Origin of the sequence: Lachnoclostridium sp. An131, from assembly GCF_002160825.1 — a bacterium.
Taxonomy (GTDB): domain Bacteria; phylum Bacillota; class Clostridia; order Lachnospirales; family Lachnospiraceae; genus Laedolimicola.
Genome location: NZ_NFLI01000007.1, coordinates 115343 through 172292, shown reverse-complemented (window position 1 = coordinate 172292; position 56950 = coordinate 115343). Strand labels below are relative to the sequence as shown.

Annotated in this window: 56 protein-coding genes (2 of these 56 cut by a window edge); 7 read left to right on the top strand and 49 right to left on the bottom strand. The window is 51.9% G+C overall.

Annotation, left to right across the window (positions count from 1 at the left end; translation table 11 throughout):
• From hemB to B5E77_RS07615, 6 genes are all read right to left on the bottom strand, one after another.
• Window positions 1-726, bottom strand: the 5' portion of a protein-coding gene (hemB, locus tag B5E77_RS07640) for a porphobilinogen synthase (protein ID WP_204248030.1). The gene continues 258 nt to the left of window position 1, outside the view; only the first 726 of its 984 coding nucleotides appear in the window; its start codon is at window positions 724-726; the stop codon falls past the left edge of the window.
• Between the two features lie 8 nt (window positions 727-734).
• Window positions 735-1220, bottom strand: coding sequence for a precorrin-2 dehydrogenase/sirohydrochlorin ferrochelatase family protein (locus B5E77_RS07635; RefSeq protein WP_242963665.1), 486 nt, complete (start codon window positions 1218-1220; stop codon window positions 735-737).
• Complete coding sequence (locus B5E77_RS07630; RefSeq protein ID WP_087164757.1) at window positions 1217-1693, bottom strand: YbaK/EbsC family protein; 477 nt, start codon at window positions 1691-1693, stop codon at window positions 1217-1219. Before B5E77_RS07630 ends, B5E77_RS07635 begins: the two co-directional genes overlap by 4 nt.
• Before the next feature lie 80 nt (window positions 1694-1773).
• The gene (locus B5E77_RS07625) at window positions 1774-3468 is read right to left on the bottom strand and encodes a molecular chaperone HscC (protein WP_087164756.1); all 1695 of its coding nucleotides are present in this window, start codon (window positions 3466-3468) and stop codon (window positions 1774-1776) included.
• A 17-nt stretch (window positions 3469-3485) separates the two neighbouring features.
• On the bottom strand, window positions 3486-6866 hold the full coding sequence (locus B5E77_RS07620) for a tetratricopeptide repeat protein (RefSeq protein WP_087164755.1): 3381 nt from the start codon (window positions 6864-6866) through the stop codon (window positions 3486-3488).
• Between the two features lie 153 nt (window positions 6867-7019).
• A complete protein-coding gene (locus B5E77_RS07615) occupies window positions 7020-8441 on the bottom strand; it encodes a spore germination protein (protein ID WP_242963663.1) in 1422 nt (473 codons plus the stop codon).
• A gap of 226 nt (window positions 8442-8667) precedes the next feature.
• On the opposite strand from B5E77_RS07615, the gene B5E77_RS07610 reads away from it, so the two are divergent.
• Window positions 8668-9483: a Cof-type HAD-IIB family hydrolase gene (locus B5E77_RS07610; protein ID WP_087164754.1), complete on the top strand. Its 816-nt coding sequence runs from the start codon at window positions 8668-8670 to the stop codon at window positions 9481-9483.
• Between the two features lie 141 nt (window positions 9484-9624).
• On the opposite strand, the gene B5E77_RS07605 is transcribed toward B5E77_RS07610, so the two are convergent.
• From B5E77_RS07605 to B5E77_RS07545, 13 genes are all read right to left on the bottom strand, one after another.
• Window positions 9625-10086: a DUF1307 domain-containing protein gene (locus B5E77_RS07605; RefSeq protein WP_087164753.1), complete on the bottom strand. Its 462-nt coding sequence runs from the start codon at window positions 10084-10086 to the stop codon at window positions 9625-9627.
• A gap of 101 nt (window positions 10087-10187) precedes the next feature.
• Window positions 10188-11912 carry a CotH kinase family protein gene (locus tag B5E77_RS07600; protein WP_087164752.1) on the bottom strand — a complete coding sequence of 575 codons (1725 nt, stop codon included), beginning with the start codon at window positions 11910-11912 and terminating at the stop codon, window positions 10188-10190.
• 140 nt (window positions 11913-12052) lie between these two features.
• The gene (locus B5E77_RS07595; RefSeq protein ID WP_087164792.1) at window positions 12053-12814 is read right to left on the bottom strand and encodes an AIM24 family protein; all 762 of its coding nucleotides are present in this window, start codon (window positions 12812-12814) and stop codon (window positions 12053-12055) included.
• A gap of 18 nt (window positions 12815-12832) precedes the next feature.
• Window positions 12833-14974 (bottom strand): RNA degradosome polyphosphate kinase, encoded by a 2142-nt coding sequence (locus tag B5E77_RS07590; protein WP_087164751.1) that lies wholly within the window; start codon window positions 14972-14974, stop codon window positions 12833-12835.
• Window positions 14975-14977: 3 nt separating this feature from the next.
• The gene (locus B5E77_RS07585) at window positions 14978-16561 is read right to left on the bottom strand and encodes a Ppx/GppA phosphatase family protein (protein WP_242963669.1); all 1584 of its coding nucleotides are present in this window, start codon (window positions 16559-16561) and stop codon (window positions 14978-14980) included.
• Window positions 16521-16982, bottom strand: coding sequence for a dUTP diphosphatase (locus B5E77_RS07580; protein WP_275532754.1), 462 nt, complete (start codon window positions 16980-16982; stop codon window positions 16521-16523). Before B5E77_RS07580 ends, B5E77_RS07585 begins: the two co-directional genes overlap by 41 nt.
• Before the next feature lie 5 nt (window positions 16983-16987).
• Window positions 16988-18238, bottom strand: coding sequence for a competence/damage-inducible protein A (locus B5E77_RS07575; RefSeq protein WP_087164750.1), 1251 nt, complete (start codon window positions 18236-18238; stop codon window positions 16988-16990).
• A gap of 4 nt (window positions 18239-18242) precedes the next feature.
• Window positions 18243-18785: a CDP-diacylglycerol--glycerol-3-phosphate 3-phosphatidyltransferase gene (gene pgsA / locus B5E77_RS07570; RefSeq protein WP_087164749.1), complete on the bottom strand. Its 543-nt coding sequence runs from the start codon at window positions 18783-18785 to the stop codon at window positions 18243-18245.
• Window positions 18782-20107 (bottom strand): 30S ribosomal protein S12 methylthiotransferase RimO, encoded by a 1326-nt coding sequence (gene rimO / locus B5E77_RS07565; protein ID WP_087164748.1) that lies wholly within the window; start codon window positions 20105-20107, stop codon window positions 18782-18784. The genes pgsA and rimO overlap by 4 nt, the downstream gene beginning before the upstream one ends.
• A 158-nt stretch (window positions 20108-20265) precedes the next feature.
• The gene (locus B5E77_RS07560; RefSeq protein WP_087164747.1) at window positions 20266-20949 is read right to left on the bottom strand and encodes a hypothetical protein; all 684 of its coding nucleotides are present in this window, start codon (window positions 20947-20949) and stop codon (window positions 20266-20268) included.
• On the bottom strand, window positions 20942-21388 hold the full coding sequence (locus B5E77_RS07555; protein WP_087164746.1) for a GatB/YqeY domain-containing protein: 447 nt from the start codon (window positions 21386-21388) through the stop codon (window positions 20942-20944). Before B5E77_RS07555 ends, B5E77_RS07560 begins: the two co-directional genes overlap by 8 nt.
• Before the next feature lie 73 nt (window positions 21389-21461).
• Window positions 21462-22331: a ComEC/Rec2 family competence protein gene (locus B5E77_RS07550; RefSeq protein WP_087164745.1), complete on the bottom strand. Its 870-nt coding sequence runs from the start codon at window positions 22329-22331 to the stop codon at window positions 21462-21464.
• Window positions 22332-22446: 115 nt separating this feature from the next.
• Window positions 22447-22884 carry a prepilin peptidase gene (locus B5E77_RS07545; RefSeq protein WP_143468596.1) on the bottom strand — a complete coding sequence of 146 codons (438 nt, stop codon included), beginning with the start codon at window positions 22882-22884 and terminating at the stop codon, window positions 22447-22449.
• Between the two features lie 269 nt (window positions 22885-23153).
• Between B5E77_RS07545 and B5E77_RS07540 the strand changes: the two genes are divergently transcribed.
• A complete protein-coding gene (locus B5E77_RS07540) occupies window positions 23154-23633 on the top strand; it encodes an S-ribosylhomocysteine lyase (RefSeq protein WP_087164743.1) in 480 nt (159 codons plus the stop codon).
• Window positions 23634-23792: 159 nt separating this feature from the next.
• Here B5E77_RS07540 and B5E77_RS07535 read toward each other — a convergent pair whose 3' ends face one another.
• The 4 genes from B5E77_RS07535 to B5E77_RS07520 all read right to left on the bottom strand — a co-directional run bounded on the left by B5E77_RS07535 (window position 23793) and on the right by B5E77_RS07520 (window position 26936).
• The gene (locus B5E77_RS07535) at window positions 23793-24284 is read right to left on the bottom strand and encodes an ureidoglycolate lyase (RefSeq protein ID WP_087164742.1); all 492 of its coding nucleotides are present in this window, start codon (window positions 24282-24284) and stop codon (window positions 23793-23795) included.
• A gap of 106 nt (window positions 24285-24390) precedes the next feature.
• Entirely contained in the window at window positions 24391-25149 is a 759-nt protein-coding gene (locus tag B5E77_RS07530; protein WP_087164741.1) for an inositol monophosphatase family protein, read from the bottom strand.
• Window positions 25140-25733, bottom strand: coding sequence for a YdcF family protein (locus tag B5E77_RS07525; protein WP_087164740.1), 594 nt, complete (start codon window positions 25731-25733; stop codon window positions 25140-25142). Before B5E77_RS07525 ends, B5E77_RS07530 begins: the two co-directional genes overlap by 10 nt.
• A 33-nt stretch (window positions 25734-25766) precedes the next feature.
• Complete coding sequence (locus B5E77_RS07520) at window positions 25767-26936, bottom strand: aminotransferase class I/II-fold pyridoxal phosphate-dependent enzyme (RefSeq protein WP_087164739.1); 1170 nt, start codon at window positions 26934-26936, stop codon at window positions 25767-25769.
• A gap of 144 nt (window positions 26937-27080) precedes the next feature.
• On the opposite strand from B5E77_RS07520, the gene B5E77_RS07515 reads away from it, so the two are divergent.
• The gene (locus tag B5E77_RS07515; protein WP_087164738.1) at window positions 27081-27434 is read left to right on the top strand and encodes a DUF1292 domain-containing protein; all 354 of its coding nucleotides are present in this window, start codon (window positions 27081-27083) and stop codon (window positions 27432-27434) included.
• Window positions 27435-27589: 155 nt separating this feature from the next.
• Complete coding sequence (locus tag B5E77_RS07510) at window positions 27590-29092, top strand: ATP-binding protein (RefSeq protein WP_143468595.1); 1503 nt, start codon at window positions 27590-27592, stop codon at window positions 29090-29092.
• Here B5E77_RS07510 and B5E77_RS16805 read toward each other — a convergent pair.
• From B5E77_RS16805 to B5E77_RS07475, 8 genes are all read right to left on the bottom strand, one after another.
• Entirely contained in the window at window positions 29089-29205 is a 117-nt protein-coding gene (locus tag B5E77_RS16805; RefSeq protein ID WP_204248029.1) for a LysR family transcriptional regulator, read from the bottom strand. The two genes, B5E77_RS07510 and B5E77_RS16805, sit on opposite strands and share 4 nt — an antisense overlap.
• A 136-nt stretch (window positions 29206-29341) precedes the next feature.
• The gene (locus B5E77_RS07505; protein ID WP_087164736.1) at window positions 29342-31171 is read right to left on the bottom strand and encodes an ATP-dependent helicase; all 1830 of its coding nucleotides are present in this window, start codon (window positions 31169-31171) and stop codon (window positions 29342-29344) included.
• A complete protein-coding gene (locus B5E77_RS07500) occupies window positions 31168-31716 on the bottom strand; it encodes a GNAT family N-acetyltransferase (RefSeq protein WP_087164735.1) in 549 nt (182 codons plus the stop codon). The genes B5E77_RS07505 and B5E77_RS07500 overlap by 4 nt, the downstream gene beginning before the upstream one ends.
• Window positions 31713-33173, bottom strand: coding sequence for a glutamate--tRNA ligase (gltX, locus tag B5E77_RS07495; RefSeq protein ID WP_087164734.1), 1461 nt, complete (start codon window positions 33171-33173; stop codon window positions 31713-31715). The genes B5E77_RS07500 and gltX overlap by 4 nt, the downstream gene beginning before the upstream one ends.
• Window positions 33174-33366: 193 nt before the next feature.
• Entirely contained in the window at window positions 33367-33795 is a 429-nt protein-coding gene (locus B5E77_RS07490; RefSeq protein ID WP_087164733.1) for an Rrf2 family transcriptional regulator, read from the bottom strand.
• Between the two features lie 43 nt (window positions 33796-33838).
• On the bottom strand, window positions 33839-34630 hold the full coding sequence (locus B5E77_RS07485; RefSeq protein WP_087164732.1) for a protein-ADP-ribose hydrolase: 792 nt from the start codon (window positions 34628-34630) through the stop codon (window positions 33839-33841).
• A complete protein-coding gene (locus B5E77_RS07480) occupies window positions 34620-35582 on the bottom strand; it encodes an SIR2 family NAD-dependent protein deacylase (RefSeq protein ID WP_442911327.1) in 963 nt (320 codons plus the stop codon). Before B5E77_RS07480 ends, B5E77_RS07485 begins: the two co-directional genes overlap by 11 nt.
• 252 nt (window positions 35583-35834) lie before the next feature.
• A complete protein-coding gene (locus B5E77_RS07475) occupies window positions 35835-36710 on the bottom strand; it encodes an EamA family transporter (protein ID WP_087164731.1) in 876 nt (291 codons plus the stop codon).
• A 216-nt stretch (window positions 36711-36926) separates the two neighbouring features.
• Between B5E77_RS07475 and B5E77_RS07470 the strand changes: the two genes are divergently transcribed.
• Both B5E77_RS07470 and B5E77_RS07465 read left to right on the top strand, forming a co-directional pair.
• Window positions 36927-37481, top strand: coding sequence for a TetR/AcrR family transcriptional regulator (locus tag B5E77_RS07470; RefSeq protein ID WP_087164730.1), 555 nt, complete (start codon window positions 36927-36929; stop codon window positions 37479-37481).
• Between the two features lie 32 nt (window positions 37482-37513).
• Window positions 37514-38191: a hypothetical protein gene (locus tag B5E77_RS07465; RefSeq protein ID WP_087164729.1), complete on the top strand. Its 678-nt coding sequence runs from the start codon at window positions 37514-37516 to the stop codon at window positions 38189-38191.
• A 28-nt stretch (window positions 38192-38219) separates the two neighbouring features.
• On the opposite strand, the gene B5E77_RS07460 is transcribed toward B5E77_RS07465, so the two are convergent.
• The 4 genes from B5E77_RS07460 to B5E77_RS07445 form a co-directional block, all read right to left on the bottom strand.
• Entirely contained in the window at window positions 38220-38783 is a 564-nt protein-coding gene (locus tag B5E77_RS07460) for a tRNA (mnm(5)s(2)U34)-methyltransferase (protein WP_087164788.1), read from the bottom strand.
• Window positions 38784-38924: 141 nt separating this feature from the next.
• Window positions 38925-39866 carry a translation elongation factor Ts gene (gene tsf / locus B5E77_RS07455; protein WP_087164728.1) on the bottom strand — a complete coding sequence of 314 codons (942 nt, stop codon included), beginning with the start codon at window positions 39864-39866 and terminating at the stop codon, window positions 38925-38927.
• Between the two features lie 42 nt (window positions 39867-39908).
• Entirely contained in the window at window positions 39909-40649 is a 741-nt protein-coding gene (gene rpsB, locus B5E77_RS07450; protein ID WP_162609670.1) for a 30S ribosomal protein S2, read from the bottom strand.
• A 172-nt stretch (window positions 40650-40821) separates the two neighbouring features.
• On the bottom strand, window positions 40822-42819 hold the full coding sequence (locus B5E77_RS07445; RefSeq protein ID WP_087164726.1) for a hypothetical protein: 1998 nt from the start codon (window positions 42817-42819) through the stop codon (window positions 40822-40824).
• 203 nt (window positions 42820-43022) lie between these two features.
• Here B5E77_RS07445 and B5E77_RS07440 point away from each other — a divergent pair, with 203 nt between their 5' ends.
• Entirely contained in the window at window positions 43023-43931 is a 909-nt protein-coding gene (locus tag B5E77_RS07440) for a DegV family protein (protein WP_162609669.1), read from the top strand.
• Between the two features lie 147 nt (window positions 43932-44078).
• Here the strand turns inward: B5E77_RS07440 and B5E77_RS07435 are convergent, their stop codons facing one another.
• From B5E77_RS07435 to nusB, 14 genes are all read right to left on the bottom strand, one after another.
• Window positions 44079-44333: a spore coat protein gene (locus B5E77_RS07435; protein ID WP_087164724.1), complete on the bottom strand. Its 255-nt coding sequence runs from the start codon at window positions 44331-44333 to the stop codon at window positions 44079-44081.
• Window positions 44334-44348: 15 nt separating this feature from the next.
• The gene (locus B5E77_RS07430) at window positions 44349-44537 is read right to left on the bottom strand and encodes a hypothetical protein (protein WP_087164723.1); all 189 of its coding nucleotides are present in this window, start codon (window positions 44535-44537) and stop codon (window positions 44349-44351) included.
• Window positions 44538-44688: 151 nt separating this feature from the next.
• Entirely contained in the window at window positions 44689-46131 is a 1443-nt protein-coding gene (gene glgA, locus B5E77_RS07425; RefSeq protein WP_087164722.1) for a glycogen synthase GlgA, read from the bottom strand.
• A gap of 190 nt (window positions 46132-46321) precedes the next feature.
• Window positions 46322-47122 carry a sporulation transcription factor Spo0A gene (gene spo0A, locus B5E77_RS07420; RefSeq protein ID WP_087164787.1) on the bottom strand — a complete coding sequence of 267 codons (801 nt, stop codon included), beginning with the start codon at window positions 47120-47122 and terminating at the stop codon, window positions 46322-46324.
• A gap of 171 nt (window positions 47123-47293) precedes the next feature.
• Complete coding sequence (gene spoIVB, locus B5E77_RS07415; RefSeq protein ID WP_087164721.1) at window positions 47294-48517, bottom strand: SpoIVB peptidase; 1224 nt, start codon at window positions 48515-48517, stop codon at window positions 47294-47296.
• Between the two features lie 222 nt (window positions 48518-48739).
• Complete coding sequence (gene recN / locus B5E77_RS07410) at window positions 48740-50425, bottom strand: DNA repair protein RecN (protein WP_087164720.1); 1686 nt, start codon at window positions 50423-50425, stop codon at window positions 48740-48742.
• Between the two features lie 2 nt (window positions 50426-50427).
• On the bottom strand, window positions 50428-50892 hold the full coding sequence (locus tag B5E77_RS07405) for an arginine repressor (protein WP_087164719.1): 465 nt from the start codon (window positions 50890-50892) through the stop codon (window positions 50428-50430).
• A gap of 64 nt (window positions 50893-50956) precedes the next feature.
• On the bottom strand, window positions 50957-51829 hold the full coding sequence (locus B5E77_RS07400; protein WP_087164718.1) for an NAD(+)/NADH kinase: 873 nt from the start codon (window positions 51827-51829) through the stop codon (window positions 50957-50959).
• 4 nt (window positions 51830-51833) lie between these two features.
• Window positions 51834-52673: a TlyA family RNA methyltransferase gene (locus B5E77_RS07395; protein ID WP_087164717.1), complete on the bottom strand. Its 840-nt coding sequence runs from the start codon at window positions 52671-52673 to the stop codon at window positions 51834-51836.
• Window positions 52674-52736: 63 nt separating this feature from the next.
• Complete coding sequence (dxs, locus tag B5E77_RS07390) at window positions 52737-54605, bottom strand: 1-deoxy-D-xylulose-5-phosphate synthase (RefSeq protein ID WP_087164716.1); 1869 nt, start codon at window positions 54603-54605, stop codon at window positions 52737-52739.
• Between the two features lie 15 nt (window positions 54606-54620).
• Window positions 54621-55505, bottom strand: a complete 885-nt coding sequence (locus B5E77_RS07385; RefSeq protein WP_087164715.1) for a polyprenyl synthetase family protein — start codon at window positions 55503-55505, stop codon at window positions 54621-54623.
• On the bottom strand, window positions 55495-55707 hold the full coding sequence (gene xseB / locus B5E77_RS07380) for an exodeoxyribonuclease VII small subunit (protein ID WP_087164714.1): 213 nt from the start codon (window positions 55705-55707) through the stop codon (window positions 55495-55497). The genes B5E77_RS07385 and xseB overlap by 11 nt, the downstream gene beginning before the upstream one ends.
• A gap of 3 nt (window positions 55708-55710) precedes the next feature.
• Window positions 55711-56919: an exodeoxyribonuclease VII large subunit gene (gene xseA / locus B5E77_RS07375; protein WP_087164713.1), complete on the bottom strand. Its 1209-nt coding sequence runs from the start codon at window positions 56917-56919 to the stop codon at window positions 55711-55713.
• Window positions 56916-56950 carry the 3' portion of a transcription antitermination factor NusB gene (gene nusB / locus B5E77_RS07370; RefSeq protein ID WP_087164786.1) on the bottom strand. Its footprint extends 418 nt past the window's final position, so only the last 35 of its 453 coding nucleotides appear in the window; the start codon falls outside the window, past its right edge — the gene reads right to left on this strand; it ends in the stop codon at window positions 56916-56918. Before nusB ends, xseA begins: the two co-directional genes overlap by 4 nt.

Here is a 56950-nt window from a genome sequence, read left to right as displayed (position 1 = left end):
ATCCGCGCCCTCTTCCACATCGAGAAGGGCCTCCTTCACAGCCTCCCGGCGGTTGTGATAATCCATCTGATAGGATTTGCGGTCGCCAAAGGCCGGAGCGCTTCCCGCCGCGTCACGGAAGGGACCGTAGAAGGCTGACGCATATTTTACCGCGTAGGACATGATGGGCGTCTCCAGGTATCCGTGCTCATCGAGAAGCTCACGAATAGCTGCCACACGGCCATCCATCATATCAGAGGGCGCTACCATATCTGCTCCCGCCTGTACCTGGGACAGGGCAATTTTCGCCAGATATTCCAGCGTCCTGTCATTGTCCACATAATCGCCCTTCAGGATTCCGCAATGCCCGTGAGAGGTGTACTCGCACATGCAGACGTCACCGATGCAGTAGAGATCCGGAAACTGCTTCTTCGCCTCCCGAAACGCCTTCTGCACGATTCCGTCCTCCGCGTAAGCGCCGCTTCCGCAGGCATCCTTGTGATCCGGAATTCCGAAAAACATCACGCTTCCCACGCCCGCTTTCACCACTTCCTCCAGCGCAAAGGAGAGCTGGTCAATGCTGTAGCGGTACTGTCCGGGCATCGTCGGGATCTCTTCCTTTACACCTGTCCCTTCCTTTACAAAAAGCGGATAAATCAGCGAGCTTTTATCCATCCGTGTCTCTCTTACCATTTTCCGCAAAACGCTTCCTTTTCTCAGGCGCCTGGGCCTGATACTCATATCCATATTGTCCGTCATGACTCTTCTGCCTCTCTTTCTCTTTGTGCCAGCAGACCTCTCACCTCCGCTGCCACCTCTTTTGCAAGCCTGTGATCCTTTCCTTCTGCTGTGATTCCGGCCACAATGCCGCCCCCGAGTGCGACGCCCGGAAAATAAAAATCACAGTTCTCTTTATCATCCGCAAGGTTTACCGGAATCCCAAGCTCTCTGCACTCTTCTCCAACCGCCAGATTCACTTCTCTTTGATCTGTAGCTGCCAAAGCCAGAACCGCTCCGTCAAAAAGGCCCGGAAGCCCCGGGCGGTACGCCTCCTTCCGCCATATCAGTCTTCCCTCGCCCGAAAGGCTTTTGACCTTTTCTGATGCCTCAGGCGCCAGCACCGTGATACGGGCTCCAAATTCCAGAAGCGTGCAGATTCTGCGCGAAGCGACAGCCCCGGCTCCCACCACAGTAATCTTCTTTCCTTCCAGATCGATAAACAGGGGAAAATAGCGGCTCATGCTTCCTGCCATCCCTTGCAGACGTCGATCCACTCCTTCGCCCGGGAATATTTCTCAAGCTCTTCCATGGAAAGCTCAATCGCGCTGTTCGCGCTTCCTGCCGCCGGAAATACAGTCTCAAACCGTCTCAGCGACTCATCCAGGTAGACGTCTACACTGTCCGGGACTCCAAAGGGGCAGACGCCTCCGATGGCATGTCCGATGAGCTCCGTCACCTCATCCCCTTTCAGCATCTGGGCCTTCTTGTGAAACTTTGCCTTATATTTCGTGTTATCTACCTTGGCGTCTCCCGCCGCCACAATCAGAATCGGCTGATCCTCTACCTTAAAGGACAGTGTCTTCGCGATTCTGGCCGGCTCGCAGCCTACCGCCTGAGCCGCGAGCTCCACGGTCGCGCTGGAACTGTCAAATTCCAGAATTCGGTTCTCCATTCCGTAGTCCCGAAAATAGCTTCTTACGATTTCAATTGACATTTTTCATATCCTCCTCTTTATCTTCAGCGGCAGCTCCTGGAAAGCCGCCTCCGGAATTTCATCTTTACCGGAGATATTTTTTACAGCTCTTCCTCTTCTATCTCCTTTAAGACCTCCTTTAAGGCCTCCCGTCCTTCTTCTATCTTTCCTCTGTCCCGGGTATTCAGGATTTCCTCAAAGCTTCGAATCTGCAGATCCAGGAAACGCCGTACATCACCCATACTTTCCTCATACATGCGTTCCGCGCGCAGAAGCAGCAGCTTATTCTCCTCCTGATCCCTCGGATGAATTTTCAGATAGGAAAGCTCCTTCATGCGCTCCGCGATCTCCTCATCCGTCATCTCATTTTCCTGGCTTTTGATGATCTGCTTTTTGACCTCACCTGTGGATATTACCTTGACCTCCACCTCCAGGATAGAGTTGATATCATAGGTATAGGTCACGTCTACCGCTTCTTCGCCTGCCCGGTTCTTCGGCACATTTACCGTAAGCTCTCCGAGCAGCAGATTGTTGGCCGCAAACCGGCTCTCTCCCTGCAGGATATTGATCGTAAGCTTTGTCTGATCGTCGCGTATCGTGTAAAACCTCTCTGTACGGCTGGCCGGAATCACGGTGTTCCGCTCTATGATCGGGCAGTAATGCCCGGACTCAAATCTTCCGCCTCCCCGGTCGATGGTGACCTCCGTACCCAGCGTAAAGGAGCATACGTCTGTCAGAATTACTTCCTTCACAGCAGCGTTCCGCTCCTTCATCGCGGCCTGAATCGCAGCTCCCAGCGCCACCGCCTCGTCAGGGTGTACCGACGTGTCCGGGAACTTCCGAAACAGCTTCACGATGAAATTTTTCACGACAGGAAGACGGGTCGCGCCGCCCACCAGAACGATCACATCAATATCCGAAAGCCTGATGTGTGCGTCCGAAAGGCTTCTCTGAACCGGCTTCCGGATTTTCTCCAGAAGCGGCTCGCACTGCTCCTCGTACTCCTTCAATGTAATCTCCAGCTGCTCCTCCTTTCCATCCAGGATGCAGGAAAAGAGGCTGCAGGTGCTGTCTGTGAAGCCAAGCTTACAGTCCTCTGCTGCTTTATGTATCATTCCTCTTGTCTTTGCATCCAGCTTGTCCGGATCTATCTTCTTTTTCTGAAGAAACAGCTTTTCCAGCACATCTGTAAAGTCTTCTCCGCCCAGATAGTTGTCCCCGGCCACAGCCCGGACCTCAAGAATATTTTCAAAAAGCTCCAGGATGGAGACGTCGAAGGTCCCGCCGCCAAGATCAAAGACGAGAAATTTCGTATTTCTTGTCTTTTCATACAGCCCATAGGCAATGGCCGCAGCCGTAGGCTCACTGATAATACGCTCTACCTTAAGTCCTGCCAGCTCTCCGGCACGCTTTGTTGCCTTGCGGCGCTTATCGTCAAAATAGGCTGGCACGCTGATGACCGCTTCCGTCACCGGCTCCCCCAGATAGCTTTCCGCATCCTCCTTCAAGGAGCGGAGCACAAAGGAAGAAAGCTCTTCAGCTGTAAACTCCTTCTTTCCCAAGGCAAATTTTTTCGTGCTTCCCATGCTCCGTTTAAATACAGAAGCTGTACTGCCCGGATAGAGAAGCCCACGCTCCTTTGCGGTCTCTCCCACATAAATCTGCTCGTCTTCGTCCATGCTGACCACAGACGGCGTCAGGTGCTTCCCGAGACGGTTCGGGATAATCCTTGGGCCGTCCTCCCCATAGTATGCTGCCAGACTGTTTGTCGTTCCCAGGTCAATTCCAATTATCATGTCTTACATTCCTTTTCTCAGCGTTTTCTGCGCAGACGCTTCGTAAGCTCCTCCACCTTCGCGATGCTCAGGTGGTTGCCTTTCGACTCCCGGCAGGCCTCTTCAAAGCATTCCAGCGCCTCCGGAAGCTTATTTTCCGCCTCCAGCAGGAAGCCCTTGGCCTCCCAGTAATCCTCGCAGATTCTCGCATTGCAGTGTCTGCAGCGGGGCGCTCCTTCAATCTGATCAAAAAACTGTTTTGCATTTTTCAGGTCTCCCGCATAATAAAACAGGGCGCCGACCTCATAAAGTCTGCTCTTTCTGATATAGTAATTCTCCAGATACTTTTCCAGGCTTCCGCATATCATTCGGATAGATTCAAAGGCCATCTGCTGATATTCCAGGGCCTCCTGCTGCCTGCCAAGCGCAGCCAGGCACTCCATAACATTCCGGCAGCAGCGGACATAGTCCGTATCTGTCTTCTTTGTCAGCTCCAGAGCCTTTTTGTACATTTCCAGAGCTTTCTTTGGCTTTCTCTTGTAATACAGCACCATGTCGCCGCAGCGGTTCCACGCTTCCGCCTGAAGCTCCCCGTTCTTTTTCCCTGCAACGCTCATGAACATGTAGAATGCCTTGTCATGCTTCTTCATCTGGGCATAAATCTCCCCTGCCTCCAGCAGATAACGGGGCGTATCCTTTATATAGCACTGCTCTGCCATCTCAAGGGCATGGGGAAGCATATTCATCTTCCGGTAAATACGTAAGAGGTCCCGCTTCATACTCCGGTTTTCCGGAAAAAGGCTGAGCCCTCTCCGATACCACTCTGCCGCATGAGCCAGATCGCCCATGCGCTCGCAGCAGTTTCCAAGATTTCCGTAGGCAATCGGAGTCTCAGGCTTTTCGCCCATAACCTCAACAGATCTTTTGAAAAGCTCCATGGCTCTCTCATACTTTTCCTGATGCTTGTAGACACAGCCCCAATTGTTGTAGGCATAGGGATTGTCCGGCTCCAGCTTGGCTGCTTTCTGAAAATCAGCCTCCGCCTCGTCCCAGGCTCCCGCCTCCATGTGAAGAAGCCCGCGCTCGATATAATAATAGGCCTCCGGCACCAGCTCAAGCTGGCGATCCGCATAGGGCAGAGCATCCCTGTAAAAATCCAGCTCTCCTGTCTCCCGCAGCTGCTCCGTATAGATATCTACGATATCTCCATTGATCCGCTGATTCTCCGGATTTACCTGCAGCGCCTTTTTATAGTAATAAACGGCCTTTCTCCAATTTCCCAGATCCTCATAGCAGTGGGCCATATTCTCATAGACCATCTCATTGTCGCCGTATTCCCGGGCGCAGATCTTGTATTCCTCCAGCGCCTCCTCAAATCTCCTCAGGTCGCAGAGTGTATTGGCCCGGATCCAGTGATAGAGCTTGTCCGGATGGCGCTCCAGCGCTTTTTCTATGTATTCCAGGGCTTTTCTCTGATCATTCATCCCCCGGAGGCAGCGGGCTGTCTCATAATACAATTCCGCCATATTTTCATCAGAGACCTGTTCTGCATGCTCGCTGAATTTCTGCTCCAGCCTCTGGCTTTCCTCATAGGCCGAGCGGAACTCCTGCTCCTCCCCTGCGCTCTCTCGCAGAATCGTAAGCTTTAGAAGGTCAAGCTTGGGGCTTGCCACCTCTGCCTCCTTCGCCTGCTCCAGAATGCCCTTTGCATCCTCGTACTGGCCGTACCGGATAAAGACGTCCGCCGCCAGCTCATAGATGGGAGCATAGCCCTGCCAGATAGCCTTTGCCTGGTAGAAGTCGTCCACTACCCCCTGACCGTTGTACAGCTCGAAAGCGCACTTCTGCCGCAGTACATAAGCGTAAAAATCACCGCTGTCATCCGCTGCCATCTCGTCACAGACAGCGGAAGCCTCCTCGTAGCTTTCCCTGTCCATCAGAAGCTGAATCTTCTCGATTCTGTGCTCTCTGCTGCCTGGCTCCTGTACCAGGGCTTCATTGATGGCGGACAGGGCCTTTTCAAAATATTCCACCTTTTCCTTCTCATCCCTGCTGTCCTTCGCCAGTACGTGAAAGGATTTGGCAATAATCTCACAGGCGCCCGCGATCCGGCCCGGGATCCGGTTTCCCTCCTGGCCTTCCTCTGTCTGCCCTTCCCTCTCCAGGCAAAGGATCGATTTTTCAGCCTCTTCTGCCGCTTCCAGGTACCGGCACTCCACAAAGCGGCACTTGGAGAGCAGATTGTGATACTCTGCTGCCTCTGCTGCATTCTCCATGCTCTGCTCCTCCAGAAGCGCTGCTCCCTTCTCTGCCTCCTCATTCTGAAGATAGCACCATCCCAGCTCCAGAACGTCCCGGTTCTCAGCGGTTCCTGCACTTAGCCGCTCCTCATATATGCGGATCAATTCCCGGTTGATGCCGCGCATACATTCCAGGAGAGCCTCCTCCTGAGAGCTGAGCCGAATCGCCTCCACACAGTATTTCTTAGCCTTTTCATATTCGCCTTCCGCCCTGTAATACATGGCCAGATACTTATTGGCCATATAGTGATCCGGGATTTCCGTCAGAACCCTTTCAAAGCATTCCGCGGACGCGCTGCCCTCTCCTGCTTCCCACAGAACCTCTCCTCCGAATACGTTCAGGCGCAGATCCTGTCCATACTGTTCCAGAAGCTCGTGAACCAGGGCAGCGCCTTCCTGCGCCCGGCCCCTGTTTTTTTCATAGCGCGCAGTCTCCAGCTTCAGATAGGGATGGGCAATGGGCATCGCACAAAGCGTCTCAAGACTGCGGCCGGCGCCCTCTGTATCCCTGCTGTCATTCTGCCCGCAGAGCTCATAATAATGATAAAGAAAGGTATCGTAATCCGCTCTGTCGTCTCCCTCAAACCATTCATAGGGAAAATCATCACTGCTCTGGCACTGGTTCAAAATGAACTCAATAAAATTCGGATGAAACCTTTCACGAAGCTCCTCCTGCTCCTCCTGAAGCTGAAAGGTCTGATCAATCAGCTTCCAGATCCCGGTCTTGATCCGGTAATTTTCCGCCAGGAAGCCCAGCAGGGCGTCTCTTGCCTCCACCGCAGTATCCAGCGCCAGACATACCTCGTCGCTTAAAAGCTCCCTCCAGCAGTCCGGATCTGTCCTTTTTTTCAGAGAGGCATAGACCTCCTGCACGCCGGTCATCCATCTCTCCACCGGAGTCTCAGGCTCTTTTACAGCTTCCTCCGGACGCTCCGCGTAGGCATTCGCAGCCTCATAGGCCTCCCGGAGCCTTTTAAAGCCCTCCGGATCATCCTCCGGGTTTGTCTTTACAAGAAGACGGCGGTACGCGTTCCGAATCGCATCCTTGTCCTTTGTCTTTTCTATCTCAAGTACAGAAAAGCTGATATTCTCGTCCATAATCCGTTCCTTTCGCTCCATTCCAGCTTGGAAAGCCTGCCGGAACAATCTGCATTCTTTACAAGTATAGCACAAAGCAGCTGGATTGTGAACTATTAGAGAACCGGCTCTGCCTCAAAATTTCAGCTGGATTTTTACCCCGGTCCTCATACGAAGCAGCTCCAAAAGACCGGCTTATTTTCCTTCTGTCTCTTCCTTCAGCCGAAGCCGCAGAAACCGTTTTTTCAGCTGATTCAAATTCAGGGGGAACAGCGGATAGATATAGCTCTTGCCTGCTATGGTTTTATTCCCGGCGATGGCCGCCAGTGTCAGAATAAATCCGGCCAGATATCCCCAGATATCAAAAAGCGAAGTCAGAACCAGCATGATCAGCCGCATAAATTTCAGGGCATAGCTCAGCTCATAGCTGGACTGAGTATAATTGGCAATGGCTACAAAGGCCATATACATCATGATTTCCGAATTGAACCAGCCGGAATCCACTGTAAACTGCCCCAGCACAATACCTGCCGTCACACTCAGCGGCGTGCTGAGCATACTCGGCGTATTGATGGCCGCCAGGCGCATTCCGTCAATCGCCAGCTCCAGAATCAGGAACTGCCAGACAATCGGGACATTGACCGCCTCCTTGATCTGGATAAAAGCCAGCCATTCCGGCACCCACTCAGGGTTCTGGAACAGCAGAAGGAACGTAGGGGTCAGAAGAAGCGTGATGAGCGCAATCAGGAAACGGGTCAGACGCAGATAAGAGCCTGTGACCGGAGGAAAATAATAATCATCCGCCTCTTCTACGATATCAAAGACAGAGGTCGGGATGATCATGGCCTGCGGCGAATTATCCACCAATACCACAATATTTCCTTCCAAAATTGCAGCAGAAGCGGCATCCGGCCTCTCCGTAAATTTGAACTTCGGAAATGGATTGATCCACTTCCGTTCATAAATGCATTCTGCCAGGCTTTCCTGGTTCATCGTCAGAGAATCCAGCTTGATTGCGTTAATCCTGCCCTTCAGCTCCCGCAGAAGTCTTCGGTCTACCCGGTTCTCCATGTAACAAAGTACGATGTCTGTCTGAGACGTCCTTCCAGCCGTCATGTGCTCCATGGAAAGCTTCGGGCTTCTGATCCGCCGGCGGATCAGGGCAGTATTGAATACCAGCGTCTCTACAAAGCCGTCCTTGGAGCCGCGCAGAGCTTTATCCTTGGACGGCTCGCTCACGCTTCTCATCGGATAGGACCGGCAGTCCAGTCCGATACAGGCGTCATACCCCGACAGCAAAAGACAGGTGACTCCGGACAGCAGATTTTTCAGAATATCATCTTCGTCGATCATGACTGAAACCTCCACATAGGGGACCACATGATCTGCCATCTGCTGTGCTGTCTTGGGCAGCTCCTCCGGCTTCAGCTTGTAGAAAAACTCCAGCAGCTTTTCCATAATGGCTTCCTCCAGAAAGCCGTCGATAAAATAGATGCAGGCCTCCCGTCCTGCTATTGTAATTCCCTTGCGGATGATATCAAAATTCGTATCAAGGTTCAAAACCTCATTCAGTCTTGACACGTTTTCATTGTAATCCATGGAAAGCTTCTCTCCCATATTTCCCAGGCACCTCCTGCTTCGGACTGTTGTCAGAATTCGCAGAGAGCGTTTTTCTCCCTGCCAGCTAAAGGTAGTATTGGAAAAATTACAGAAAACTATACTTCCAGAGAGCCGGAACACATGCTATAATAAATCGGAGCGGAATCAGGAAATACCCCGAGCGCTTCCTGGCCTCCCGCGCCGCCGCTATACATGATACTTTATAAGAGGAGTACTACTAATTATGGAAAAAAAGATTCTGTTTATCGATCTGGATGGAACCCTTCTGACCGATACAAAAGAAATTACCCCGGAAAACCTGAGCGCCATCCAGCAGGCTACGGAGCTCGGCCATGCCGTGGTCGTAACGACAGGCCGTCCCCTTTACAGCACTCTGCGCCAGGTGGAAAAGCTTGGGCTCACTAAGCCCGGCTGCTACGCCATCACTTCAAACGGCGCCCTGATCTATAATGCGCACACACGGGAAATCATCTTCCAGACCGGCGTTCCACGCGCCTGCCTGCGGGAAGCCTTTGACGAAGCGTTCCGTTTCGGCATCCACCCGCAGACCTACTCTGCCACAGGCGTGCTCTGCGAAAAGGACTGCCCGGAAATGGAGTACTATGCAAAATCCAATGTCATAAGCTATGAGGTGGTCGACGATGTGACAAAAGCGCTGGACTTCGACCCCATCAAAATTCTGTTCGTCGATCTCCATGACAGAAGCCGCCTGGAGCGTTTCCGGGAGCATATGAATGATTTCAGCAAAAGATACCATCTGGACATGTTTTTTTCCTGCGACCAGTACCTGGAATTCCTGCCGGAAGGAATCAATAAGGGAAGCGGCATCCGCTTTCTCTGCAGCTATCTGAACGTTCCCCTGGACAATACTCTGGGAGCTGGCGATGCGGAAAATGACATTACGATGCTTCAGACCGTAAAGCTGCCCTGCGTCATGAAGAACGCACGCCCGGAAATGTATCCTTACGGCGCCTATATCACGGAGCATGACAACAACCACTCCGGAATCGCAGAAATCATTCAAAAATTTATGCTCTGAAAGATTCAGCTCTGAAAAGCTGTCTGCAGCGCTGTCCGCAGAGCCTGGTTTTATAAATCAGCACAAAGCATCAGCCTGCCGGGAACCCGGCAGGCTGCTTTATCATTTCAAATCGAATTTATGCTTTTGTGTGTTGCCTGATTACTCTTCTACCAGAGTATATCCGCTCTGGGTCAGGGCTTCTCCCGTTCCTTCCAGAGATATTCCATCTGTGCCGCCTTCTACCTGCAAAAGTCCCAGGGACGCCAGCTCAGAAATCGCATCTCCTGTAGCGTCAATTACAATCGTAATGCTGTATGTACCCTCACCTGTCTCAGACGTACACTCTACGCCTTCTACAGAGTTATAGGTCTCTACAATCGCATCATACTGCTCCACAAGCAGAGACTGGGTGGTTGTATCGACTTCCGCCATGTCAAGCTCGACAATCTCTGTCATCTGCTGCACTCTGTCTCCCTTTGCATCAAGAACCATCGTATCGGTCATAATAACACCATTCAGATCCGATTCCATCGTATAAGTAACGCTTTGTTCCTTTCCTCCGCAGGCTGTAAGAGACACAGCCGCCGCAAGAATCACCAGGCTGGTTATAATCTTTTTCACTATTTTTTCCTCCCATGATTAGATATTATAACTCTACATTATTCTATCATATTGCCATTAAAAACGCCACGAACAAATTCTTAATTTTTATGAAAGACGCGCTACTCCGCTTTAAAAACCACATCCTCCAGGACGGGGAGATCGGGCGTGAAGGCCAGACCGTCTCTGACATTATACCACCATTGCTCCTCCTCCAAGAGCTCCTCCGGAATCACAAACATTCTTTCTCCATCTGCGATTTCCACAGTCACAGTCTCTGTATTTCCCTGAAATGTAACTGTATGAATCTGTCCATTTCCTTCCTCTGTATAGTGGTTCTCCTCCCCAAGCCATTCTTCATCCAGAAACTCCAGACGCTTGGCAAGGAAAAATTTCAGATACCGAACATTATTTTCATGGCTTTCATAATGCCCTGCCCCAAAAGAAGCATAATCCCACCTGAGCATATCCATCTCTACAGACTCTTTAATATGATCCGCATATTGATCGATGCCTTCTTCCAGCATACTGAGCAGGTAGGGCCGTACCAAATCACGGTACTTCTGCCTGGCCTGGTTCAGAAACCATTCATTCTGATAAAGAACCGGATACCAGGACAAAGAGCTTTCTCTCTTATAATTCTGTATCTCCACAGCCGCTATTACCTTATGGTTCATCCACCCAGTCATATTGCCAGAGCCCAGGCTTCCGTCATAATCCCATACAGGACCCGCGTACAGCTTCTGCTCGCCCTCCGGTTTATAAAAATACATGCTGGTTATGCCTGTATCCTGATTCAGCACCGTCTCATCCAATACATACCGTAGGACAAAAGAATCCCAGTCCAGATATTCTCCCGCCCTTTCCAAATCTCCGGAAAGGACTGCGTCCTCTATCTGCTGCACAAAGGCTGCAATTTTTTCAATCTCTTCCTGCGTCACATTCTCCGGATACCGCAGTGAAAACGGATTGCCATCTTCCGTGTAAAATCCATTTGGCTGATCAAAATAATAATCTCTCTCCAACAGAAAGCCGCCGCCGATCTCTACCCTGTTTTCTCCGGCCTCCACCTTTTCGCAGAGCAGATAATTGCCATGATATACGCCGTTCAGGTACAAATCAACCCACTCGGACTGTATGGAATACTCCAGCCCGACTGCCTCAGCCATATCCAGGCACAGCTTATTCTGAAGCTTACTCCCGTCGAATCCATTGCAAAGAAGAACCCAGTCCTCTGCCTCTCCCATCCCAAACAGGTCTGCTGCCTCTTTCAGCTTTACTGAATATGATTTTTTGTCAGAATTCCAGGTCGCATTTCCTCTCCCTTTGATATAATCCAGAATCCCGATATGCTCAATCCCACCTGCCGCATCAGTAATCAGAATTCTCCCGCCTTCCCGGTATTCCTTGTCGGCGTCTACCTGCTCCATGGAGCCGCTGTCCGTCTCCAGGAATATGGTCCCTACATTCGCGGACTGCACAAAGGTCAGTTCCCCGCTCTTCTCTTCCTCCCGGAAGCTCAGTGTATACAAATAGGATGTATTCTCCTCAAAAGCAGACAAATACATTCCTTCTTCCGCTGCCAGCTCTACGCCGTCCAGACTCAGCGTCCCGTCCAAAACCTCTATTTCCGTATGATCCCAGTCAAAATACGACGGCAGAAATACATAAAGATTCTGCTTCTCATCTTCCCAGGGCTTTACCGCTGAGCCGGCACAGGTTACGATAAATTCTGCCTGTCTCTGCTCCTCCTGAGCCCTTACATCCTGCCCTATATTGATGATACAGTATGCTCCCAGCAATACAAAGCTTAAAGCTGCCGCCAAGACAGAAACCAAACGTTTCATAAACACTCACACCCTAAATATCTTCTGACATAAAAACTGCCAGATTTATTTTAGCATAAAATCTGGCAGTTTTCATTATATTTTGACATGTTTTTTGTTGAAAAAGGACAGCTTCCCACCTGAGGCTTCTGTTTTTTCAGCTATCTTGCCACAGGAGCCAGCAGTATCTTTCCCGTTCCCCTGTACACATTTACAAGTCCTTCTCCGGAAGCAGCGGAGCCCAGCAGAGTCTTTCCGGACCGTTCTACAGTAAACTCCAGGCTTCCGCTCCAGGCTATCGCCATGTTTCCGTCTATCTTAACTACATCGTTCTGCATGGTGATCTCAATCAGCTCCTCCCTGGGACTGTTGGATTCCAGGCATACGATTCCGGCCCCGGTCAGGCCCAGGTTAAACAGCCCTTCTCCTCCCGCAACCGCAGAAGAAAAATTTGAACGCATAACCGCCTTGTGCTTAACAGAAGCTTCGCTGGCTAAAAACAATCCGTCATCAAGCACGATTGAACCATTCCAGTCATTCAAGTCCTCCAGAAGAATGTAACGATAGGTGGGCTCTGTAACCAGGATGCCGTCTCCCGTGTACTCCGGCTTAATCGCCGACTCTCCTGTCACCTTGCCGCGCACAGCCTTGCCGAACAAATCGCCTACCCCTTTCAGGCCTGTCGTCGCGTTCACATTTCCTGCGGTCCACTGCATGGCCCCTGCCTGCAGAGTAACCGCCGCTTTGCTGAGATCGCAGATCACCTGGCGTTTGCGCACATTCATCTCGTTGCAGTAATAAGCCGTCTGCGCGCTGGAAGGACTGACACTCAGATCCCGCAGATACTCCACTACCGTAAAAGCTCCCCGGGTCTCCAGCACCCTCACGTCATTGTTGTCAGTAAAATTTTTGATCTGAAACATGGTTTTTCCCTCCATTTATTATTCCGCAGGCTCCTCCGGAATGAACACACGGCTGTTCACCGGGCTCTCCTCCGCCCTCGCCTTATCTTTTGCCTCTTTCACAAAATAATCCTGAGAGCTCAGGGCTGTCTTGCCTCTCCGGTCCACCTTGATATAGGTATCGTCCGGCTGCAGAATATGAGCCTTTACATTATCCTGAAGCTCGATATCCAGGATATGAATCAGCTCATCCTTGAGCTCCTGACGCTCTACCGGGAACAGAATCTCCACCCTCTTCTCCAGATTTCGCGGCATCCAGTCTGCGCTGGAGCAGTAGATCTCTTCCTGTCCGTTATTGTAAAAACAGTAAATCCGGCTGTGTTCCAGAAAATTTCCTACGATGGAACGGACGGAAATGTTTTCGCTGACCCCCGGAATGCCTACCTTCAGACAGCAGATTCCGCGCACAATCAGCTCAATTTTCACACCGGCCGCAGAAGCTGCGTAAAGAGCCTCAATCACATCCCGGTCACAGAGAGAATTCATTTTCGCAATGATATGCCCTTCCCCGCCGTTCTCCGCATGCTCCTTCTCCCGCCCTATCAGCTGCAGAAACCTTTTCTTCAGCCAGATAGGCGCAAGGCAGAGCTTGTTCCATACAGCAGGCTCCGAGTAACCCGACAGCATATTGAATACTGCCGTCGCATCCTCTCCTATTGGCGCCGAGCAGGTCAGAAGCCCGATATCCGTGTACTGCTTTGCGGTGGAATCATTGTAGTTTCCGGTCCCCAGGTGGACATACCGGCGGATTCCATCCTCCTCTCTACGCACTACCAGCGTAATTTTGCTGTGGGTCTTCAGCCCTACCAGGCCGTAAATCACGTGGCAGCCAGCCTTCTCCAGCATTTTCGCCCAGATAATATTGTTTTCCTCGTCAAAACGGGCCTTCAGCTCCACCAGCACGGAAACCTGCTTCCCATTCTCCGCTGCCTGCGCGAGGGCCGCAATGATCGGTGAATTACCGCTGACGCGGTACAGTGTCTGCTTAATCGCCAATACCCTGGGATCCGCAGCGGCATCCCTCACAAACTTTACGACCGGATCAAAGGTCTGGTATGGATGATGCAGCAGAATATCTCCCTTTCGAATCTCCTCAAAGATATCGCAGTCCGGAGGGAGCTCCCTGACAGGCGCCGGCACATGCTTCGGATTTTTCAAATCCTCAAAGCCCTCCAGCCCGTACATTTTCATAAGGAAGGTCAGATCAAGAGGACCATTTATCTTGTAAATTCCTTCATCACGGATATCAAATTCCCTGCGCAGCAGCTTCAGAAGGCGTTTGTCAATCTTTTCCTCCACCTCCAGGCGGATGACCTCGCCCCACTGGCGCTTTTTCAGCTGCTTCTGAATCTCCTTCAGAAGATCCGCCGCCTCGTCCTCTTCGATGGTCAGGTCAGCGTTTCTCATAACACGGTAGGGGGAAGCGCAGATAATATCATAGCTCAGGAAAAGCTGCTGCATATTCCGCTCAATAATCTCCTCCAGGAGAATCACATTCCTGCTTCCGTCCTTTCCATGAGGAAGCGGTATGATACGCGGAAGTACAGAGGGCACCTGGACTGTAGCAAATTCCAGTTCCTTTTCCTTCTCCTTTCCCTCCGGATTTTTTTTCGAAAGAAGGGCGCCAATATTCAGCGTTTTATTGCGGATCAGAGGAAACGGCCTGGAAGAGTCCACCGCCATCGGGGTCAGCACCGGATAAACATTGTCACGGAAATACCGATCCACATATTCTCCCTGCTCCTCCGTCAGCGCTTCATGCTCCTGAATCACATTCAGACCATGCTGACGCAGCATGGGAAGCAGAGAGCGGGAGTACGTAGAATACTGAAGGCTTACCAGCTTCTGGGCAGCCTCGCCGATCCGGTCCAGCTGCTCCTGGGCCGTCATTCCTGCAATATCCTTTTTGGTATAGCCTGCGTTCACCATATCCTTCAGCGAAGCCACACGGATCATGAAAAACTCGTCCAGGTTAGAAGCAGTGATACTCAAAAATTTCAGCCGTTCAAACAGGGGAATTGTCTTATCTCTTGCCTCGCTCAGCACCCTTTCATTGAACGCCAGCCAGGAAAGCTCCCTGTTCCTGTAATATTCTGTTTTTGTGAAATCGCTCTTTTCCATCTCTTATACCTGCCTTTTCTGCCGAATTACTGGCCTGATACTGAAAATAGCCTCAAAGAAATCTGCTTTATGGGAGAAAAGTCCCTGTTCCAGCGTAATATCCTCCACAGTATCCACCACCACAATCAGCTCTCTGTCCTTCAGAGTCACCTTGACATTCTTGAATTTCTGCTTGTGGCTGCGATCCATGGAATTGGCTACCCGGAGGATAGCGCTGATCTTTGCCGTAAGCAGATAATCGTTCCGATCCAGGCTGCAGCCCATGGAGAATTCCTCAAAGGAGACAAATTCCTCTGTATTAAACCGGATTGCATTCGCGATAATTTCCCGCTCTCTGTGGGAAAGCCCGATGATTTCCGTAGACATAACAATCTCATAGGAGCATTCCGCAGTCCGGTTCATACTGATATATTTTCCACAGTCATGAAGCAGAACTGCAATCTGGAGCAGCAGACGCTCTCTCCTGCCCATGCCGTGAATCCGCTTCATTTTATCAAAAATCGTAAGAGCCAGATATTCGGTCCCGGCCAGATGCGTCTTGTTGCTCTGATATCGTTTTGCGATATTCTTGGCCGCCTCGATAATATCGTTTTCAAAGTTATGGCTGGGCTTGAAAATCTTTTTGCGCTCTGCATAATCATAGGCAAGTCCATCGCAGAGATTCAAGCCGGGGATCCAGAGCTTTTCCGCTCCGGTCTCCTCTATCAGCCTTTTGTAGATAATCAGAGCCGGCATCACCAGAGACATATTCTCCGAGATTTCGCCCAGCCTTTCCACCATTTCCTGCGGCGAATGGGAGGCAATCTCCTGATAAAGCTTCTGATACTCGTCCCGGGTAAAGGAAGTGCTTTTTCCGCCTCTTCTCCGGGTGGTCAGCTGATTGATATAATCGCCTACCAGAATCATATGCCGGATTTCCCGGTCCTTCAGGTACAGGCGCTTGTAGCTGCTCAGCTCATTGTTGATCATCTCCTCCACGATCTCGTCAAAATGCGTGGTTCTCTGCTCAACCTTGGCCAAACGCTCCCGGATGCGCACGATGCCCAGGCGGAGATTCTGGGTAGATACCAGAGCATCCTTATCAAACAGGGAGATCTGAATGCTTCCGCCGCCCACATCCACAATGGCCGTTCCTTTTTGAATAATCTTCTGAAAGGACTCCTCATTGGAAGCAATAGACTTATAGCCGAGAAAGCGCTGCTCGGAGTTGCTCAAAATCTCCACCTCGAGACCTGTGCGGACACGGATCTTGTCCAGAATCAGAAGGCAGTTTCTGGTGTCACGGATAGCGCTTGTCGCGCAGGCCCGATAATCGTCCACCTGATACTCCTTCATAATCCGCGTGAAATCCTCCAGGATTTCACAGAGCTCTTCCAGCATTTCATTTCCGATCTCTCCATGGACATAGGCATCCTTCCCCAGCTCCAGTCCATGACGGATATAGTCAATCTCCTTCATTCCGTTTTTCGAGGACAGCTCCAGAATCTTCATTCCCACCTCGTAGGAGCTGATCTCGATAGAAGCAAATGTAATGATCTGCATGTTCTCACGCCTTTCCGGTGCTGCCGCAGCCGCCCCTGTCTTCATTTCCAAGCTCTTCTGCCTCTTCAAATATAAGCCTTGGCTGATGCTCTACAATCCGAAACTGACAGATTCTGTCATTTACATGAATCTGCGTATCGCGCAGAGCATAGGCCGCCATAAACCACTGGTCATTATCACCGCAGTAGCTTTCATCGATAATCCCTGTGTGGTTCGTCTGAATAATGCCAAAATTTTTGTAAGTGCTGCTCCGGGGGACAACATGGGCCTCATATCCTTTCGGCAGCTGCATCGCCACGCCAAGCGGGATCAGCCGGAACTCGCCGGCCTTCATCTGAATCTCTTCCGCGCACCGCAGATCGATCCAGTCAGACTTTCCGCCAACATAAGTAAGCCTGTCTATCTTGTCCGTGAAATATTTGATTCGTATCGTCTTGGTATCTTCCATCTCATCCTCCGTCAGCATTCTGTTTAGTTCTCCGCCGTCTCCAGAATTCCCTTCCGCAGAAGTGTCAGGGCGGCAGCCACAGAGCTTTCCCTGATCTTCACCCTGTCTCCTGTGAAATGGCATTCCTGCACGTAGGTCTGTCCCCGGACCGCCGCGGCGATATAGACCAGTCCTACCGGCTTCTCTTCGGTTCCGCCGTCAGGCCCTGCAATCCCGGTGACAGCCACGGCTGCGTCAGCTCCCGTCGCAAGGACAGCTCCTCTGGCCATCTCCCTGGCCGTCTTCTCGCTGACTGCGCCGGACTCCCGGAGCGTCGCCTTCTTGACTCCCACCAGCTTTCTCTTTGCCTTATTAGAATAGGTGACAAATCCCTGCTTCAGGACCTCAGAAACCCCTGGAACATTGACCAGGCGGCCCGCCAGGAGCCCGCCTGTGCAGGATTCCACCGTCGTCACCGTAAGCTCCTGCTCCCGCAGCAGATCCACGACAGCCTCCTCCAGGCTTACCCTTTCATCCGTCGTGTAGATCTGATCGCCAAATCTTGCCCTCAACTCCTCCAGAACCGGTTTAATCAGAAGCTCTGCCGCCTCCTCGTCCTTGGCCCTTGCTGTCACGCGCAGGTGCACCTCTCCTGTCTTCGCGTAGGTGGCAATCGTCGGATTGCCCTGGCGCTCAATCAAATCCGCGATCAGCAGCTCAGCCCGGCTTTCTCCTATGCCGCACAGCTTTACCATCTCAGAAACAATGGTCTCCGGCTGCTTCTTATGAAGCCAGGGATAAATGTCCTTCCGGAACATCGGAACCAGCTCATTCGGCGGTCCGGGAAGCAGAACCGCAGTTTTTCCATCCTTTTCCAGAATCAGCCCGGGCGCCGTGCCGTTATCATTGTCTATCACAAGGGCCCCTTCCGGAACCATGGCCTGCTTCCAGTTATTTTCCGGAATCTCCTCCGTGCCCCTGGCATCGAAATACGCCTGTATGCGCTCCCGTGTATGAGCGTCCTCCGAAAGCCCAAGGCCGAGGGCCTCTGCTGTAATCTCCTTTGTCAGGTCATCCCGGGTCGGCCCCAGACCGCCGCTTAGAATCACTACGTCGGAGCGCTTAAGGGCCTGGCAGAGCGCCTCCTTAAGGCGCTTCGGATTATCTCCGACCGTCGTCTGATAATACACCGACAGGCCAAGCTTCGCGCACTCCCGCGCCAGAAAAGCCGCGTTTGTATTTACAATATTCCCGAGCAGAAGCTCTGTTCCCACAGAAATCAGTTCCGCTGTCATGCGTTTAAATATCTCCTTCCAGCAAAATACCTTTGTTCTTTACCAGGTAATCGATCAGGGAAACCACCGTCAGAACCAGTGCAATCCAAATCACCGCTGTCTCGAGAACCTGGAAGCCTTCGCCCAGATCGAGAATCAGCAGAATAATCATCACCATCTGAAACGTCGTCTTGAACTTTCCCCAATAGCTTGCCGCAATTACGACCCCATTATCCGAAGCAATCAGCCGGAATCCGCTGATAATAAATTCTCTGGAAATGATCACGATCACCATCCACGCTGCCAGGCGGTCCATCTCAACCAGGCAGATAAGCGCCGAGCATACCAGCAGCTTGTCTGCCAGGGGATCCATAAATTTCCCAAAATTTGTGACCAGGTTTCTCTTTCTTGCAATCTTTCCGTCCAGCAGATCTGTCAGGCTCGCAATCACAAAAATAGCCAGCGCAATATACTTTCCATATGTCCCTCCCAGATCCGTCAGCATAAACACCACGAAAAACGGGATCATAATCATTCTCAAGACAGTCAGTTTATTTGGAAGATTCATTCTATCAATTCTCCTATCAGATCGTATTCTGCTGCGCCTGTCACGCGCACTCTCGCGAAATCGCCGCTCATAAGCGTCTCATCCGTATTCAGGAAGAGATAACCGTCTACGCCTGGAGCATCCTTATAGGTTCGTCCCACATAGGCGTTTTCATCAGCCACCTTTCCTTCTATCATAACTGTAAGCTCCTGTCCGGTCATGCCCTCTGCTTTTTCAAAAGCAATCTCCTGCTGCAGCTCCATAAGCTCAGCCCTCCGGTCTTGCTTCACTTCCTCCGGAATCTGATCCGGCATGGCCGCAGCAGGCGTATCCTCCTCCGGAGAATAGGGAAATACCCCAAGCCTGTCAAACTCACAGTCATCCACAAACCGCATCAGCTCCTCGTGGTCCTCCTCCGTCTCTCCCGGAAAGCCGGTAATCAGCGTCGTCCGCAGGCAGATATCCGGAATTTCCTGCCGGAGCCGCCCGATGATACGCCTCAAATCTGCCTGAGTCGTGCGCCTTCCCATGCGCTTCAGAATCCGGTCCGAAGCATGCTGAATCGGAAGATCCAGATAATGACAGATCTTCGGCTCTTTTTTTATGACCTGAATCAATTCTTCTGTAATCTCCTCCGGATAGCAGTACTGCACGCGGATCCACCGGATGCCCGGTATCGCTGCCAGCTTTTCAAGAAGCTCCGGCAGCCGCTTTTCCCCGTACAGGTCGACGCCGTAAACCGTAGTCTCCTGGGCCACCAGAATCAGCTCCTTGACCCCCTGCCTGGCAAGCTCTTCCGCCTCTGCCAGCAGGCGCTCCTCGGGAACACTGCGGAAACGTCCGCGCAGCTTTGGGATAATGCAGTAGGTACAGCGCTTGTCGCAGCCCTCCGCAATCTTCAGGTAAGCATAATGGCCCCCTGTCGTCAGCACCCGGCCTCCCTGCTCCGGCACCAGACGGTCTATATCCTCAAAATGCAGCTCCTTTTGCCCTCCGAGAGCCTTATCCACCGCCTCTGCAATGGAATCATATGTGGCAGTTCCCAGAATCGCGTCCACCTCTTCGATTTCATCCAGGATTTCCTTCTGGTACCGCTGAGCCAGGCAGCCTGTGACAATCAGGGCCTTGCAGCTTCCGCTTTTGCGGTATTCAGCCATCTCCAGAATCGTATTGACACTTTCTTCCTTGGCGTCGCCTATAAAGCAGCAGGTATTGATTATGATAATATCTGCTTCTGTCTCATCGTCCGTGAACTGATATCCTTTCTTTTCCAGGAGCTTCAGCATCACCTCGGAATCCACCAGGTTTTTATCACAGCCAAGAGATATAAATAAAACCTTCATGCATCAGTCTCTTTCTTATTGTAATATTATAGTCTATTTTTTCAGCCGCTTCAACCGAATCCAAAGAGTTTACGCAGACTTAACGCGCGCTTTACATTCCACACGCGTACACAGCCAAATGCGGCGGCATGCAGCGGAAAATGCGGCCTCCAAGGCACTCAGCCCTCGTCAAACCGGAGGGTAGACAGGATCGTATGCATCTCTGCCAGCTCCTCCGCCGCCTCAACAGTACTGTCCAGCTGCGCCGCATACAACGCTTCATTGTGCCGGAATATGTAGATGCTGCAGGTCCGGCTGTCCGCCGAAGTGCCTTCCGCGTAGCTGACCCACATAGCCGGATACTCTCCTTCTCCAATCGTCACATCCTCCACGGAGCATTCCTCATCGCTCTCTGCCACATAATGATCTGCCAGTTCTTCTGCGGAAGGGGCGTCTTCTCTGCGGATGCTCAGGAAAACCTCTGCCCCTCCGCCGGAATTTTCTTCCGAATTTCCCGTCCCCAGCTCAAACCGCAGCTCCTCCTCAGAAGCTGCCAGTGAAAACTGAGCCGGATCATAGGCCACCGAAAAATCTCCGTTTCCACGGACTCTTGTGTATGCTGCCATCTGAGGCTCTCCCTCCTCTGACATCACCACAACCTCTTCCTCTCCCAGGACAGTCCCGGCTGCCGCATCCGGATCAAGCTGCGCTTCCCTTTGCTCCTCTGTCTGGCTGATCTGAGGCTGCTCGATCACCTCCACCTGAGGAACCGATACCTCCGCCCCGCCATCCTTACAGCCTCCAAGGGAAAGAAGCACTAAAATTCCCACAAGGCCAAGAGGCAGAGCCGCCCGCCTACGCAAGCGTCTCTCCTACCAGCTTATTGACCAGGGCTCCGTCAGCCTTCCCCTTTACCCTTGGCATAAGCTCTTTCATAATTTTTCCCTTATCTTTTCCTGAAGGGCTCTCGATTCCAAGGGATGCGATGACCTCCTGAATCACCGCGCGGATTGCGTCCTCGCTCATCTCCTCCGGAGCGAACTCAGAGAGGACCGCCAGGCGCGCTCTGCACTGCTCTATGATATCCGTCCGGTCTGCCGGAGCCAGATCCATCGTCTCCTGCGTCTGCTTCATTTCCTTTTTCACAACCGCGTACTCTTCCTCCTCCGTAAGATCCGCGCGCTTGTCAATCGCCTTGTTTTTCAAGGCGGACAGAAGCATAGACAAGGATTCCTTCCTTTCCTTTTCCTTATTTTTCATTGCCGTCACCATTTCGGCGCGGACTGCGTCAATCATGCTCATTGCTTTTCCTCCTTTAAACATTATTACCATTGTAATCATATTCCTGGCCGATTTCAAGCCCGGATTTTCCCCCTCAGCCCTGCTCCTGCCGGAAGCTTAAGGTGCTGCCGTCTGTCACGCAGGTCACGGTTCCCTCCGAGGTCAGATAAACCTCTGTGCCCAGCTGTTCCAGAAGCTCCAGGATCTCCTTATCGGGCCTGTCGTCCTCGGAGCAGGTAATGACCGCCGCCTCCGGATCTACTGCCAGCAGGAATTTGTCTGAATTTTTTTCCTCCCGTCCGTGATGCGGCACCTTCAGAACCTGGTGCCTGAGATTGAGGCCGCTTTCTGCCAGAAGCTCCGAAAGCCTTTCCTTCTCACAGTCTCCGGCAAAAAGAAAGCCTTCCTCTCCAAAGCGCAGACTGATCACAAGGGAAAAATCATTATCCTCCTCCTCGTAATCCTTCTGTCTGGGCGGATAGACCGTACAGTCCGCGCCTTCCAGCATAAGCTCCTTCGTATCCGTCACCCTGACCGGCGTGATTCCCTGTTCCTTCAGCGTTTCCCTGTATTCTTCCGTCTGTCCGCTGTCCGACTCATAATCCGGTTCCAATACCTCGAGCACCTCCACAGCCTCCAGAATCTTATCTGCGCCTCCCACATGATCCTTGTCAAAATGGGTAATGACCAGATAATCCAGCGTATCTATCTCTTCTGCCTCCAGATAATCCAGGATTACAGCTGAGGTATCGTCGTATCCTGCATCAATCAGCATCGCCTGCTCCTCTGTCTCCAGCAGAACCGCATCGCCTTTTCCTACATTAAAAAACGTTACCTTAAGCTCCGGGGCATCTGCTGCCTGCCCTGATCCCTGTTCCGCTTCCTTTCCTCCGCCGCATCCTGCCGGAACTGAAAAAAGCAGAAGCGCCGCCAGAAATGCCATGCCTGGCCTTCGTCTCGTCATAGCCTGTCCCACCTCTCCTCTCTGCCTTTTTCTTCATCCTACCATAATCCTTCCCCCGCCTCAAGGCAGAGAAAAAAAGACTTTCTTAATTTTGTCCTGCCATGCGGAATGCCGCTCACAAAAGTAGCCTCTCCAGCAATAGCCCTCCCAGCAGAAACGGAATCAGCGGAAGCGCAGTCCGGCCCTCTTTTTCCATGCCGGCCTTTTGGGCACGTGCCAAAAGAACAAACGATGCTCCCAGGGCAAGCAGCAGGCCGCAGAACAAAATCACCAGCATTCTGTGAGCCCCTGTAAACAGCGCCGCTGTTCCAATAAACTTTATATCCCCCATTCCCAGCCCTCTGCCGGAAAGCCGGGCTGCCAGAAGAAAAAATGCCAGGAGGATCAGGCTTCCTGCCGCAGCCTGCAGAAGCTCCCGGACTGCCTCCGCCCTCCCGGACAGACACAGCTCCTGCAAAAACAGCAGAAGCCGCAGGCAGACACCCACTGCCAGCAGCCGGTTCGGCACCCTCCGAACATGCCAATCCGTCCATGCCGCCGCAAAAAACAGCATTAAAAAAGCGGCTTCCTTCAGTATCCCCGGCAGGATATCCCCGGTAAAATTCAACGCTTCAAAAATATAAAATCCCTTTCTTTCCCTGTTATTATGCTTTTCTTTTGGAAATTCTGTGCAGATCTGCACGGTGAATCAGGCTGAGCCGGAAGCCGCATACGCTCCTTTCTGCATCTTTCGCATTTGACTTCCCTCAGAAATGTGATACACTGTTACTGTTCAGACCGCCCTGAAATCTGCTGTCTGAAAACAACAGGAGGAATGCTTCTATGGAAAAAATAACAAGCTTTACGATCAATCATCTTCTTCTCCAGCCCGGCGTCTATGTTTCACGCAAGGATCCGGTTGGAAATACCGTAGTGACTACCTTTGATCTTCGGCTGACAAGCCCGAACGAGGAGCCTGTCATGAACACAGCCGAGGTTCACGCCATCGAGCACCTGGGCGCGACCTTTCTGCGCAATCATAAGGAATGGGGAGCCAGGGTTCTCTATTTCGGGCCCATGGGCTGCCGCACCGGCTTTTACCTGCTTCTTTCCGGCAGCTGGGAGTCCAGAGACATCGTTCCGCTGATGATAGAAATGTGGGAATTTATCCGGGATTTTGAAGGAGAGATTCCCGGCGCCAGCCCGAAAGACTGCGGCAATTATCTGGATATGAATCTTCCCATGGCAAAATACCTGGCAAAAAAATACCTGGATGAGGTTCTGTATCACATTGCCGGGGACAGGCTGGTATATCCCGATTAGGGCACCACAGATATCGTAAATTTCCCCTGTACTTCTGTGTTTTAGAAAGCAGCTGCAGGCAAAGGAGACGGACTCCGGTTTCAGAAACCCTGGCCGGAAGCCCCTCTCCTTTTTCTTTTTGTCCATTTTTCATGCAGCCTTTGGCTGTTTCCCCCGCCTCTACAGCGTGATCTCAAACTGCTCCTCCGGCTTTAATTCCACGACCGTACAATCGTTCTGGTAAGTACATTCCGGAAGCACAATCAGCGCCTGCAGCTCATCCGCATGGACAGGCAGAGGGCAGAGATGCCAGATAGCCGTATTAATCTTAATCATCGTAAATTTCGGAACCACAAAGGCCTTTGCCAGCTCCGGAACCGGAGCTCCTGCAGAAGCAGGCGCCACATGAACAATCATATCATCGTTCAGAGGCATAATAATTTCCGGTGTCGTCGTGTGGTACTCCACAGAGGTAATCACCATCTTCTCCGGCTTTTTCACCAGGATCGGTGAAAATCCCAGTCTGACCGGATAGGTCTCTGTCAGACGGTCCGGGAAAAACCGGTGCAGCTCTCCCTTCAGCGAATAGCCTTCCGGATCTGCCATCGCATAGAAGGTTCCGAACGGCGCGTACCTCTCATGAGTCAGTTTCTCTGCTTGAATGCTTCTCATTTTCTCACTTCTCCTTTCTCTGTTTTTCATTATAAATGAAAACATGATACCTATTAAAGCTGTTTCTATGATACCACAGCTTTGCGCATATTTCCATGCCCAGTCCCTACAGCAGCTCCAGAAGCTCCCCGTGCAGCTTCCCGTTGCTGGCGAGAATACCGCCCGGCTCCAGCGGATTTACAGGCGAGCCGTCAAAACGCGTGACCTTACCGCCAGCCTCAGACAGAATCAGCATTCCTGCCGCAAAATCCCAGGGCTGCAGTCTCTCTTCGAAATATCCGCCAATGCGGCCGCAGGCTGTATACGCCAGATCCATGGCAGCTGTTCCTGTCCGGCGGATATCCTGGCATTTCAGGAACACACGCTCAAATCTCTGAAAATTCTCATGAGCCAGCTCCTTCTGATAAGGAGCCGTTCCAATCGCTATAATTGTTTCGCTTAAGGTCTCGGCCGGGGCCGCATGGATGCGCTCCCCGTTCCGCCAGCTTCCCTTCCCCTTCTCTGCGTAAAACACCTCTTCCCGGAAGGGATCGTAAATCACTCCCATCACAATCTCTCCCTTTTCATAAAGGCCAAGGGATACGGTACTGTGCTGGTAGTCGTGAATCAGATTCGTGGTCCCGTCCACAGGATCCAGGATCCAGAAGGTATCTCCCGACATTGCGTGCAGCCCTTCCTCTTCCCCGAGAAACTGGATCTCCGGCGCCAGCTCATAAAGCTTTTCAGAAAGAAGCTTCTGAACATTCATGTCCACCTGTGTCACATAATCCGAAGGCCCCTTAACCTTGATATGATCAGCCATATCCCGGTTCTGTATCAGGGGCTTCGCCTGCCTGACCAGTTCTATTACATCTCTTATCTCCATTTTTTCTCCTCCTGCCGCTTCCCGGCGTATTCCCGCAGTATCTCATGGAACTGGCTTCCGCAGCGCTCAAGCTCGCCGAGAACCACATCTATCCTCTGTCCGTCCAGGAACCAGTTTTCCCGGCTGATTCCCCGGGTCACGGTCGGACAGACAAAAAACTCTGTCTCTGGATACAATACCTTATAATAGAGAAGCGCGCGTCTTGCATGGCAGGCCTGGGGACACAGAATCGCACGGCGGATCATAAGACCCAGACGCTCCGTCACCTGCCGGGAATAAATCGCGTTTTCATAGGTATAGGTAGCCTGCCTTTCCTCCAGGATCCGTTCCCGGGGCACGCCCTCCTTCACCAGAATGTCCTTCAGAAAATCCCATTCTGTCTCGTAGTCTGGAATCAGGCACCGCCCAACCGGCTTGCTGTAACGCCCGGACGGAAGAATATAGGGCGCATACCCTTCGCGAAACAGCCTTGCCGCAGTCATGGCAAGGCTCCCCTGGTCCCCGCCAGGGATAAAAATGATATCCGCCTTTTCCGGCGCATCTTCCACAAAAATAAAATCCGTAATATCCTGCACAAAATCCATGCGCCACCTCCGATGCCCTTTCCCGGGCCTTTCTCAGCCCAGAATTCCGCTTTCCTTTATCTTCCGCACCGCTTCCTCAATAACCGGAACCGGATACACCAGCGCCATACGGACATAGCCCTCGCCCAGATCTCCGAAGGCGCTTCCCGGCGTCACGATCACCCCTGTCTTCTCCATCAGATCCAGCACAAATTTCTCGCTGTTCTCATAATTCCTGGGCAAAGGCGCCCACACAAACATCGTGCCCTGGCTGTCCGGCACATTCCAGCCGATGGCACGCAGGCCTCCGCAGAGCGCATGGTTGCGCCTCTCATATTCCCGGCACTGCTCCTGCACCGCCTCCTGTGACCCAGTCAGGGCTGCCACAGCCGCCTTCTGTACCAGAAGAGAGGTGCCGTAATCGATCTGGGAGCGTACCTTACGAAATTCATGGATAATCTCACGGTTTCCTACCGCAAATGAAATCCTGAGTCCCGTCATATTGTAGCTCTTGGAAAGGGAATAAAACTCAATTCCCACCTCCTTCGCTCCCGGATAAGAAAGAAATGATTTTCCTTCCCGCCCTCCGTAGAGAATATCCGAGTAGGCATTGTCATGCAGAACAATAATCTGATATTTCTCTGCAAAGGCGATCAGACTCTCATAGAACGCATCGTCCGCCACAGAGCATACCGGGTTTGCCGGGTAGGATACGATCATAAACCGCGCCTTCCGTGCCGTTTCCTCCGGTATATCCGCAAAATCCGGAAGAAAATTATTTTCTGCATACAGCGGATAGGTCTCGATTGCGGCGCCCACAAGCTCGGGCCCCAGTGAAAATACCGGGTACCCCGGATTCGGAACAAGCACCACATCTCCCGGATCGCAGAGCGCAATCGCGATATGGGCCATGCCCTCCTGAGAGCCGTAAAGCGACATCATCTCATCCTTCTCAAGCCTTACGCCAAACCTCTTCTCGTAAAAGCCCTGTACCGCAGACAGGAGCTCTTCCCTGTCTGACAGAGCGTATTTATAATTTTCCGGATCCATCGCCGCCTTTGCCATCGCCTCCATAATATGGGGCTGCGGCTTGAAATCCGGGGTTCCCACTGAAAAATTGTATACCTTCCGGCCTGCTGCCAGAAGCTCTGCCTTTTTATGATCAAGAATTGAAAAGATTCCCTCCTGGATTCTTTCCGCTCTCTTTGAAAATTGCAGTTCCATTCTTTTTCCTCCTGTAAAAACGCGTTCGCTTTTATTCTAGTACAATTCTTTCTGTTGCGCAATCCTTCTTTTTCTTGCTTTTCCCTTCTGTTTCTGATAGAGTAATATTACATCTATTACTTATTTACCAAAAGGAGAACGATTATGGCAGCAGACAATAAATGCGACACTGCTTCCTGCGGCGGCAACTGTGATACCTGTGACGGAAATATCACCGTTACCCTGACGCTGGACAATGACGAAACCGTAGAATGCGCGATCCTTACGATTTTCCCGGTAAACGGACGCGATTACATCGCTCTTCTCCCCCTCGATGAGAACGGAGAGAACGAAGACGGAGAGGTTTATCTCTACCGCTATGACAACAGCAGCGGCTCCCCCGTTCTGGACAATATCGAGGACGACGAGGAATATGAAGCAGTGGCTGACATGTTTGACCAGATGCTTGACGCCGCTGAGTACGACGAAATGGTCGCAGCAGACGAAGAAGAGAATTAAAGGACACCTGCAGGGAGAAGCTTCCAGCGCAGGCAGAACCATTCTGCCTGCCGGGGCTTCTCTCTTTGATTTCCGCAGCTGGCAGGCCCCAGGCGCGCATTCCCGGCAGCCGCAGCAAAACCTGCCGCAGACGGCTGACGAAAGGAGAATACGGTATGATCGATTTTTCTAATCTGGAAAAATACAGGGAGAATAACCGAATCGAGGCAAAAAAGGCTCTGGGAGGCCTGCCGAAGAGCATCTGGGAAACCTACTCTGCCTTTGCAAATACCCTGGGCGGAATCATCCTTCTGGGAGTGATCGAAGACAAGGATAAGTCTCTCCATCCTGTCAACCTGCCCGATCCCGGACGGCTGATAGAAGAATTCTGGGATTTGATCAACCAGCCCGAAAAGGCAAGCGCAAATATTCTCTCTGATCAGAACGTATCTGTGGAAACCGTCGAAGGCTGCCAGATCATCGCCATCACCGTGCCCCAGGCTCAGCGCTGCGACAGGCCGGTCTTCGTGGACGGAAACCCGCTCACCGGGACTTACCGGCGAAACGGAGAGGGCGATTACCGCTGCACCCGGGAGGAAGTGGAATCCATGCTCCGCGACGCGGTCAGAAAATCCCAGGATATGTCTGTTCTGGAACAGAGGAATCTGAAAGTATTTGATTCCAATACCGTCAGCCGCTACCGTTCCCGCATGATGCTCCGTCATCCCGGGCATATCTGGGAAGATCTCCCGGATGAAGAGTTTCTTTACAAGCTGGGCGCTGTGGGGAAAGGCTCCGACGGCACACTCCATCCTACGGCTGCCGGCCTTCTTATGTTCGGTCTTGAATATGAGATTATCCGGGAATATCCCGATTATTTTCTGGATTATCAGGATTTGACCGCACCGGAAAACGGGCAGAAATACCCTGGACGTCCTCGGCGCATCCTCTCCTCCTCCGGGGACTGGAGCGGAAACCTGCTGGATTTTTATTTTCGTGTCTGCCGTGAACTGCTGTCCAGGGCTGACAAAGGACCGGAAGAAGATATGGCAGACCTTCCTGACCCGGAAAAATTCTCCGTACAGGAGGCTCTGCGCGAAGCTCTGACAAACTGTCTGGTCAATGCAGATTATCACGGGACCAGAGGAATCGTCATCTGCAAAAAAGAGACGGAAATCACCTTTTCCAATCCCGGCAGCTTTCGCATTGCCGTTGACGACGCTCTGGGCGGCGGCATTTCAGATCCCAGAAATCCTGCTCTGTGCCGTATGTTCAACCTGATCGATGTAGGCGAGCGTACCGGCGGCGGTATCCCGAACATTTATCATGTATGGAAGAGACAGGGCTGGCCCGCGCCGGTCATCACCCAGCAGTTTGCTCCCGAAAGGATCACGCTCTCGCTTACGGTCCGCCCCGGACGCCAGACAGACGCCGGCAACACTGCCGCAGACAAAAAAGAACGCAAAAGCGGCGGCAGAAACGCCGCCCGCTCAGCCGTTCAAAAGGCTGTGATTATCGAATATCTGACCGAACATGCCGCTGCCCACACAGGCGAGATCGCCTCTCTTCTGGATACCTCCGCCAGCCATGCCGGGAGACTTCTCTCCCAGATGGAAAAGCAGGGAATCATCAGCAGGGAAGGAAGCGGCAGGACCAGAATCTTCCGTCTGAAATCCTAGCAAATCCTTGCCCTGCCCACATTGGGCTGGGTCGTGTAAAGGCATTCTGCCGCTTTATCAAAGCTGCCTCTGTCGCAGGCAGCCACAATAAATTCAAGCTGTTTTATTTCCATCTGTTTTTTGCCTCTCTTTTTAGTTAGTTTTATCTAACTTTAAGGGAGGCTGACCTTCTGACAAGTGGATTTTCTTTTCTTCTCTTCCCGTCTCCGGCTGCGGGTCTTCCTCCCGCTTTCACCAGAAAAGGAACTGCTATTCCAGCAGTTCCTCCACAAAACGGCTTATCTCGGCTTTCTTTCCGTACAGCTTTTTTACGGAAAAGATGTACAGAAGCTCCTTTGCTCTCGTCATCGCCACATAGAAAAGGCGGCGCTCTTCCTCCATGTCCTCCTCAAAAATCACCCGCCTGTGAGGCGTGATTCCTTCGTTCGCATCAATGATAAAGACAATCCGGTATTCCAGGCCCTTGCTGCTGTGCATGGTGGAAAGGGATACGCTGTCCTTATTCTGCTCCCGTTCCCTGGCCTGCTTTGCCAGCTCTTCCCGGACGCGGGCAATATGCGCTTCCCAGTCCGCCAGCGTGGAAAAGCCCTTCGCCAGCTCTGCCAGCTCATCCAGTATTGCAGACAGCTCCTCCGGATTCCGCCCCCGGTACTCTGCGTATTCCTTCAGATAGCCCTCATAACCGATGATATGCCGGATATAGTGAAGGGCCCCGGAAGGAGAAAGCCTTCCGGCCAGCTTCAGATCCTTTTGCAGCTTCTCAATCCGCTCGCAGACCCAGGGCTTATCGTCATACCAGGTCAGAAGGGCCTCCCAGGAAATCTCCTCGCTCTCCAGGCATTCCCGCCCGATATAGCGCTTCGGCCGGTTCATGATCTGCAGGAAATCGCTGCGCTTTAAGCTTCCCTTGGACATACGAAGATAGGTAAAGATGTCCCGGACAATCCAGTGATCATACAGATTCGGCAGACTGTCCCGCATCCGGAAGGGAATGCCCTCGGCGATCAACTCCTCCACCAGCTTCCGGGGCTGGGTATTGGTCCGGAACAGCACGGCGATATCCCCATAGGAGCCGCCCTTCTCCCGCCAAAGCCTGATTTTGTCGATCACACAGGCGTACTCCTCCTCCTGATTTTTAAAGAGGTGGGTGAGAATCGCCGGCCCACGATCCTTTTGTGCACGGATATCCTTCGGAAACCGTTCCTTATTGTTCGCGATCACCCGGCCCGCTCCCTCCACAATCGCCCCTGTACAGCGGTAGTTCGTATCCAGAAGCACCCGTTTCGCCGCAGGATAATCCTCCTCAAAATGCAGCATAATCTGGGGCTTTGCTCCCCGGAACCGGTAGATAGACTGGTCGTCGTCCCCCACGATAAACAGATTGTCCTCCGGTGCCGCCAGCATCCGGACAATATCATACTGAAGCTGGTTGATATCCTGAAATTCATCCACCAGAATATACCGGAATTTTTTCTGCCAGGCCCTTAAGATATCCGGGCGTTCCTTCAGAAGCTCATAGCAGTAGCCCAGCATATCGTCAAAATCGATTTTTCCGCTTCTGCGCAGACGGTTGTCGTACTCGTTGAAAATCGCGCGGAAGCTTTTGGAATCACAGGATGTGGCCTTATACGCCTGCAGATCCGGCCGCTCATTTTTTACCCGGCTGATCTCAGAGGATATGCTGGAGAGCAGTTCCGCCTCATCATCCGGCTCCAGCTTCTGCCGGAACACCGCATCCTTAAGGAACCTGTATTTTTCTTCTTCCCGGAGGATATTTTCAGAGCGGTAGCCGTAAGCCAGCTTCAGGATCTGAAAAAAGACCGCATGGAACGTACCGAAGGACACCGCTGTGCTTTCGCTTCCTGTCATGCGGAGATACCGCTCCTTCATTTCACGGGCGGCAGCTCTTGTAAAGGTTATAACCAGAATTTCTCCGGGGTTGATGCGACAGACCTCTGTCAGATACCGGACCCGCCAGGTCAGAACGAGCGTCTTTCCTGAGCCCGGGCCGGCCAGCACCAGCATGGGGCCGTCTCTGTGGGTGACGGCCCGCTGCTGTACTTCAGATAATTGGCTCATACATTCATTTCCTCTGCCCAGATTACCTTTTCCGGATGCTCCTTATGTTCTCCGAGAAACAGCTGCATCCAGGTTACATCCAGCCATCTTCCCTGCTTGTATCCGGCCTTCTCAAAGACTGCGAAGTTCTGAAAGCCAAGCTTCTCATGGAAGGCAAGGCTTTTTTCATTTTCCGAGGTGATGACCGCATAAAGATTCAGCACGTGCATCTCCCGAAGCCGGGCAAACAGCGACTCATACAGCTTTTTTCCCACGCCCATTCCGCGCTTTTCCCTGTCTACGTAGATGGAAACCTCCGCACACCAGTCATAGGCCGGGCGGATCATATAGGTGTCGGCGTAAGCATAGCCGATGATCTGTCCATCCTCCTCGCAGACCAGATACGGGTAGCGCTTTCGGATTTTCTCCATACGGGATGTAAATTCATTCAGGGAGGGAACCTCATACTCGAAGGTAATCGTGGTGTCCGTCACATACGGACGATAGATTGCAAGAAGCCGGGAGGCGTCCGAAGGGGACGCTTCCCGGATAATCAGATCGTTCATTCTTTCGCATTCTCCAGCTTTTCAATCGCTGCGCGAAGGCGCTTCAGGGACTCCTCTTTTCCCAGCACCTCCATCATCTCGGAAGCGCCGCAGGGCGTCGTCTGCTTGCCCGACATGGCAATCCGGATGGGCCAGAGCACCTGGCCGTTCTTGCAGCCCTTCTCCTTTACACACTCCAGAAGGCAGTTGTAAAGGGCGTCGTTACTGTAATCCTCCTGCTTCTCCAGCACTGGAAGCAGCTCCTTTAACACCTCAAGAGAGGATTCCTCCGTCGTCTTCATCTTTTTATGAGCATAGATCGCACAGTCATACTCCGGAACCTTCTCAAAGCAGTCTATCATTCCTTCAATATCCGGAAATACCTCGATCCTGGTCTTTACCATTTCCGCAAGCTTTCTCGGATCACAGTCTCTCGCAACGACCCTTTTGATATAAGGAAGGGCCATCTCATAAAAACGGTCAAAATCCATCGCCTTGATGTACTCACCGTTCATCCATTTCAGCTTCGTATAGTCGAACACGGACGGAGCCTTGCTGATATGCCGGTAATCAAAGGCCTCCACCAGCTCCGGCAGGCTGTAAATCTCTCTGTCCTCCTCCGGGCTCCAGCCCAGCAGCGCCACAAAATTTACGATCGTCTCCGGCAGAAAGCCCTGCTCAATCAGATCCTCAAAGGAGGAATGACCGCAGCGCTTGGAGAGCTTCTTGTGATTCTCGTCTGTAATCAGCGGGCAGTGGATATAGACCGGAACCTCCCAGCCAAAGGCCTCATAGAGGCGGTTGTACTTCGGAGACGAGGAGAGATACTCATTTCCCCGGACCACATGGGTGATTCCCATCAGATGGTCGTCCACTACATTCGCAAAATTGTAGGTGGGATATCCGTCGGACTTGATCAGAATCATGTCGTCCAGCTCTGCGTTGTCCACCGTGATATCGCCGTAAATCTCATCGTGGAAGGTCGTCGTTCCTGTGGTAGGATTATTCTGCCGGATGACATAGGGCACACCCGCAGCCAGCTTCTCTTCTATCTCTTCCTTGCTCAGATGCAGGCAGTGCTTGTCGTACATGACGATCTCCTTGCCTGCCACCTCTGTCTTCAGGGACTCCAGCCGCTCCTTGTCGCAGAAGCAGTAATAGGCCTCTCCCTTGTCAATCAGCTGCTTTGCGTATTTCAGGTAAATTCCTGCCGCCTGGCGCTCGCTCTGGATATAAGGGCCCACGCCGCCATCCTTATCCGGACCTTCGTCATGCTCCAGCCCGGCCTCCTTAAGCGTGCGGTAAATGATATCCACAGCGCCGTCCATATAGCGCTCCTGATCGGTATCCTCGATGCGCAGGAGGAACTTTCCTCCCTCATGCTTTGCAATCAGATATGCGTACAGCGCCGTTCTTAAGTTGCCCACGTGCATTCTGCCTGTGGGGCTCGGCGCAAATCTCGTTCTTACTTCAGCCATGTCTTTTCACCCCTGTTATTCTTTCGCTCAGGCGCAGATTTGCAAGCCGCAGGATCGCCTAAAGAGTCTCCCGAATCTACACCTTCTGCCTAGCCATTATATAACAAAGGCCAAGCCTTTACAAGCCTTTTTCCTCAGACCTTTTTTGTCCGCGCAGGCCTTTTCCATTGTGTTGTCAAAAAAAACGCCTGTTTTATAAGCAGCGTTCCAGATCCGCCATGAGGTCCGCCAGCGTGACTGCCTGAAGCTCCCACTCCATCGCCTCCTGCGCCCGCAGAAGCTTATCATCAAGAATGTTGTGAATATTCCTGCCTACCGGACAGCTCATATTCGGGTTTTCATGGAAATGAAACAGAGCCTTTTCCTCAACACAGTCCACGGCCCGGTATACATCCAGAAGAGTGATTTCCTGAAGCGGCTTTGCGGGGGCCGCTCCTCCGGTTCCCCTCCTTACCTCAACGATCCCAGCGTCCCTAAGCTGGGACAGAATTCTCCGGATAATCACTGGATTTACGTTAATGCTGGAAGCCAGAAACTCACTGGTTACCTTATACTCTCCTTTGAATGCCTCCATGCAGGCCAGCATATGAATGGCAATTGTAAATCTGCTTGAAATCTGCATAGCCGTACCCTCTCTGTTTTTTCCGCGATTCTTTTTTAATTATTTACTGCTCCAGCAGCTTCTGGTAAATCTCGAAATCTCTGTCTGTAAAGACGTTAAAAATCACCTTCTGCACAGAGCTCTTTCTCTCCAGAAAACGGGTTACGGCTTCTACCGCGATTTCTGCCGCCTTCTCCTGCGGGAAATGAAAAACTCCTGTGGAAATGCAGCAGAAAGCCACAGATTTCACGTTATTTTCGGCTGCGAGCTCCAGACAGGAACGGTAACAGTCTGACAAAAGCACACAGTCCTTTTCCCTCAAGGGTCCAGAGATAATCGGACCTACTGTGTGCAGCACATAACTGCTTGGAAGATTATAGGCGGGCGTAATCTTTGCCTTTCCTGTCTCCTCCTCATGTCCCTGCGCTTCCATCAGCTCATTGCACCGGATTCGCAGCTGAACGCCGGAAAGCGAGTGAACAATGTTGTCGATACAGGAATGACAGGGCTGCCAGCAGCCAAGAAGAGCGCTGTTTGCCGCATTCACAATGGCGCCGCAGCGAAGTCTTGTGATATCTCCCTGCCAGAGAGATAGTCTGTTGTCCTTCCGGACAGGGGGCAGCTCCTCTCCATCTACAATTCCTCTTCTTCGAATCATTTCAGACAGATATTCATCCTGCACCTTCAGAAATTCGCCGGAGGCCGGATAAGGCGGCCTCACATTAAATAAGGAACGCAGGAGCCTCCACTGAGCTTCCTCGCCCTCCGGGATCGAAATTCCCCGGTACTGAGGCATCTCCCGCTGAAGCTCACGGATCAGCCAGATTCTTCTTTCTTCCTGACTCTTATCCCTCATCTTTTACGCACCTGCCTTTTACCTGGATATCTTCAATGCCTCTGGCAATATCTGCACCGATTCCTATTGCCCGTTTTCCGAAGCTTTCTGGCACGGCCGCTTCATCCAGATTCAGGCGTACCAGCGTCCAGTCTTTATTTTCCCTCATCATCTGCTCGAACGGGAAACGAATAATCGCCGGGGTATTAAAGCCTACACCCAGCTCCAGCAGAAGCACCCGTTCCCGTCTGTGCCCTTTTAAAAACGCTTCATATCGGGCCGCCGCCTCATTCCAGCGCTCATCCTCTACGAAATACGGATCGCAGCGCAGATGCATGGCCATCCTTCCGCCGCAGACCGGACAGCGGGGGACAAGCTCTGTGGGAACCAGGCAGTCCTTTCTTTCCAGATTCATCCGGTAAAACAGAGCGGTTCCGTCATATACCCTGTCATGGCAGCCCCTGGAGCACTGGATTTCCCCATAATCTCCCTGGGTCGCAAAGATGTCCTCATCGACAAACCCGGCTTTCCAGAACTGGTGATCCACATTGGTTGTCAGGACAAAATGCGGCTTCTCCTTCACAAGTTCATAGACTGTCCGATAAAGCGGAAGGCCTTTGGGCTCTACCCGGTTCAGCCAGGCATGCTTTGACCAGTATCCCCACCTCGCTTCCTCTGACGGGAAAGGATAAAAGCCCGCGCTATACATATCTGTCATGTAAGCAGAACCGTATTTTTCAATAAATTCTCCAAAATTATCGGTAAACCTCTTCCCTCCGTAGCTCAGCCCTGCTGCCGTAGAAAGTCCTGCTCCTGCTCCGATGAGCACCGCGTCCGCCTGGTTCAAAAGCCGGGCCGCCTCCTCTATCTGCTGTCTGTAAGGCGTCGTCTGAAACACATAGTCCCCTGCGGACACGCCGCTCAGAAGCTGTGTGAAATCTATTTTTCCGGTTTTCTTTTCTCTGTCTAACAGCTGTACTGCCATGATTTCCGCCCTTCCTTCTTTATTTCCTCTTTCTGTGAAAATTTTTTTGAGGCAGAAGCATCCGCTCCTGTACCTGTGGATATCTCAGCTGAAAATTATTGTTTTCCTGCTTTCTTCCTTCGTAGTTGTAATTATTTAAGTTACATCTTGTATCATTAAAATACCATATCTCAAATGTAATGTCAATAGTTACATCAAAGCGCTTGTTTCGTTTCCATATTTAACCAGTTTCCTTTTTTACTATAGCAACGCTATCGCTACCGTCCCTGCCGTCAGGAGCGTCAGCCCGGCCGCTGCCCTTCTGCTGAGCTTCTCCCCAAACACAAAATAGGAGAATGCCACGGTAACCAGAACGCTCAACTTATCTACAGGCACCACAACGCTGGCCGGCCCATCCTGAAGAGCACGGTAATAGCACAGCCAGGAAGTTCCTGTCGCCACGCCTGAAAGGCAGATAAAAAGCAGCTCCCTGCGTGGAATTTTCCAGATCCCGCCGCTCTTTTTCTGGACTGCCGCCATCAGCCAGGCCATAAGCAGCACCACACAGGTTCTGATGGCAGTTCCCAGGTTAGATTCCACTCCGGAAATGCCAAGCTTTCCAAGGATCGCGGTCAGGCTCGCAAAAAACGCGGATCCTGCCGCATAGAGAAACCAGTTGTTTTTCCCTTTTTTCTCATTCTCCCCAGACGCGCTCACATCCTTTTTCTCAATCATCAGAAAGATTCCTGCCGCAATGACGGCGACAGCTACAGCCTTTGGCAGGGAAATCCCTTCCCTAAGGAAGATAAGGGCCAGCACAATCGTAAGAACCGTGCTGGACTTATCGACAGGAACCACCTTATTTACATCCCCAATCTGAAGCGCCTTAAAATAACACAGCCAGGAAGCTCCCGTAGCGGCCCCGGACAAGATCAGAGGCAGCAGCGCGCTGCCATCAAGTGTTTCCAGCTGTCCCCAGGAGCCGGCCACCAGTACCATAATCCAGGAAAATATCAAAACCACCACCGTACGTACCGCCGTTGCCACAATCGAATCTGTGCTTCTTATTCCGCATTTTGCCAGGATCGAGGTAACACCGGCGAAAAAGGCAGAGCCTGCCGCATAAAGCAGCCACATACCAAATTTCCTCCTTCTATTCTCTTATTTTCATGCTTTATTTTTTCCAGCATAAGCTTTTGTATCCGTAATGATTTCCCCTCCATCATATCTGTGATGGCAAAGCTCTCGGATCAAGGCCTGTCAAATCATTTTTCCTCCGCCTTCCATACTTGACATTCAGAAGCAGAGATATTATAATGAACACTGTTCAGTTTGAAGAGGAGGTGTTTTTTCTTGAACACGATTGTGACTTCCAAAGAAGCGATCCTGGAGGTAAGCAGGCAGATGATCCGGGAGCAGGGAGCTGCAGAAATCAGCATCCGGAGCGTGGCTGCCGCCTGCGGCGTCTCTGTCGGCTCTATCTACAACTATTTTGACTCCAAAAACGACCTGATCACCGCTGCTGTCGAGAGCGTTTGGAGCGAAATTTTCCATGCTTCAGGGCAGGAAAATTTCGAACATTTTTCTGATTGTGTGGAATGGATTTTCGACAGAATAAAAAAGGGCGCTGAAACCTATCCCGGCTTCTTTACCCTGCATTCTATGGCATTCTTCGGCAAGGACAGGGATAATGGCCGGATTCTGATGGAAAAGGCCTGGAGCCATATGCAGGGCAGCCTTCTTCACATCCTGCTTAAGGACAGGGACATACGGCCGGATGCCTTTGAGGGGGCTCTGAGTCCGGAAGGCTTTGTGGAAATTTTATTTTCACTGGTGCTTTCATCCCTCATTCGCCAGAATTATGAAAGCGGCGCAATTCTTGAAATGCTTCGAAAGCTTCTTTACTGACAAAAAACCTTATAAACAGGAGGAAAACAGCCATGCAGGCAGTTGCAGAAACATTATTTGACGCAGTTTATCTGATCACTGTGATCACTCTCGGCATTCGAATGATTCGGAAATGCCAGGGTCAGAAGCAATTCCGTCTTTTCGGTGTGATGGCCATCGTATTGGGCGCTGGAGACGCCTTTCATCTGATTCCGCGCGCAGTAGCTCTGTGTACCACTGGCCTGGAAAGCTATACAGCCTTGCTGGGCGCCGGAAAACTGATTACCTCCATTACCATGACGGTGTTCTATATTCTTCTTTATTATGTATGGAGACTGCGCTATGACATTCATGGAAAAAATGGAATTACGGCAGCCGTATATCTGCTTGCCGCCATCCGCATCGCTCTGTGCCTGTTCCCGCAGAACCAGTGGCTGAGCGCAGAAGCGCCTCTAAGCTGGGGAATCTACCGCAATATTCCTTTCGCTCTGCTTGGACTTCTGATCATCGTCCTGTTCTTTCAGAAGGCAGGAGAATCAAAAGACCAGGCTTTCCGCTGGATGTGGCTGACCATCGTCCTGAGCTTCGCCTTTTATATTCCCGTAGTGCTCTGGGCAGATACCGTCCCACTGATCGGTATGCTTATGATTCCGAAAACCTGCGCTTATGTATGGACAGTTCTGATTGGCTGCTCTTCGATGGCTCATCAGGCATATCCGATGCAAGCATAGCATCTCCTTCCATTGCGCAAGCCCTCTCTCAGCTTTTAAAAATAAACACCGGCAGCGGCGGACAGTTCCTGCGGTTATAGTATTCATTTACAATCACCGTATATTTCCCGGAAGGCAGCTCTTTCAGACAGGCCAGCAGCTTCTCCTTTTCCTCAAAGCCTGTCTCCCCGCCGCTGTAGAGACACAGGCTCATCATTCCGCCGCGCTTCAGAATTTCCAGTCCCTTTTGCACCGCTGCCAGGCTCGTCTCCGGCCTGGTTGCAATCTGATGATCGCCGCCCGGGAGGTAGCCGAAATTAAAGCAGACCACATCTGCGCTCTCCGGCTCCAGATAATGATCCATGTTTTCATGCCCATCCTGTATCAACTGAACTCTGCCGTCATACCCGTGTTCCGCCAGCAGAGCCTTTGTATTCCTCAAAGCTTGTTCCTGGACATCAAAAGCCCACACACTCCCCTTTTTCCCTGCCAGTTCACATAAAAGCAGGGTGTCATGCCCATTTCCCATCGTGCCGTCTATATATGTCCCGCCTTCTACGGCCTGTGAGCGAATCATGAAATGACACCACTCTGTAATCTGAGACTGTCTCATTTTTCCTCCTTTCTCTCGTCCATTCGCAGCAGAGACGAAAAGCTCTCCCTGCAGGCTTTCATTCACGAGTAAAAAAAGGACCGCTGCAGGGATATTCCCCGCAGCGGTTCCTTCCATTCCTTATCACGCCCGGCAAATTGCTTATTTGCCAGCCATCTGCTTCGCAACTTCCTCTGCGAAGTTCTCTTCCTTCTTCTCCAGACCCTCGCCAGTCTCGAAACGTACAAAGCCCTTGATGGTAATCTTTGCGTTGTTCTCCTTGGCTACCTGCTCTACGTACTTGCCTACGGACTGCTTTCCGTCCTCGGCCTTTACGTATACCTGGTCAAGCAGGCAGATCTCCTTGAGCTCCTTGTTGATACGGCCCTGAATCATGCCCTGGATTACCTTCTCCGGCTTCTGGGACTCCTTCGGGTCGTTCTGGATCTGAGCCAGAAGGATTGCCTTCTCCTTCTCAATGTACTCCGGCTCTACCTCAGCGTCGCTGGTGTACAGCGGCTTTAAGGCTGCAGCCTGCATAGCCACGTTCTTTGCCATCTCTTTTACAGCGTCGTTCACTACATCTGTCTCAACGTCTACCAGTACGCCGATCTTACCGCCTGCATGGATGTAGGAAGCAACGAAACCATTCTGCTCCTCCATCTGACGGAAACGACGGATATTCATGTTCTCACCGATCACTGCGATCTGAGAAGCCAGAGCCTCTTTTACAGTCAGAGTCGTATCCTTCTCCCAGGTCTCAGCCAGGAAAGCGTCGATATCAGCCGCTGTGGTCTTTAATGCCTGAGCAGCTACGTCTGCTACGTAAGAACGGAATTTCTCATTCTTTGCAACGAAGTCAGTCTCCGCATTTACCTCTACGGCAACTGCCTTGTGTCCGTCCTCTGTCACGCAGATATCTACGATACCCTCAGCTGCGATACGACCTGCCTTCTTCTGTGCGCTGGCAAGTCCTTTTTCTCTCAGCCAGTCTACAGCTGCTTCCATATTTCCCTCGGTAGCGGTCAGGGCCTTCTTGCAGTCCATCATTCCGGCACCGGTCATCTCTCTTAACTCTTTTACCATTCCTGCTGTGATTGCCATTTTTCGTTCCTCCAAATTATTTCTTTGCGCCGAATCCGCTGCTTACTCTTCTACAGCAGCCTCTTCGGTCTCCTCGTAAGCTTCCTCTACTTCCTCAGCTGCGCCCTGGTTTGCCTCAACTACGGCGTCTGCCATGGTGGAAACGATCAGCTTTACGGCACGGATAGCGTCGTCGTTGCCCGGGATCACATAATCCAGCTCCTCCGGATCACAGTTGGTATCAGCAATTCCGATCAGCGGAATTCCCAGTGTATGTGCTTCCTGTACGCAGATTCTCTCCTTCTTCGGGTCTACTACGAAGATGGCATCCGGAACCTTCTTCATATCCTTGATTCCGCCCAGGTTCTTCTCAAGCTTCTCCCACTCCTTCTTCAGTGCGATAACTTCCTTCTTGGGCAGTACATCAAAGGTTCCGTCCTCGGACATCTTCTCGATTGCTTTCAGACGTGCGATTCTGCTCTGGATGGTCTTGAAGTTGGTCAGCATTCCGCCGAGCCATCTCTCATTTACGTAGAACATGCCGCAGCGCTCTGCCTCTGTCTTGATAGCATCCTGAGCCTGCTTCTTGGTTCCTACGAACAGGATGGTTCCGCCCTGTGCCGCGATATCAAATACAGCCTTGTATGCAGTGTCTACCATTCCTACAGACTTCTGCAGGTCGATGATGTAGATACCGTTGCGCTCGGTATAGATGTAGGGAGCCATCTTGGGGTTCCAGCGTCTTGTCTGATGTCCGAAATGAACACCTGCTTCCAGTAACTGCTTCATTGAAATTACACTCATGTTTCTTTCCTCCATTTGGTTGTTCTTCCGCAGGCTTCCGCACCGTGAAATACCAGAGCTCCGCACTGGCACCGTCCCCGGTTCCACCCGCGTGTTTTTTCACTAACTCTGAAAGTATAGCACAGGAAAAGGGCCTTTGCAAGCCCCTTTTTCCTGATTTTGCAGACTGCTTTTACTCCTGCATTTCTCTGTGCTGCACTGTGCCGATTTCAGCGGCCCCTGTAATCCTGTACACTCTTTCATATTCCGCTCCTGACACCAGATAACCGCTGATTTCATAATCATATAGTCCCGTGGCAGACAATACCTGTATGATATTCTGTCCGTCTGCCTCATCCACCCAGAGCATCATGGGCCTTCCCCCGCCGCTCCAGACAGCCTCCTTTACAGCTTCCATTCCTTCTGCCTCACATGAGAAATGCAGGCCGTCCTCCGTATAAAAGTTTGAACTCAGCCAGACAGCTTTTTGGTACTGTTCCTCTGTTCCGTCATTATTCAGATCACAAAGGTACGTCTGATTATCGTCTCCGGCTGCCTGCTGTTCTGCGCTGCCCGTCCATTTCCAGCTTTCCCCTAGTCCGGCCAGCTCCTGGTACTCGGAACCAGCAGCCGCAGCCTGTTCTGCCAGCGCCCTCCACTGCTCTCCCTGGCATTCTTCCACATTTACCTGACAGCTCTCCGGAACCATTCTGACAGACGCCTGTTCCACCAGTCCCCCGTTTTCATAGTAATACAAATCTGCGCCGTTATACAGCTTTCTCCCGTAATCCCAGGTGGTAAGCCAGAGATAATTTTCCCCTTCAAAAGAAAGCACGCAAAATTCCTCTCTGACACACTCCATCTGGCTCGTTCTTTCATAGGTTCCGTCTGCCTTACCTTTAAAAAGCACATAGCTGAAAAAGCCGCCGCTTCCGCCCTCGTCTCTTCCCATCAGCAGATCAGAGATGCCGTCATTGTCCAGATCCGCCTCCAGCACAGCGAAACCGCCCTTGAACGGTCCCACATATACGTTCCTCATTTTTGCAAGCTCTGCATGAATCCACGGGTTTGCCTCTCCCAGCTCCAAAGCCTCTTCCTCTGAAAGCTCCCGGTCGGTTCTCAGCCCGACAAGCGTCTCATATTCTGTCCCTTCCTCGAATGCCCTGCCGATCAGATCCAGAAACTCCTGAGGAATCTGATAAGCCCCATCCGCCTCGTCCTCCGGCTCCCGTTCTGCGCTTTCCAGTCCGTATTGTGCTAGCTCTGTGCCTGCAGGCCTGTACCGTTGCTTCTCCCTGTCCCAGATATACAGCTCATTTCTTCCCAGTCTTAAATCAAGACAGCCGTCCGAATTTATGTCTGCAAGGTCTTCCTTTCCTGGAAGCCAATCAAAATCCAGTTCCTGAAAGGGTTCCTCATATTCCCCACAGCGGTACAAAAAGAGAGCGTTATCCCCGTCTTCATTCAAGTCCGAACAAAATAAGAGCCTTCTTCCCTCCTCTGGTTCCGCCAGCATGCAGGAGGCGCCGCTTTCTTCATACCAGATCGCTTCACCTGTATCCGTCCATCGGACACGTTGTTCTTCCACCAGACTGCTGATGCTGAACTCTTCCTCAGCCCGAATCTCCCAGAGCAGATAGACCTCTCTTTCCCTCACCAGGATAAGGCACTGCCAGTCCTCTGTTTTCAGCTGGAAACTGTAATCCTCTTCTGACTCCAGCTTCAACAGAGTAGCCATTTCTTCTTCCTGATACTCTTCCAAGAGGGCTGCCGCCAGAGAAAGCTCTTCTTCACACTCCGTCTCATAGCATTCCAGCCGGATAAAGGGCGGCAGCAGAGCATCCTCCGGCTCCAGGCCGGGAAGCTCCATTTCCACTCCTGCATCCCCTTCTCTTCCTTCACGCAAATCAGCCTCGGCGCTTTCCGGCAGTACGATTTCCAGGCTGCCAAAAATTACTTTATTTTCCTGTATGGCAGCCTCCTGCTGCTTTTCCCGAAGAAGCGCAGACTGACTCTCCCTGGTCTTTGCCTCTGACATTTCCGCCGTTTCCGGAAGCTTTTCTTCCATATCTCCTAAATCTGCTCCACCCAGGGCTTCTCCGCCATGAGCGCATCCCCACAGTCCTGACGCCCCGGCCGCCGTCAGCAGCGCCAGCATTATCATATTCCAGACGTGTTTTTTCCTTTTCATCCTTCTCCCCCGCATGCGGCTCAGCTGCCTCTATCCAAAGTATCTCATACCGCACCCTGGTTTGCAAGCGCTGCAGGTCAGTCTTTTTCAAAACATTTTTCAAAATAATTCGTATTTTATCCAAAATTGTACATTTGATTAATCTGTGCTACAATAAAAAACATACAATGAATCCGAATTTTATTGCATCAGGAGGAAAATATATGAGTTCAAAATTCCGCATTGTGAGCGACGGTTCCTGCGATATCCCGGAAGCGCTCGCAAAAGAAAACGATATTGATATCGTCCATTTTCTCGTCTCTTTCAACAGCTCCGACTATAAAAAGGAAGGCGTGGATCTGGAGCTGGCGGAGCTTTACCAGCAGATGGTCTCCCATCCGGGCGTCTATCCAAAGACGGCGGCCCCTTCACCGGAGGATTTTTACGCCGCCTTCGAAAAAAGGGCAAAGGAAGGGCAGGATATCCTGTGTATCTGTATTTCTACAAAGCTGAGCTCCTCGGTTCAATCTGCGGAAATCGCCCGGCAGATGCTGGCTGAAAGCTATCCGGATATCCGGGTCGTCGTCGTGGACTCTCTCTGCTGCACGCTGATGCAGAGCGCCTTTGTGCTTGAGCTCTGCCGCATGCGCGACGCTGGCTGTTCTCTCGACGAGGCTCTTGCGGCAGTCGACGCCCTGCGCAAATCCGGCCGGATTCTGTTCACGGTAGGAAACCTGGATTATCTCCAGCATGGCGGCCGGATCGGAAGGGTGACCAGCATCGCCGGAAACCTGCTGGACTTAAAGCCGCTCATTACGCTGGAGGACGGAGAGATCCATTCCTCCGGCATCAGGCGGGGCCGCCGTAAATCACTGGCCGGCGTCGTAGAGCTTCTGATCTCCTACCTGAAGGAACAGGGCTGCGCGCCGGATGACTGCAATATCCTGATCGGCTATGGCTATGATCCGGAAGAGGGCAGCCTCCTGCAGGAAATGACCAGGAAACGGCTGGCAGAAGAATTCGGCCCCCAGAGCACGCTTCCGGCTTTTCAGATCGGAGCCACCATCGCAGTCCATGCCGGCCCCTATTCCATTGGATTCGGGCTGGTACGCAGAAGCGACAGGCTGGAATAAGTGTGCAGTATACCAATCATTTTTACACAAGCAAAAGAGGACCGGCATATCCATGACCCCTTAATCACAGATACGCCAGTCTCTTTTCCTTTTACCCGCAGCCTCTCCTGGTACAGCGGTACCAGTCTCTGCTGTCCATTTCACTCCTTACAGTACGCCTTCTGTAAACAGCGCCTTTACATGAGCAATCTCCTCTGCCGTCGCCTGAGCGGCCGGAACATAATACTGCTTCGCCCGGGCGATCTGATAAAGCTCCTCCTGGGACATCTCACACTTGTTGCGAATCTCCTTAAGCGTCTGCTTCAGAGCCGGGTTCTCCGTCTGGGGGATCATATCCCCGAACATTTTCAGTTCTCCGTTGATGCCTGTAAGCGTATCTGATACCATGGTTTTCTCATCCATCTTCTTTGCGTCCTCCTAACCTAAGAAATGCATCAGCTGCTGCTTATTCTCCTTGGCAGACTGGGCTGCCTTCTGGAAAAACTGCTTCACCTGCTGGTCTGACGCCTGATTTGCGTACTCAGTCATTTTACAGCAGGTAGTGTCATAGCCTCCGAGCAGGTGGCGGAGATTCTGCACATCCAGTTCCGATAATTGTGGTGTCATAAAAAATCCTCCTTTTCCGGTTTACACTCTTAGTATCCTGGAAAAGAAGGATTTTATACGTCTGTGATACACAAATTCAAATGATGTAAAATGCACTGCTTACCGGCGAAGCGTCCTGTCCGGTTCCCGTGCTCTAAAAAAGCCTTCAGGCTCAGCCGGCCAGCCAGTCGTACATCTCGGCATATTTCTTCGCAGAATTATCCCAGGAGAAATCAGCTGCCATCGCACGATCCACAATCTTGTTCCACTCACGCTTTCTGTCATAGTAAATGCGCTCGGCATAACGCACTGTGTTCATCATCTCATGGGCGTTGTAATTCGTAAAGCTGAAGCCTGTTCCCGTACTCTCATACTCATTATAGGGCTGTACTGTATCCTTCAGGCCGCCGGTCTCACGTACGATCGGAACGGTGCCATAGCGGAGGCTCATCAGCTGGCTTAAGCCGCAGGGCTCAAACTGGGACGGCATCAGGAATGCGTCGCAGGAGCCGTAAATCTTGTGGGACATGGCCTCCGAATAAAAGATATTCGCAGATACCTTTCCCTGATACTTCCATGCAAAGTGGCGGAACATATTTTCGTAGCGCTCTTCCCCGGTTCCCAGAACCACCATCTGAATCTCATCCTGGCAGAGCTCATCCATAACATAGGCAATCAGATCAAAGCCCTTCTGGTCTGTAAGGCGGGATACGATACCGATCATCATCTTCTTGGGATCTACATTCAGGCCAAGCTCTTCCTGCAGGGCCACCTTATTTTTCACCTTTTCCTTGCGGAAGTTTACTGCATTGTAATTGTGCGGCAGAAATTTATCTGTCTCAGGATTATATTCATTGTAATCGATTCCGTTTACAATCCCCCGCAGAGAATTGGAACGGGCGCGCAGCAGGCCATCCAGATGCTCTCCATAATAGGGCATTTTTATCTCTTCCGCATAGGTGTCACTGACTGTCGTCACCGCATCCGCATACACAATGCCGCCCTTCAGGTAATTGGCATCTCCGTACGCTTCCAGCTTATCAGGCGTAAAATAGGAAGCAGAAAGCCCCGTGATGTCTTTAACCGTCTTCATATCCCAGATTCCCTGGAACTTCAGGTTATGGATCGTCATAACCGTCTTGATTCCCTGGAAAAACGGGTTGTTCTGGAAGGAATCGTTCAGGAATACCGGAACCAGCCCTGTCTGCCAGTCATGGCAGTGGATGATATCCGGACGGAAATTCAAGGAGGGCAGAGCTGAAATGGCAGCCTTGGAGAAAAATGCAAATTTCTCAATGTCCTCATAAATATTCCCATAGGGCTTGGGACCTGCGAAATAATACTCATTGTCGATGAAATAGAATTTGATTCCCTCGTATTCCATCTCCAGCACTCCTACATACTGACTGCGCCAGGCCAGATTCATATAGAAATGCGTCACGTAATTCATCTTGTCCCGCCATTCCTGCTTAATGCAGAGATATTTGGGAATCATCACACGAATATCATACTGCTCTTTATCAAAATACTTCGGCAGGGATCCAACCACGTCTGCCAATCCTCCTGTTTTGATAAAAGGAACAGCTTCTGAAGCAACAAACAAAATCTTTTTCACTGCATTTCCTCCCCGTTTTGGTAAAATTCTGTATTTATTATAACGCATTTGCAGTGTATTTAAAAGACAAATTTGTGCAAATTCTACATTTTTACATCCCAGCTCAGCCATGCAGAGAAATTCATACAAAACGGCCGTGGAAGCCTGCTTACTAAGGATGGTTTGTATGGCTGAACTGTTCTCCGCCTTCCTATGATACCTTCGCCTTATATTCCAGCCGGATCCGATCCGCTATCAGCGCGATAAACTCGGAGTTTGTCGGCTTTCCCTTTCCGTTGCTCACCGTGTAACCGAAAAGCTCGTCTATCGTATCCATCTTTCCCCGGCTCCAGGCCACCTCGATGGCATGGCGGATCGCCCTCTCCACACGGCTGGGCGTGGTCTGATGATTTTTCGCTATGGTAGGATAAAGAACCTTGGTAATGGAGTTCAGCATTTCCATATCCTCCACAGACATCATAATTGCATCTCTCAGATATTGGTATCCTTTGATGTGGGCCGGCACACCGACCTCATGGATCATGTTCGTAACATCCGTCTCCAGATCTCTCTCCCCGGTCAGGCGCTGTCTCTCTGCCGGAGCAGCATGTGCCGGAGAAAGAACCTTCTCGCCCCGGTTCCGGAAGCTCCGGAGTCTTCCCAGCAGCATTTCATTGTTAAAGGGCTTCATAATATAATAATTTGCTCCGAGAGCAAACGCATCCTCTGTCACAGCCTCCTGTCCAATGGCAGAAAGCACAATCACAGCCGGCATCTTCTTTAAAGACGTATCATTCTTCAGCTTTTCCAGCACACCCAGCCCATCCATCTTCGGCATAATCAAATCCAGAAGGACGACATCCGGAGCACTCTTTTTGATCATCTCCACCGCGTCCTCACCGTTTCCGGCTGTCCCCACAATCTCCATGTCGTTTTCCGTACGGATCAGAGCATTCAGCATCTCCACAATTCTTTCATTATCATCTGCAATCGCTACATTCAGTTTTTCCATACTAACCTCCCCAAAATAAGATCTCTCAAGCACATCCTCTCCCGTATGGCAAAGCCCTTTTGCTCCTGCCATCCCGGCTACCTGATTATTATAGCGAAAAACACGTTTTTCTTTCAATTCCCTATCGTCCTTCTTTTTAGGACAGCACAGGACAGGTTTCGACATCCGCTGCTAATTTTCTACATGCTCAAGCATATTTTCCAGAAAAATTCCGAAGCCTTTTGCTGAATCCTGTACGAACACATGGGTTACAGCGCCGACAATTTTTCCGTTCTGAATAATAGGGCTCCCGCTCATTCCCTGGACGATTCCGCCTGTGAGGCTCAAAAGCTCCGGATCTGTGACTTCCAGAATAATCCCTTTATTTACATCCTTCTCGTTACGATTCACTTTTACAATCTCTACCCTGTAATCCTTACGCTCCCCGCTTACAGAGCTTCGAATCCATGCCTCTCCCGTCTCAATTTCCTGCTTGTAGCCCACCTGGAGCGCTTCCGCCCCCATTTCTTCGACAAGATGCGCGTTTGCGGTTCCAAAGATTCCCGCCTCTGTATTCTCCGCAATGGTACCGCAGACAAAGCTGTCCCGGTAACGGATCAGGCCTGAAAGCTCTCCCGGAGCGCCTGACTCTCCTTTGTGTATGTTTACGATCGTGGTATCATAAAGCCGTCCCTCCGAAGGCTTTAAAAGGGTTCCGGTATCCACATCATTGATCCCATGTCCCAGAGCTCCAAAGCGTCCTTCCTCTGTCAGAAAGGTCAGGGTTCCGATTCCCTGCGTATTGTCTCTGACCCAGATTCCCAGCTTATATTCGTCCTCATCCGTCTGAACGGCGTCAAGCTCCACCTGAATCTCTTCCCCGTTCCTCACCAAATCCAGCACCACCTGTTCTCCGCCGCAGGCGTTGACAGCCGCGATCAGCTCCTCTTTCTCTGTAACCTTCTGCCCGTTTACTGCATGAATATAATCTCCACCCTGCACAATGCGCAGAGCCGGCTCGTGATTCAGCCCATCCATTCCGGTTACCTCGCCTGTTCCGATGATCAGAATTCCCTCTGTTTCCAGATAAATGCCTATGGGAATTCCACCCGGAACCACGTAGACAGGATCCCGTACCTCCACCCTTGTTTCCTTCATCGGAATAATTCCCAGATATCGGTATGAAATGGTATAGCCGCTGGAAGCAAAGGCGTTGGCCGAGGCTTCCGCCATATCCGCTTTTATCTCTTCTGACACAAGCGGGCTGACCCGTTCCGGCCCAGGACCTCCCTTAGTCTGGGTATAGGAATCGGGAATGCGCTCCCGAAGCTGTACATAATTCAAAACACCCAGGCCCGCCAGGCAAAAAAACAGGATACCCAGCAGAAAAAGACGGTATTTTTTTCTGATATCCATTCTTTCACATCCTCTGCATTTAAGATCTCCTTTCCGAAATCGCGCTGCCTGCTGCTGCGTGCGTACAGCAGTCCGGATACTCCGCGCCCAGGCAATCCTGAGATCAAAAAGGAGGATGCAAAGACTTTTGCACCCTCTTCTAGTATGTGAAAGATAGCTGCCAGGCAACCTGGCACATTTTGTCACTGCTTATGCTTTTCCAGCTGTGCCTGAGCAGTCCTGTCACCTGCTTTGTTTGGCGGCCTGTGCGAGCTTTCGCATTTCTGCTGCGTTTTTTACGACAATGTCTGTAATTTCAGCGCCTCCCAGAATCCTGGCCAGCTCCTGAACGCTTTCCTCCTCGGAAAGCCTCCGTATCTGCGTGCGCGTCTCTCCTTCCTCCACCTGCTTCTCAATCCGGTAATGGCTGTCCGCCATCGCCGCAATCTGCGCCAGGTGCGTAATGCAGATGACCTGCCTGGTCCGTCCAATCAGCATCATCTTTTCCGAAACCCTCTGAGCAGTCCGTCCGCTGATTCCCACATCAATCTCATCGAAAATCACCGTGTCTATCTCATCTCTGTCTGCCAGCACGGTCTTGATCGCCAGCATGATGCGGGACAGCTCACCTCCTGAAGCGATTTTCATCAAAGGACGTAAGGGCTCGCCCGGATTTGTGGAAATCAGAAATTCAGCAGAATCCTTCCCCTGCGCTGTGAATTCAGGAAGCTCCTCAAAGCTCATCTCAAATTCCACATTCAGAAAATTCAGATCAATCAGATGCTCTTTTATTTTTTCACAAAGCTTCTCCGCATAAGCCCTCCGTATCTCCGTAGCTTCCCCACACAGCTCCTGCAGCCTTTTCTCTGACTGTTCAAGCCTCTCCTGAAGCTCCTTAAGATACCTGTCGTAATCCTGCAGTGTGGCCAGGCGCTCTGCCTGCTTCTGCTGATAGGCAAGAATCTCTTCTACTGTATGTCCGTATCTGGATTTCAGATAATTCAGAAGATTCAGCCTCTCCTCGGTCTCGGCAAACTGCTCCTCGTCAAACTCCAGCGAAGAAAGATAATCAGAAAGCTCCCTGTTAAAATCGTTCAGAAGGCCATCCACATCCGAAAGCTGGGACGCAAGCGCAGACAGCTCCTCATCAAAGGAAAGCACGCTCTGCAGCTCACGGATAGCCCGTCCAATGACAGCTCCGGCTCCCGTTTCCTCCTCATACCCGGTCAAAGCATAGGCATTTCCCGCAGCTTCCAGCAGCCTTCTCGCATTGGTCATCCGACGGTAACGCCGCTCGAGCTCCTCATCCTCTCCCTCTGAAAGCTCTGCCCTCTCGATCTCGCCCGTCTCAAATTCCAGAAGGGATATTTCCCGCAGACGGCTTTCCTCGTCCATCTGCGCTTCGGACAGCTGTTTTTTCAGTTCTTTCCAGCTCCGGTATTCCCCGGCAAGGCTCTCCTTCACCGGAGCCAGCTCCTCTTTTGCAAACTCGTCCAGTATCTCCAGATGCTTTTTTTTCTGGAGAAGCGACTGATGCTCATGCTGACCGTGGATATCAATCAGCAGGGAAGCTGCTTCCTTCAGCTGGCTTAAGGTTACGGTTTCTCCGTTTATCTTATTTATGCTTCTTCCATCTGATATTTTTCTGGAAATAATGACCTGATCCTCCTCCGGCACAATTCCCAGCTCCAGAAGCTTCTCCTTTTGTTTCCCGCGGTTCACAAGGAAGACCAGCTCTGCCAGCCCATATTCAGCTCCCGGACGCACCATTTCCCGCGGTGCCTTCCCGCCAAGAGCCAGACTGACGGAGCCGATGACAATCGACTTTCCTGCTCCCGTTTCTCCTGTCAGAATATTCAAGCCTTCTGTAAAATCAATCTCGGCCTCACGAATCAGGGCCAGATTTTTCACATGCAGATGTGTCAACATACCTAATTCCTTTTTCCTCCGCCGTTTAAGGCTCTGCGGAGCTTCTCCATCACCAGCATAGCGTCATCCGCTGTCCGGACCGCACAGAATACCGTATCGTCTCCGGCGATACATCCCACGACCTCCTGCCAATTCAGGGCATCCAGCGCTGCTGCTACAGCCATGGCCATGCCGGATACGGTCTTAACCACCAGAATATTCTGTGCCATATCCATGGACAGAAAGCCTTCCCGCAGAATTCCAATATATTTATCTCCCATCTGGCCGCCTGGACCGGGAACAATCACATAGCGCTGCCGGCCGTCCACCGTCATTTTTGTCAGCTTCAGTTCCCGGATATCCCGGGAAACCGTGGCCTGAGTAACGCGAAAGCCTGCCTCGTTCAGCCGGCTGGCCAGCTCCTCCTGTGTTTCTATGGCATACTGGTTTATCAGCTCTATGATTTTTGCATGCCTTTCAAGCTTCATCGTCTGCTTCCTCCTACCTGGTCTTCCGCCACAGTCAAGCTGCCCCTGTCAGCCTCCGCTGCGCCTAATTCGCCCGCATCTTGTTCCGCAGAACCTCCAGAAAACTGATTCTGCTGATCTTCAGAATATTGACTGTCTTTTCAGACCTCTGAATATCCACGCAGTCTCCTGTCTCTACCGGCACCAGAACATCCCCGTCAAAGGTGACAAAGGCCTGTTCCCTGTCATTTCTGCGGCCGGATCCAATGTGAACCGTTACCCGGTCTCCGCCTGACAGCACGATGCTTCTGGCTGTCAGCGTATGGGGACAGACAGGCGTCACCACGATCATGGACGCCATAGGGGATACAATCGGACCGCCGGCAGACAGGCTATAGCCCGTGGAGCCTGTGGGCGTCGAGACAATAATACCGTCTGCAGAATAGCGGTTCAGAAATTCTCCGTTTACGCAGATCTCATAATCGATAACCCGCAGGGCTCCGGACCGGTTCACCACAATGTCATTCAACGCAATTCCCCTCACTGGTTCACCATTTTTCCTCTGCACGCAGCCCTCCAGAAGCATCCTGGGCTCAATTGTAAAATTATCGAGAATCAGGCTGTCCAACGCCTCCGGAATTCCGCCCTTCTCAATTTCCGCCAGGAAGCCCAGTGTCCCCAGGTTGATTCCCAGAAGCGGAATCTTTCGGTCCACCGTGTCTCTGGCTGCCTGAATCATTGTGCCGTCGCCTCCCAGCACCAGGATGCACTCTGTCCCCTGCGGGATCCAGGATGCGTCCGTATAACGGAAATGGCTTCCATCCGGCGGATCCGCCTTTCCCTGATACTCCCGGACTACACATTCACAGCCTCTGGCCTTCAGGTAATCATAAATCTCTCCGGTGGTCTTCAGTTCTTTATCCTTTTCACTGTTTGTAATAATGTAAAATCGATTCATCCCTTTAATCCAGCGTCTGATGCGCGTCGTCCACAATCTGTTCCGGGTTCAGCCCTTCCGGGAGGCTTAAGCGCACCTCGTCCCAGGAAGGAAGCTCTTCCATCACGGCCCTGTCTGTCTTCCTAAGCCAGGCAAGATATTCAATATTCCCCTCCGGCCCCTTAATCGGGGAAAATTCAAGCGCCAGGATATCAAACCCCGCAGACCAGGCAAAGGTTAAAACCTGGCGGATCACCTCAAGGTGGGTGCTTTTTTCACGGACCACGCCTTTTTTCCCAACCTTCTCCCGTCCCGCTTCAAACTGAGGCTTGATAAGCGCCACCACCTCTCCCGAGGGCGTCAGAAGCTCCCGCACAGGAAGCAGGACCTTCGTAAGAGAGATAAAGGCCACGTCAATGGAAGCGAATTCAGGCGCCTCGTCTATCTGTTCTGGCAGAAGATAACGGATGTTTGTCTTCTCCATGCAGACAACCCGTGGATCGCTGCGAAGCTTCCAGGCCAGCTGGTTCGTTCCCACGTCTACGGCATAGACCTTTTTCGCCCCGTTCTGGAGCATGCAGTCTGTGAATCCGCCCGTGGAGGAGCCTACATCCATACAGACCTTTCCTTCCAGCTTCAGGTCAAAATGCGCTACAGCCTTCTCCAGCTTCAGGCCGCCGCGGCTCACATATTTCAGCTTCTGTCCGTGAATCTCAATGGGCACGGCCTCGTCGAACATGGAGCCTGCCTTATCCTCCCGCTGTCCCTTCACAAAGACATTTCCTTCCATGATCACGGCCCTGGCCTTTTCCCGCGATTCCGCCAGTCCCCTGCTTACGAGAAGCACATCCAGCCTCTTCTTCATGTCATTTTCTCCTTATCTGTCTATGCCGTCGTACAGAGAACCGTATGCCCTGACACGCCGGCCTTACATGTGACTGATATAATCGGTGATCACCCGCTTGGCAATCTGTTCCGGGTCAAGTCCCACCTCTTTATAGAGGAGATCTACATTGCCATGCTCGATATATTCGTCAGGCAGAGACACATTCAGCACCCGCATGGGAAGCTCACGGTCCGTCACATATTCCAGCACATGATCTCCAAAGCCGCCAGTCCGGACATTTTCCTCCATCGTCACGGCCAGCTTATGGGTCTTTGCCAGCTCCTCCAGAAGCGCTTCGTCGATGGGCTTGACAAAACGTGCATTTATCAAGGTACAGTTATACCCTGTATCCTTCAGGATATCCCGCACCTTCTCCGCCATCTTCACCATGCTTCCCACCGCCAGCAGGGCGATATCCGCTTCCTCGTAAATCACCTCGCTGCGTCCGTACTCCACAGATGCACGGAACTCCCTCAGGCCGTCGTAGGCCTCGCCTCTGGGATAGCGGAGCGCAATCGGCCCATCGAAGGCCACTGCAAATTTCAGCATATCGGAAAGCTCCCATTTGTTCTTAGGAGCCATAACGGTCATATTGGGAATACTGGACAGGTAAGAAAGATCAAAGATTCCCTGATGGGTCTCTCCGTCGCTTCCCACAAGCCCTGCCCTGTCAATCGCGAAAACCACATGCAGGTTCTGAATGCAAACATCGTGAAGAATCTGATCGTAGGCCCGCTGCAGGAAGGAGGAATACACTGCCACCACCGGCTTCAGGCCTCCGGCCGCCAGCCCGGCCGCAAAGGTTACCGCATGCTGCTCTGCGATTCCCACATCAAAGAAACGATCCGGAAACATATTCTTAAACCGTTTGAGGCCTGTTCCGTCCGGCATGGCCGCAGTGATCGCCACCACCTTCTCATCCCGATCCCCGAGCTTGCGCATCACCGTAGAGAAGATATCGGTATAATTGGCCTTCGTCCTCTTATGCTTCGGCAGTCCCGTCTCGATCTCAAAGGGCTCCGCGCCATGAAAGCGGGAAGGATGCCGCTCTGCCGGAGCGTACCCCTTTCCCTTTCTGGTACAGACATGAACCAGAACCGCATGGCGGATCTTTTTTGCGTCCCGGAAGGTGCGGATCAGCTGCTCTATGTTGTGCCCGTCTACCGGCCCCAGATAGGTAATCCCCATGTTTTCAAAAAACATGCCGGGAATCACCAGCTGCTTTAAGCCGCTTTTCGTCCTCTTAATCTGACGGACAAGCCCCTCGCCGTAGACCGGGATCTTCTCGAGTGTGTTCTGCACCCCTTCTTTAAAATTATTGTAGCCCTCTGCAGAGCGTAAGCCGTTCAGGTACTGGGAAATGCCGCCCACATTCTCGGCAATAGACATCTGATTGTCGTTCAGAACAATGATAAAATTGCTTTTCAGCCTGGAAGCGTTATTGAGGGCCTCAAAGGCCATGCCTCCGGTCAGGGCGCCGTCCCCGATCACAGAAAGGACGCTGTAGCTGCCGCCCAGCAGATCCCTGGCCTCCACAAGCCCGATGCCTGCAGAGATAGAGGTGGAGCTGTGTCCCGTATCGAAGCAGTCACAGTCGCTCTCCTTGCGCTTCGGGAATCCGCTCATGCCGCCGTATTTCCGAAGCCCGTCAAAGCCTGCCCTGCGGCCCGTCAGAAGCTTGTGGGTGTAGGACTGATGCCCCACATCCCAGACCACCTTGTCCTGCGGAAAGTCAAAAGCCAGATGCATAGCCATCGTCAGCTCCACAACGCCAAGGTTTGAAGCCAGATGACCGCCGGTCACACTGATCTTTTCAATCAGAAACTCCCGGATTTCCTGAGCCAGCGGCTCCCACTCGCTTTTATCCAGCTTTTTGATATCATTTACCTGATTGATCTGCTCCAGATACATGGTCTCACCCCTGTCCTATTTCTCTCTTGTAATCAACATCCGAATCAGCTCTTCCAGAAATGCATTCTCAGCATCCAGCGATTTCAAGGTTTCCAGAGCCCTCTTAGAAATCCGCTCCACGTCCTCCTTCGCCTTCTCCAGCCCTTCCAGCGTCACATAGGTGGTCTTGTGGTTCTTGTCATCGCTGTGAATCGGCTTTCCGAGCACCTCCAGAGTACTGGTCACATCCAGAATATCATCCTGGATCTGGAAGGCCAGCCCCACATCGCCCGCCACACGCTCAATGGCGGCCACCTCCTCGTCGGAAGCTCCTGCCAGCACAGCTCCGATCATCATGGAGGATTCGATCAGCGCGCCCGTCTTCAGCTTATAGATAAAGTCCAGCTTTTCCCTGGATAAGGGCTGGCCTTCAGATTCCACATCCACAACCTGGCCTCCGATCATGCCATAGATTCCGGCCTTGCGGGAAAGAATCTGAAAGGCCTTCGCCGTACGCGGACTGATTTCCATCGAAAAGGCCTCCGACGCAGTCTCAAAGGCCAGATTCAAAAGCCCGTCGCCCGCCAGAATGCCCATAGCTTCTCCATAAACTGCATGGGTTGTCTTCTTGCCCCTGCGGTACTCGTCATTGTCCATAGCCGGAAGATCGTCGTGCACCAGGGAATAGGTGTGAATCATCTCGATCGCCGCCATAAACGGCTCTATCAGCCTGCCCTCCCCTCCAAACATCCGGAAGGTTTCCTGCATCAGCATCGGACGGAGCCGCTTGCCTCCGGCCAGCACGCTGTAATTCATCGCCTCCAGCACTGTTTTCTGAAAGCCCGTTTCTTCCGGGAGCCATGCCTTCAAAAGCTCCTCAATTTCTCCGGTTCTTTTCTGAAGCTCTTCCTTAAAATTCATCGAGACCGCCCTCCTCATTCATCACAAGCATTTTCTTCTCAACCCTGTCCAGCTTATCACTGCAGTACTTCAAAAGCTTCGTGCCCTCTGCGTAAATTTCAAACGACTCCTCCAGGGACACCTCCCTGTCGGCCAGCTTTACCAGCATCTCGTCCAGCTCTGCAAACGCTTCCTCCAAAGTCTTTTCCTTTTTTCCCGCCATTTTCTATCCTCTCTTAAGCGCCGTCCGGCTTTCCACCACCGCTGTGTAGACGCCGTCCGTCACATGAACTCTGATTTGCTCTCCTTCCGCCACCTGAGCAATCCCTGTCACCGCCCTGCCGTCGGGGCCTTCTGTGTAAGAATAGCCCTGCTGCAGCTTTAAAAGAGGCGAAAGGCCGTGCAGCCGCTCCGCCAGCAGCGCGAGCCGGCTTCTCCGGTCCGCCAGCTTGTCCTTCATGGCCTGGAAAAACCGGTTCTGCAGATCCGCCTCCCGCATCCGCCGTTCAAACAGCTGCTGCCTGGGGCTGGCCTGGGAAAGCCCCTTCTGAAGCTCCGCCAACCTTCTGCGGTACTGCTCCAGCCTCCAGGAAAAGGCCTGGGAAAGCCGGTTTTGATAGGTTTCCATCCGGTTCAGAATTTCCCGGATATCTGCCACCGCAAGCTCCGCCGCCGCCGAAGGCGTCGGCGCGCGCATATCCGCCACAAAATCCGCAATCGTCGTGTCCGTCTCATGGCCTACCGCGGAAATCACCGGAGTCCTGCACTCAAAAATGGCTCTCGCCACCTTTTCCTCGTTGAAAGCCCAGAGATCCTCAATGGAGCCTCCGCCTCTTCCCACAATCAGCACATCCAGATTCAGAGCGTCCAGAGCCTCTATTCCCCTTACAATGCTGTCAGCCGCTCCCTCTCCCTGCACCTGGGCCGGATACAGAATCAGCTGGACATAGGGATTGCGCCGGAGGGCAATGTTCCGGATATCCTGAACCGCCGCGCCCGCAGGCGCTGTGACGATGCCAAGCCGTCTCACATAAAAGGGAATGGGCTGCTTGTACTCCTGTGCAAACATTCCCATCTCCTCCAGCTCTGCCTTCAGCTTTTCGTACGCCTCGTAGAGCCGCCCTGTTCCGTCCTGCAGAATCTCCTGGGCATAAAGCTGATAGCTTCCGCTGCGCTCATAGACGCTGACCCTTCCCAGAACAATAACTCTCTGACCGTCCCGCATGGGAAAAGAGAGCCCCTTTCTCTGACCCGCGAACATCACGCAGGACAGGGCTCCGCTCTCATCCTTCAGAGAAAAATAAATATGCCCGGAACCGTGATACTTACAATTAGATACTTCACCCTTCACATAGATCCGGTTCAGCATAAAATCCTGGGTGAACATATTTTTGATATAGGTGTTCACCTGAGCTACGGTATAGACATTCTTCATTCTGCCGTTCCTGCCTCGGGCTTTTCAGAAT

Coding starts and splice junctions, on each gene's coding strand:
- B5E77_RS07635 (WP_242963665.1), bottom strand. CDS start 1,220: ATGAGCCGCTATTTTCCCCTGTTTATCGATCTGGAAGGAAAGAAGATT.
- B5E77_RS07630 (WP_087164757.1), bottom strand. CDS start 1,693: ATGTCAATTGAAATCGTAAGAAGCTATTTTCGGGACTACGGAATGGAG.
- B5E77_RS07625 (WP_087164756.1), bottom strand. CDS start 3,468: ATGATAATTGGAATTGACCTGGGAACGACAAACAGTCTGGCAGCATAC.
- B5E77_RS07620 (WP_087164755.1), bottom strand. CDS start 6,866: ATGGAGCGAAAGGAACGGATTATGGACGAGAATATCAGCTTTTCTGTA.
- B5E77_RS07615 (WP_242963663.1), bottom strand. CDS start 8,441: ATGGGAGAGAAGCTTTCCATGGATTACAATGAAAACGTGTCAAGACTG.
- B5E77_RS07610 (WP_087164754.1), top strand. CDS start 8,668: ATGGAAAAAAAGATTCTGTTTATCGATCTGGATGGAACCCTTCTGACC.
- B5E77_RS07600 (WP_087164752.1), bottom strand. CDS start 11,912: ATGAAACGTTTGGTTTCTGTCTTGGCGGCAGCTTTAAGCTTTGTATTG.
- B5E77_RS07595 (WP_087164792.1), bottom strand. CDS start 12,814: ATGTTTCAGATCAAAAATTTTACTGACAACAATGACGTGAGGGTGCTG.
- B5E77_RS07590 (WP_087164751.1), bottom strand. CDS start 14,974: ATGGAAAAGAGCGATTTCACAAAAACAGAATATTACAGGAACAGGGAG.
- B5E77_RS07585 (WP_242963669.1), bottom strand. CDS start 16,561: ATGAAGACAGGGGCGGCTGCGGCAGCACCGGAAAGGCGTGAGAACATG.
- B5E77_RS07580 (WP_275532754.1), bottom strand. CDS start 16,982: ATGCTGACGGAGGATGAGATGGAAGATACCAAGACGATACGAATCAAA.
- B5E77_RS07575 (WP_087164750.1), bottom strand. CDS start 18,238: ATGACAGCGGAACTGATTTCTGTGGGAACAGAGCTTCTGCTCGGGAAT.
- pgsA (WP_087164749.1), bottom strand. CDS start 18,785: ATGAATCTTCCAAATAAACTGACTGTCTTGAGAATGATTATGATCCCG.
- rimO (WP_087164748.1), bottom strand. CDS start 20,107: ATGAAGGTTTTATTTATATCTCTTGGCTGTGATAAAAACCTGGTGGAT.
- B5E77_RS07555 (WP_087164746.1), bottom strand. CDS start 21,388: ATGAGCATGATTGACGCAGTCCGCGCCGAAATGGTGACGGCAATGAAA.
- B5E77_RS07550 (WP_087164745.1), bottom strand. CDS start 22,331: ATGACGAGACGAAGGCCAGGCATGGCATTTCTGGCGGCGCTTCTGCTT.
- B5E77_RS07545 (WP_143468596.1), bottom strand. CDS start 22,884: ATGCTGTTTTTTGCGGCGGCATGGACGGATTGGCATGTTCGGAGGGTG.
- B5E77_RS07540 (WP_087164743.1), top strand. CDS start 23,154: ATGGAAAAAATAACAAGCTTTACGATCAATCATCTTCTTCTCCAGCCC.
- B5E77_RS07535 (WP_087164742.1), bottom strand. CDS start 24,284: ATGAGAAGCATTCAAGCAGAGAAACTGACTCATGAGAGGTACGCGCCG.
- B5E77_RS07530 (WP_087164741.1), bottom strand. CDS start 25,149: ATGGAGATAAGAGATGTAATAGAACTGGTCAGGCAGGCGAAGCCCCTG.
- B5E77_RS07525 (WP_087164740.1), bottom strand. CDS start 25,733: ATGGATTTTGTGCAGGATATTACGGATTTTATTTTTGTGGAAGATGCG.
- B5E77_RS07520 (WP_087164739.1), bottom strand. CDS start 26,936: ATGGAACTGCAATTTTCAAAGAGAGCGGAAAGAATCCAGGAGGGAATC.
- B5E77_RS07515 (WP_087164738.1), top strand. CDS start 27,081: ATGGCAGCAGACAATAAATGCGACACTGCTTCCTGCGGCGGCAACTGT.
- B5E77_RS07510 (WP_143468595.1), top strand. CDS start 27,590: ATGATCGATTTTTCTAATCTGGAAAAATACAGGGAGAATAACCGAATC.
- B5E77_RS16805 (WP_204248029.1), bottom strand. CDS start 29,205: ATGGAAATAAAACAGCTTGAATTTATTGTGGCTGCCTGCGACAGAGGC.
- B5E77_RS07505 (WP_087164736.1), bottom strand. CDS start 31,171: ATGAGCCAATTATCTGAAGTACAGCAGCGGGCCGTCACCCACAGAGAC.
- B5E77_RS07500 (WP_087164735.1), bottom strand. CDS start 31,716: ATGAACGATCTGATTATCCGGGAAGCGTCCCCTTCGGACGCCTCCCGG.
- gltX (WP_087164734.1), bottom strand. CDS start 33,173: ATGGCTGAAGTAAGAACGAGATTTGCGCCGAGCCCCACAGGCAGAATG.
- B5E77_RS07490 (WP_087164733.1), bottom strand. CDS start 33,795: ATGCAGATTTCAAGCAGATTTACAATTGCCATTCATATGCTGGCCTGC.
- B5E77_RS07485 (WP_087164732.1), bottom strand. CDS start 34,630: ATGAGGGATAAGAGTCAGGAAGAAAGAAGAATCTGGCTGATCCGTGAG.
- B5E77_RS07475 (WP_087164731.1), bottom strand. CDS start 36,710: ATGTGGCTGCTTTATGCGGCAGGCTCTGCCTTTTTCGCCGGTGTTACC.
- B5E77_RS07465 (WP_087164729.1), top strand. CDS start 37,514: ATGCAGGCAGTTGCAGAAACATTATTTGACGCAGTTTATCTGATCACT.
- B5E77_RS07460 (WP_087164788.1), bottom strand. CDS start 38,783: ATGAGACAGTCTCAGATTACAGAGTGGTGTCATTTCATGATTCGCTCA.
- tsf (WP_087164728.1), bottom strand. CDS start 39,866: ATGGCAATCACAGCAGGAATGGTAAAAGAGTTAAGAGAGATGACCGGT.
- rpsB (WP_162609670.1), bottom strand. CDS start 40,649: ATGAGTGTAATTTCAATGAAGCAGTTACTGGAAGCAGGTGTTCATTTC.
- B5E77_RS07445 (WP_087164726.1), bottom strand. CDS start 42,819: ATGAAAAGGAAAAAACACGTCTGGAATATGATAATGCTGGCGCTGCTG.
- B5E77_RS07440 (WP_162609669.1), top strand. CDS start 43,023: ATGAGTTCAAAATTCCGCATTGTGAGCGACGGTTCCTGCGATATCCCG.
- B5E77_RS07435 (WP_087164724.1), bottom strand. CDS start 44,333: ATGGATGAGAAAACCATGGTATCAGATACGCTTACAGGCATCAACGGA.
- B5E77_RS07430 (WP_087164723.1), bottom strand. CDS start 44,537: ATGACACCACAATTATCGGAACTGGATGTGCAGAATCTCCGCCACCTG.
- spo0A (WP_087164787.1), bottom strand. CDS start 47,122: ATGGAAAAACTGAATGTAGCGATTGCAGATGATAATGAAAGAATTGTG.
- spoIVB (WP_087164721.1), bottom strand. CDS start 48,517: ATGGATATCAGAAAAAAATACCGTCTTTTTCTGCTGGGTATCCTGTTT.
- recN (WP_087164720.1), bottom strand. CDS start 50,425: ATGTTGACACATCTGCATGTGAAAAATCTGGCCCTGATTCGTGAGGCC.
- B5E77_RS07405 (WP_087164719.1), bottom strand. CDS start 50,892: ATGAAGCTTGAAAGGCATGCAAAAATCATAGAGCTGATAAACCAGTAT.
- B5E77_RS07400 (WP_087164718.1), bottom strand. CDS start 51,829: ATGAATCGATTTTACATTATTACAAACAGTGAAAAGGATAAAGAACTG.
- B5E77_RS07395 (WP_087164717.1), bottom strand. CDS start 52,673: ATGAAGAAGAGGCTGGATGTGCTTCTCGTAAGCAGGGGACTGGCGGAA.
- dxs (WP_087164716.1), bottom strand. CDS start 54,605: ATGTATCTGGAGCAGATCAATCAGGTAAATGATATCAAAAAGCTGGAT.
- B5E77_RS07385 (WP_087164715.1), bottom strand. CDS start 55,505: ATGAATTTTAAGGAAGAGCTTCAGAAAAGAACCGGAGAAATTGAGGAG.
- xseB (WP_087164714.1), bottom strand. CDS start 55,707: ATGGCGGGAAAAAAGGAAAAGACTTTGGAGGAAGCGTTTGCAGAGCTG.
- xseA (WP_087164713.1), bottom strand. CDS start 56,919: ATGAAGAATGTCTATACCGTAGCTCAGGTGAACACCTATATCAAAAAT.